Origin of the sequence: Klebsiella sp. CN_Kp113 (assembly GCF_040064585.1) — a bacterium.
Lineage (GTDB): Bacteria > Pseudomonadota > Gammaproteobacteria > Enterobacterales > Enterobacteriaceae > Klebsiella > Klebsiella michiganensis.
On sequence record NZ_JBEAID010000074.1, the window covers coordinates 1 to 57,671 of the forward strand.

49 protein-coding genes, 1 tRNA gene and 1 other RNA gene (1 of these 51 running past the window's edge) are annotated in these 57,671 nt (G+C 57.0%); 28 read left to right on the forward strand and 23 right to left on the reverse strand.

Annotated features, from left to right (window positions below; genetic code table 11):
- Positions 1-145: 145 nt before the first annotated feature.
- From ABLV30_RS28825 to ABLV30_RS28845, 5 genes are all read right to left on the reverse strand, one after another.
- A non-coding RNA gene (locus ABLV30_RS28825) (RtT sRNA) lies at positions 146-277 on the reverse strand.
- Between the two features lie 34 nt (positions 278-311).
- A tRNA-Pro gene (locus ABLV30_RS28830) sits at positions 312-388 on the reverse strand.
- 89 nt (positions 389-477) lie between these two features.
- On the reverse strand, positions 478-2,166 hold the full coding sequence (gene eptB / locus ABLV30_RS28835) for a kdo(2)-lipid A phosphoethanolamine 7''-transferase (protein ID WP_004855325.1): 1,689 nt from the start codon (positions 2,164-2,166) through the stop codon (positions 478-480).
- A 241-nt stretch (positions 2,167-2,407) separates the two neighbouring features.
- A complete protein-coding gene (locus tag ABLV30_RS28840; RefSeq protein ID WP_014227191.1) occupies positions 2,408-3,610 on the reverse strand; it encodes an MFS transporter in 1,203 nt (400 codons plus the stop codon).
- A gap of 342 nt (positions 3,611-3,952) precedes the next feature.
- Positions 3,953-4,597, reverse strand: coding sequence for a hypothetical protein (locus tag ABLV30_RS28845; RefSeq protein ID WP_064357660.1), 645 nt, complete (start codon positions 4,595-4,597; stop codon positions 3,953-3,955).
- Positions 4,598-4,757: 160 nt separating this feature from the next.
- On the opposite strand from ABLV30_RS28845, the gene tag reads away from it, so the two are divergent.
- A complete protein-coding gene (gene tag / locus ABLV30_RS28850) occupies positions 4,758-5,327 on the forward strand; it encodes a DNA-3-methyladenine glycosylase I (RefSeq protein WP_265801681.1) in 570 nt (189 codons plus the stop codon).
- Positions 5,317-5,763, forward strand: coding sequence for an N-acetyltransferase (locus ABLV30_RS28855; RefSeq protein ID WP_004137819.1), 447 nt, complete (start codon positions 5,317-5,319; stop codon positions 5,761-5,763). Before tag ends, ABLV30_RS28855 begins: the two co-directional genes overlap by 11 nt.
- Here ABLV30_RS28855 and ABLV30_RS28860 read toward each other — a convergent pair.
- Entirely contained in the window at positions 5,726-8,056 is a 2,331-nt protein-coding gene (locus tag ABLV30_RS28860) for a molybdopterin guanine dinucleotide-containing S/N-oxide reductase (protein ID WP_265801679.1), read from the reverse strand. The two genes, ABLV30_RS28855 and ABLV30_RS28860, sit on opposite strands and share 38 nt — an antisense overlap.
- Positions 8,057-8,223: 167 nt before the next feature.
- Between ABLV30_RS28860 and ABLV30_RS28865 the strand changes: the two genes are divergently transcribed.
- The 6 genes from ABLV30_RS28865 (at position 8,224) to ghrB (ending at position 14,174) form a co-directional block, all read left to right on the forward strand.
- Positions 8,224-8,886, forward strand: a complete 663-nt coding sequence (locus ABLV30_RS28865) for an OmpA family lipoprotein (RefSeq protein ID WP_265801678.1) — start codon at positions 8,224-8,226, stop codon at positions 8,884-8,886.
- Between the two features lie 93 nt (positions 8,887-8,979).
- On the forward strand, positions 8,980-9,996 hold the full coding sequence (locus ABLV30_RS28870) for a LacI family DNA-binding transcriptional regulator (RefSeq protein WP_004855337.1): 1,017 nt from the start codon (positions 8,980-8,982) through the stop codon (positions 9,994-9,996).
- Between the two features lie 108 nt (positions 9,997-10,104).
- A complete protein-coding gene (locus tag ABLV30_RS28875) occupies positions 10,105-10,854 on the forward strand; it encodes a sugar phosphate isomerase/epimerase (RefSeq protein ID WP_038423829.1) in 750 nt (249 codons plus the stop codon).
- A gap of 3 nt (positions 10,855-10,857) precedes the next feature.
- The gene (locus ABLV30_RS28880; RefSeq protein WP_048262701.1) at positions 10,858-11,796 is read left to right on the forward strand and encodes a sugar kinase; all 939 of its coding nucleotides are present in this window, start codon (positions 10,858-10,860) and stop codon (positions 11,794-11,796) included.
- 101 nt (positions 11,797-11,897) lie between these two features.
- Positions 11,898-13,178, forward strand: coding sequence for an MFS transporter (locus tag ABLV30_RS28885; protein WP_004855346.1), 1,281 nt, complete (start codon positions 11,898-11,900; stop codon positions 13,176-13,178).
- Positions 13,179-13,202: 24 nt separating this feature from the next.
- Positions 13,203-14,174 (forward strand): glyoxylate/hydroxypyruvate reductase GhrB, encoded by a 972-nt coding sequence (ghrB, locus tag ABLV30_RS28890; protein WP_009652700.1) that lies wholly within the window; start codon positions 13,203-13,205, stop codon positions 14,172-14,174.
- Positions 14,175-14,231: 57 nt separating this feature from the next.
- Here the strand turns inward: ghrB and ABLV30_RS28895 are convergent, their stop codons facing one another.
- A complete protein-coding gene (locus tag ABLV30_RS28895) occupies positions 14,232-14,942 on the reverse strand; it encodes a DUF3053 domain-containing protein (protein WP_004126443.1) in 711 nt (236 codons plus the stop codon).
- Between the two features lie 441 nt (positions 14,943-15,383).
- On the opposite strand from ABLV30_RS28895, the gene ABLV30_RS28900 reads away from it, so the two are divergent.
- The 3 genes from ABLV30_RS28900 to cspA all read left to right on the forward strand — a co-directional run bounded on the left by ABLV30_RS28900 (position 15,384) and on the right by cspA (position 17,745).
- Positions 15,384-16,742, forward strand: coding sequence for an MFS transporter (locus ABLV30_RS28900; protein WP_004855352.1), 1,359 nt, complete (start codon positions 15,384-15,386; stop codon positions 16,740-16,742).
- A 236-nt stretch (positions 16,743-16,978) separates the two neighbouring features.
- Entirely contained in the window at positions 16,979-17,272 is a 294-nt protein-coding gene (locus tag ABLV30_RS28905) for an HTH-type transcriptional regulator (protein ID WP_004106774.1), read from the forward strand.
- Between the two features lie 260 nt (positions 17,273-17,532).
- Complete coding sequence (cspA, locus tag ABLV30_RS28910; RefSeq protein WP_004126446.1) at positions 17,533-17,745, forward strand: RNA chaperone/antiterminator CspA; 213 nt, start codon at positions 17,533-17,535, stop codon at positions 17,743-17,745.
- 99 nt (positions 17,746-17,844) lie between these two features.
- Here cspA and ABLV30_RS28915 read toward each other — a convergent pair whose 3' ends face one another.
- From ABLV30_RS28915 to ABLV30_RS28935, 5 genes are all read right to left on the reverse strand, one after another.
- Positions 17,845-19,464, reverse strand: coding sequence for an ATP-binding cassette domain-containing protein (locus ABLV30_RS28915; RefSeq protein ID WP_064374929.1), 1,620 nt, complete (start codon positions 19,462-19,464; stop codon positions 17,845-17,847).
- Positions 19,465-19,766: 302 nt separating this feature from the next.
- Positions 19,767-19,919: a type I toxin-antitoxin system toxin HokA gene (hokA, locus tag ABLV30_RS28920; protein ID WP_004106778.1), complete on the reverse strand. Its 153-nt coding sequence runs from the start codon at positions 19,917-19,919 to the stop codon at positions 19,767-19,769.
- 327 nt (positions 19,920-20,246) lie between these two features.
- A complete protein-coding gene (glyS, locus tag ABLV30_RS28925; RefSeq protein ID WP_025106788.1) occupies positions 20,247-22,316 on the reverse strand; it encodes a glycine--tRNA ligase subunit beta in 2,070 nt (689 codons plus the stop codon).
- A 9-nt stretch (positions 22,317-22,325) separates the two neighbouring features.
- Entirely contained in the window at positions 22,326-23,237 is a 912-nt protein-coding gene (glyQ, locus tag ABLV30_RS28930) for a glycine--tRNA ligase subunit alpha (protein WP_004126458.1), read from the reverse strand.
- Positions 23,238-23,364: 127 nt separating this feature from the next.
- The gene (locus tag ABLV30_RS28935) at positions 23,365-23,670 is read right to left on the reverse strand and encodes a YsaB family lipoprotein (RefSeq protein WP_014227200.1); all 306 of its coding nucleotides are present in this window, start codon (positions 23,668-23,670) and stop codon (positions 23,365-23,367) included.
- A 180-nt stretch (positions 23,671-23,850) separates the two neighbouring features.
- On the opposite strand from ABLV30_RS28935, the gene ABLV30_RS28940 reads away from it, so the two are divergent.
- Entirely contained in the window at positions 23,851-24,846 is a 996-nt protein-coding gene (locus tag ABLV30_RS28940) for an acyltransferase (protein ID WP_025106787.1), read from the forward strand.
- Positions 24,847-24,939: 93 nt separating this feature from the next.
- On the opposite strand, the gene yiaB is transcribed toward ABLV30_RS28940, so the two are convergent.
- The 3 genes from yiaB to xylA all read right to left on the reverse strand — a co-directional run bounded on the left by yiaB (position 24,940) and on the right by xylA (position 28,356).
- The gene (yiaB, locus tag ABLV30_RS28945) at positions 24,940-25,314 is read right to left on the reverse strand and encodes an inner membrane protein YiaB (protein WP_064374928.1); all 375 of its coding nucleotides are present in this window, start codon (positions 25,312-25,314) and stop codon (positions 24,940-24,942) included.
- 168 nt (positions 25,315-25,482) lie between these two features.
- Positions 25,483-26,937: a xylulokinase gene (xylB, locus tag ABLV30_RS28950; RefSeq protein ID WP_014227203.1), complete on the reverse strand. Its 1,455-nt coding sequence runs from the start codon at positions 26,935-26,937 to the stop codon at positions 25,483-25,485.
- A 96-nt stretch (positions 26,938-27,033) separates the two neighbouring features.
- Complete coding sequence (gene xylA / locus ABLV30_RS28955; RefSeq protein ID WP_025106783.1) at positions 27,034-28,356, reverse strand: xylose isomerase; 1,323 nt, start codon at positions 28,354-28,356, stop codon at positions 27,034-27,036.
- A gap of 374 nt (positions 28,357-28,730) precedes the next feature.
- Between xylA and xylF the strand changes: the two genes are divergently transcribed.
- From xylF to xylR, 4 genes are all read left to right on the forward strand, one after another.
- Entirely contained in the window at positions 28,731-29,723 is a 993-nt protein-coding gene (xylF, locus tag ABLV30_RS28960) for a D-xylose ABC transporter substrate-binding protein (RefSeq protein ID WP_014227205.1), read from the forward strand.
- Positions 29,724-29,787: 64 nt separating this feature from the next.
- A complete protein-coding gene (locus tag ABLV30_RS28965) occupies positions 29,788-31,329 on the forward strand; it encodes a xylose ABC transporter ATP-binding protein (RefSeq protein ID WP_046876786.1) in 1,542 nt (513 codons plus the stop codon).
- A complete protein-coding gene (gene xylH / locus ABLV30_RS28970; RefSeq protein ID WP_032751665.1) occupies positions 31,307-32,488 on the forward strand; it encodes a xylose ABC transporter permease XylH in 1,182 nt (393 codons plus the stop codon). The genes ABLV30_RS28965 and xylH overlap by 23 nt, the downstream gene beginning before the upstream one ends.
- 122 nt (positions 32,489-32,610) lie before the next feature.
- Complete coding sequence (gene xylR, locus ABLV30_RS28975) at positions 32,611-33,789, forward strand: D-xylose utilization transcriptional activator XylR (RefSeq protein ID WP_004126484.1); 1,179 nt, start codon at positions 32,611-32,613, stop codon at positions 33,787-33,789.
- Positions 33,790-33,849: 60 nt separating this feature from the next.
- Here xylR and ABLV30_RS28980 read toward each other — a convergent pair whose 3' ends face one another.
- Positions 33,850-34,677, reverse strand: a complete 828-nt coding sequence (locus ABLV30_RS28980; protein WP_071530269.1) for a protein bax — start codon at positions 34,675-34,677, stop codon at positions 33,850-33,852.
- A gap of 315 nt (positions 34,678-34,992) precedes the next feature.
- Between ABLV30_RS28980 and ABLV30_RS28985 the strand changes: the two genes are divergently transcribed.
- A complete protein-coding gene (locus tag ABLV30_RS28985) occupies positions 34,993-37,023 on the forward strand; it encodes an alpha-amylase (RefSeq protein WP_348865716.1) in 2,031 nt (676 codons plus the stop codon).
- 174 nt (positions 37,024-37,197) lie between these two features.
- On the forward strand, positions 37,198-38,454 hold the full coding sequence (gene avtA, locus ABLV30_RS28990) for a valine--pyruvate transaminase (protein WP_265801674.1): 1,257 nt from the start codon (positions 37,198-37,200) through the stop codon (positions 38,452-38,454).
- A 131-nt stretch (positions 38,455-38,585) separates the two neighbouring features.
- Here the strand turns inward: avtA and ABLV30_RS28995 are convergent, their stop codons facing one another.
- Both ABLV30_RS28995 and yiaJ read right to left on the reverse strand, forming a co-directional pair.
- On the reverse strand, positions 38,586-39,074 hold the full coding sequence (locus ABLV30_RS28995; RefSeq protein WP_014227212.1) for a 4Fe-4S dicluster domain-containing protein: 489 nt from the start codon (positions 39,072-39,074) through the stop codon (positions 38,586-38,588).
- 118 nt (positions 39,075-39,192) lie between these two features.
- Complete coding sequence (gene yiaJ / locus ABLV30_RS29000; RefSeq protein ID WP_265801671.1) at positions 39,193-40,011, reverse strand: IclR family transcriptional regulator YiaJ; 819 nt, start codon at positions 40,009-40,011, stop codon at positions 39,193-39,195.
- A gap of 218 nt (positions 40,012-40,229) precedes the next feature.
- Here yiaJ and yiaK point away from each other — a divergent pair, with 218 nt between their 5' ends.
- The 8 genes from yiaK to araD all read left to right on the forward strand — a co-directional run bounded on the left by yiaK (position 40,230) and on the right by araD (position 47,806).
- Positions 40,230-41,228, forward strand: a complete 999-nt coding sequence (gene yiaK, locus ABLV30_RS29005; RefSeq protein WP_014839766.1) for a 3-dehydro-L-gulonate 2-dehydrogenase — start codon at positions 40,230-40,232, stop codon at positions 41,226-41,228.
- An 11-nt stretch (positions 41,229-41,239) separates the two neighbouring features.
- Positions 41,240-41,704 carry a YhcH/YjgK/YiaL family protein gene (locus tag ABLV30_RS29010; protein WP_049069631.1) on the forward strand — a complete coding sequence of 155 codons (465 nt, stop codon included), beginning with the start codon at positions 41,240-41,242 and terminating at the stop codon, positions 41,702-41,704.
- 13 nt (positions 41,705-41,717) lie between these two features.
- Positions 41,718-42,647: a DUF4862 family protein gene (locus ABLV30_RS29015; protein ID WP_064357650.1), complete on the forward strand. Its 930-nt coding sequence runs from the start codon at positions 41,718-41,720 to the stop codon at positions 42,645-42,647.
- Positions 42,648-42,699: 52 nt separating this feature from the next.
- Positions 42,700-44,019 carry an MFS transporter gene (locus tag ABLV30_RS29020; RefSeq protein WP_265801668.1) on the forward strand — a complete coding sequence of 440 codons (1,320 nt, stop codon included), beginning with the start codon at positions 42,700-42,702 and terminating at the stop codon, positions 44,017-44,019.
- A 77-nt stretch (positions 44,020-44,096) separates the two neighbouring features.
- Entirely contained in the window at positions 44,097-45,602 is a 1,506-nt protein-coding gene (locus ABLV30_RS29025) for an FGGY-family carbohydrate kinase (protein ID WP_265801666.1), read from the forward strand.
- Positions 45,599-46,261 carry a 3-keto-L-gulonate-6-phosphate decarboxylase UlaD gene (ulaD, locus tag ABLV30_RS29030; RefSeq protein WP_049082792.1) on the forward strand — a complete coding sequence of 221 codons (663 nt, stop codon included), beginning with the start codon at positions 45,599-45,601 and terminating at the stop codon, positions 46,259-46,261. The genes ABLV30_RS29025 and ulaD overlap by 4 nt, the downstream gene beginning before the upstream one ends.
- Positions 46,254-47,114, forward strand: a complete 861-nt coding sequence (locus ABLV30_RS29035; RefSeq protein ID WP_009653713.1) for an L-ribulose-5-phosphate 3-epimerase — start codon at positions 46,254-46,256, stop codon at positions 47,112-47,114. Before ulaD ends, ABLV30_RS29035 begins: the two co-directional genes overlap by 8 nt.
- Positions 47,108-47,806, forward strand: a complete 699-nt coding sequence (gene araD / locus ABLV30_RS29040; RefSeq protein ID WP_014839773.1) for an L-ribulose-5-phosphate 4-epimerase — start codon at positions 47,108-47,110, stop codon at positions 47,804-47,806. The genes ABLV30_RS29035 and araD overlap by 7 nt, the downstream gene beginning before the upstream one ends.
- Positions 47,807-47,993: 187 nt before the next feature.
- On the opposite strand, the gene ABLV30_RS29045 is transcribed toward araD, so the two are convergent.
- Complete coding sequence (locus ABLV30_RS29045) at positions 47,994-48,809, reverse strand: helix-turn-helix domain-containing protein (protein ID WP_014227222.1); 816 nt, start codon at positions 48,807-48,809, stop codon at positions 47,994-47,996.
- Between the two features lie 252 nt (positions 48,810-49,061).
- On the opposite strand from ABLV30_RS29045, the gene ABLV30_RS29050 reads away from it, so the two are divergent.
- Both ABLV30_RS29050 and ABLV30_RS29055 read left to right on the forward strand, forming a co-directional pair.
- On the forward strand, positions 49,062-50,462 hold the full coding sequence (locus ABLV30_RS29050; protein ID WP_049102988.1) for an MFS transporter: 1,401 nt from the start codon (positions 49,062-49,064) through the stop codon (positions 50,460-50,462).
- 10 nt (positions 50,463-50,472) lie between these two features.
- Positions 50,473-52,434, forward strand: a complete 1,962-nt coding sequence (locus tag ABLV30_RS29055; protein ID WP_049102987.1) for a glycoside hydrolase family 127 protein — start codon at positions 50,473-50,475, stop codon at positions 52,432-52,434.
- A gap of 107 nt (positions 52,435-52,541) precedes the next feature.
- Here ABLV30_RS29055 and selB read toward each other — a convergent pair whose 3' ends face one another.
- The 4 genes from selB to ABLV30_RS29075 all read right to left on the reverse strand — a co-directional run.
- Positions 52,542-54,383 carry a selenocysteine-specific translation elongation factor gene (selB, locus tag ABLV30_RS29060; protein WP_049102986.1) on the reverse strand — a complete coding sequence of 614 codons (1,842 nt, stop codon included), beginning with the start codon at positions 54,381-54,383 and terminating at the stop codon, positions 52,542-52,544.
- On the reverse strand, positions 54,380-55,768 hold the full coding sequence (gene selA, locus ABLV30_RS29065; RefSeq protein WP_047722821.1) for an L-seryl-tRNA(Sec) selenium transferase: 1,389 nt from the start codon (positions 55,766-55,768) through the stop codon (positions 54,380-54,382). Before selA ends, selB begins: the two co-directional genes overlap by 4 nt.
- A gap of 95 nt (positions 55,769-55,863) precedes the next feature.
- Positions 55,864-56,472: a glutathione S-transferase gene (locus ABLV30_RS29070; protein WP_049102983.1), complete on the reverse strand. Its 609-nt coding sequence runs from the start codon at positions 56,470-56,472 to the stop codon at positions 55,864-55,866.
- 91 nt (positions 56,473-56,563) lie between these two features.
- Positions 56,564-57,671, reverse strand: the 3' portion of a protein-coding gene (locus ABLV30_RS29075) for an HlyD family secretion protein (protein WP_348865720.1). 29 nt of this gene lie beyond the right edge of the window; 1,108 of the gene's 1,137 nt are visible here — the last part of the coding sequence; the start codon falls outside the window, past its right edge; it ends in the stop codon at positions 56,564-56,566.

A 57,671-nucleotide genomic window follows, 5' to 3' on the forward strand; every position in this document is an offset into this window, starting at 1 on the left:
CGCTGAACCCGTAGCCCGGGCAAGGCGCTTTGCGCCGCCCCCGGGAGCGGTGTGCGGTGCGGCTGGATTTCCCGGAAACGATGCTGCCCATCTGTAAGGACGACAGATGCAAAAAAGCCTGCTCGTTGAGCAGGCTTTTCAAATTTGGTCGGTGATAGAGGATAACTCGCCACTACGTGACTCGCCCTGCGGGCCGTTGCTGTCGCAACGTTCTCTCGCTCCGCTCGAGTCGAACCTCTACCCCCGGAGGTTCTCATCCTCACAAACCTCAGATGCAAAAAAGCCTGCTCGTTGAGCAGGCTTTTCGAATTTGGTCGGTGATAGAGGATTCGAACCTCCGACCCCTTCGTCCCGAACGAAGTGCGCTACCAGGCTGCGCCAATCACCGAATGCGGGCGCATCTTACTGCTGCGATACACACCCGTCAATGCCTTATTATGAAAAAGTCGCTCAAGCGGCGAGAAACTCGCCACTCTGCTACTCCTTCTTCGCCGCAGCGTCAGGAACGTGGCACCAGTTGTTATATTGGTTAATCCCGCCGTCCGGCGAAGTATAGCCAAGACAGCCCATAATGGTGTCATACAGTTCTACGTGGCGGCGCGGCACCTTCATGGCCGCCTGCTGCTTCAGGCGCGCAAAAGAAGCTGCGTGGTCGGGCGACGCCAGATACTTATCCGACATCCACACCAGCATCGGCACGCGGAACTGCTCCGGCGGCGCCATCTTGCGCGGCGTACCGTGCAGGTGTTCGCGCTCGTTGATGGACTCGCCGTGATCGGCCGCATAGAAAACAATCGCCTTCTTGTCCCGCAGCTGATCCAGCACGCTGACGATAAAGTGATCGACGTAGGTCACGCTGTTATCGTACGAGTTAATCAGCTCAGCCTTCGAGCATTTATTATCGACGCCGACGCACTCCGGCTTCCACTGCGCAAAGCTGCGCGGATAGCGCTGGGTATAGTTAAAGTGCGATCCTTTGGTATGCAGAATAATCAGGTGCTTACCATTGGGATTCTTCGCCAGACCGCGCTTCATCTCATCCACCAGCAGCATATCGTCAACGCTCTTGCCGCGGTTACTCGGCTCAGCGCCAATCTGCTCGCGATAGGCGATATTGTTCGCCATCGTGTTGCTGTAGAACCACATCTCGCTCTGCATGGCGTACAGGTTGCCGGTAAAGCCGAGCTGGTGCAGGACGGCAAAGACGTTCTGTTCTTTCAGCGTCCGCTGCGGGTTATCATCCGCCCCGCCCTGACGAACGAACATACAGCGCAGCGACAGCTTCGTGGCGGTATCGCAGGAGTATCCGCGGAAAGCGACCAGGTTTTTCTCCTGCGCCAGCTTAGGCGTGGTATTGCGGCTATAGCCCAGGATGCCCATATGGTCCCAGCGGGTGGTTTCGCCGATGATAAACACCACGTAAGTATCATCCAGCCCTTGCGGCTCAACGTAGGTGAATTTTTTCGCCGGATTGATCAGGGATTTATTATCGGAAGACTCGTCCACCTGCGCCCACGCGTAAAGCCCCAGCGCTGATAGCCAGTTAGACGGCAGATAGGAGTTAGCCACCACCCCGCCATAGCTTGGCAGATCGACTTCGGAACTGCGCTCAAAGTTCTTCTGACGAACCTCCAGCAAGCGAATAGGGCCCCAGACCATCAGGCCAGCCAGCAGCACGATAGTAATATTCTTCATCCGCTGGCCGGGCGTACGAATTTGACGCAGCAGGGTGAAGCGACAGCGGTTGCTCCAGATAAGCACCAGCGGCAGCGCGCTCATCAGCACCAGCCAGAGAATCAGGTGCCAGCCGATAACCTCTCTGGACAAGTCGATGTCAGTGGTCATCACCGAGGCAATAATCCCGTAGCCGATCACCACATTCAGGAAGGTCATGTAATAGCTGGCGGCGGCGGAGAAGAGTACGACGATGGTCGCGAGAATACGCCAGACCCGGCGGCCAAACAGCGACAAAATACGCAGCAGAAAGAAGGTGACCAGAAAGGTCCCTATCAGCTCAACTGCACCTGAGAGTCCTTTCCAGATGGTAAACTCCTGAGCGTACCCCTCGAAGCGGCGGAAGAATACGGCGGCGTTCATAAACCAGCCGATGTACAGCGCCAGCCAGATACTGAGCTTCAGCTGCGTCATCGTTTTAATGTATTTCATGCAAAAAACCTGGAAAACGAAGAGATAAAACCGCCCGACTTAAGCGATATAAGTAAGCAGGTTAATAAAGTGCGTTTAGCTTGGTTATAAGAAACCTCTACAAAGCGCGATAAGTAGACCACAGCGGAAGGAAAAAGTATCAGGAGGGAATGTGATCCAACCAAACATTTACAAAACATTTGGTTGGATTGGCACTATTAGCTTAGGGAATTAATCATCGGGGCCGGGATAACACCCGGTTTCAGGCGTGAGCCTGGTGGTAAATTTCACTTTTCGGCTGACGAATCGTTGTCGAAAGCGCCAGAGAGAGAATCAGCAGCGCAAAGATGACGCAGAAGGTCACGTAGAAACCGCCGAACAGGGAAGCAATCAGCGAACCGCAGATGCTGCCGATACCAAAGCCGAGATAAATCACGCCGTAGTTTTTCGCCAGGTTATTGAGACCAAAGAACTCGCTGACCAGCGACGGGAAGACGGTAATCGTACCGCCGAAGTTAAAGGCCACGCAGGCGATAGCGGCGAAGAACGTCATGGCGTTCAGCGGAGCGAACAGCAGCGCCGCCATACCGATAAGCGAGACAACCTGTCCGATGGTAATCACCCGGATGCGGGACATTTTATCGGACAGAATGCCCAGAACCAGGCGCCCGCTCAGGTTAGCGATAGAGATCACCGTCACCGCGTTGGCAGCCGTCGCAACATCGAGGTGCACCATCCCCTGGGCGATATCTTTCGCCACGCCAATCACGTACAGGCCGCTCATGCAGGCGGTCAGGAACATCACCGCCAGCATCCAGTACTGAGGTTTACGCATCGATTCGGCGAGGGTGAAGTCGTTTTCGACGACGCCGTTGTTGGCGGTAGCGGTGTGGTTCGGCGCGTCTGTCATCAGCGTCGCGCCAAAAACGATCATCACCAGCACGATAGCGCCCCAGATAATAAAGGTTTTTTCCAGGCCGACCGTCGCCAGCAGATGGGAGTCAATAAATTTAAAACCCAGGCTGCCAAGCCCGTAAGCACCGATGGAAAAAGCCGAAATCAGTCCCTTACGTTCCGGGAACCATTTGACGCAGTTCGACAGCGTCAGCAAATAGCCAGCACCGTCGGCCAGCCCCACCAGCAGACCCGCGCTCAGCCACAGCATCATCAGGCTGTTTGAATGCGCGGTAAGGAAGAATCCGAGGCCCAGCAGGACGCCGGAAGCCATGGTGACGCGTTTAACGCCGAAACGTTCCTGTAATTTACCTGCCACGGATGAAGAGAGCGCCAGGCCGAGGCTTAACAGGCCGAATGAAAACGCCACCTGGCTTACCGGTTCGTCCAGCTTGGCGGAAAGCGAACTATTGAACAAACTCCATGTATAAACCGATCCCAGCGCAAATTGCGTAATGATAGTGCCGAGCAGCGTAAGCCAGCGGGTGTATTGACGGTTTGCAGCGTTCATAGCAGTTGTCCTGAATAATTAACTGCCGCCACCATAACGAAGTCCCCTGTAAGTCTGGGGAAAAAAGGCATGAGCTGCCGCTACCGCGGAATGAAATGCATTAAAGGCGGAATGAATGACATTGCAAAACATTCACGCCTTAACGATTTATCGAAAAGTTAGTGCCCGCTACCGCTGGAAGATGCGTCATTACTGTAATGATAAAGTAAATTAAACGTATCAACTATGCTACATATTTAGCCTGAATAACTCGAGTGGCAAATGGCGGCATGCCGCAGCCCCATCCGGGTGAGGCTCAGGGATGAGCCGAATCACAAGCGCCGCCAGCGTATCCGCAATAAATTAAAAATTGGCGCTCACGCCCATTAAATAGAGATAGTTTGCCCCGGTGGGTAAATTGTCCGCCTGGGATAGCGCCGCCCAGGCGGCAAGATGAGAGTTGAGCGACATATCTGCGCCCAGCGTCACGTCCCGCCAGGCACCGTCCTGAGCGCGGTTCGCCCCGCCGAAATCCGTCGTCAACTCCTGGTTATAGCTCACCTGAGCCCACGGATGTACGCCCCATAGCTTCTGATAATCGACCCGCCAGCCCAGCGTATTCACGTAACCGGTTCCGGCCGCATTGCGGGTAAGCGGCGGCGACGTCAGATCGGAATGTAAACTGGCGACCGGGCCGGACGTCATCCCCTCGGTCAGAGAGAAATTCCAGCCGACGCTCATACCGCGTGCGCTATCCACCGGGGAGACCGCCTGATTAAACGCCAGTCCGGAAGGATCGTCGGACGCATTTATCCGCTCCGCGAGAATATCTTCATAGCGCGGTTGGTGATCGCTGTCCCATGTATAGCGTTCCGCAGTATTACTTTTTGTATCGATAGCGATATATTCCTGTTGCCAGGCATTCGCACCGGCAACACACGACGCCCAGAGGGATACGCACGCCGGGACCAGGAATACCCGGAGGCCATTGCATTTCTTTATTATCATTAATGCGACTCCAAAAAGAGCCGAAACGGCAAGGTTGCTGTGTTTTTTTTATGGGTGTCCTATCCCTGCTTGGGGAATAATAACCCTGTATTAACTATTATCTTTATCTTTCAGCCGTCAAGTTGAACGACTGAGTTTTTATCACAAAAGGGAGAGACAGATGCAACGTTGCGGATGGGTCAGTCAGGATCCTTTATACATTGAGTACCACGATAAGGAGTGGGGCGTTGCTGAAAAGAATCCCCGCAAGCTGTTTGAGATGATATGTCTCGAAGGCCAGCAGGCCGGACTGTCGTGGATCACCGTGCTGAAAAAGCGTGAAAACTACCGCCGCGCTTTTCACCAGTTTGATCCGGTTCGCGTCGCGGCAATGGACGAAGAAGATATTGAACGTCTGGTTCTCGACGCCGGTATTATTCGCCATCGCGGTAAAATTCAGGCCATCATCGGCAACGCCCGCGCCTTCCTGGCGATGGAAAAAAATGGCGAACCTTTCGCAGATTTCGTCTGGTCATTCGTCGATAATCACCCCCAGGTGACGGCCGCCGCCACGCTGGCGGAGATCCCGACAACCACCCCGGCTTCTGACGCATTGTCGAAAGCGCTGAAAAAACGGGGCTTTAAGTTTGTCGGCTCCACTATCTGCTACTCCTTTATGCAGGCCTGCGGTCTGGTCAACGACCACGTCACCGACTGTTTCTGTCGCTCAGGAGGCCAGGATGATTCGTAACTGGGACGCTAACGAAACCGGCCCGCTGCTCGAACTGTGGCTTGAGAGTACGATCCACGCGCATCCGTTTATCGCCGAAAGCTACTGGCATGACAGCCTGGCGATAGTGCGCGACGTTTACCTGCCCTCCGCGCAAACCTGGGTATGGGAGCAGGACGGCGTGCTGAAGGGTTTTATCAGCGTGATGGAGTCACGCTTCATCGGCGCGCTGTTCGTCGCGCCGGATGCCGCCAGGCAGGGTATCGGCAGCGCGCTGATCGGCGAAGTCAAAAAACACTACGGTTGGCTAACCCTTGAGGTATACCAGAAAAACGTTCAGGCGGTGAATTTCTACCATGCGCAGGGCTTCCGCATTGAAGACTGCGCATGGCAGGATGAAACCCAGCATCCGACCTGGATTATGCATTGGTCGGCGGATCAAATGCCGTCAGCGTAAGCTCGGGCCCGGTATACTTTTCCAGCCAGGCCAGCGCCGTATTTCCGGCGCAGCCGTTACCCAGCCGCGATGTCGGAATATCTTTGGTCAGCACGTTCACCGCACCGTTTTTGCAGATCCCCGCCTGAGGGTCGAGATCGGGCCATGCTCCTTCGTGCAAGCAGATAACCCCGGGACGAATGCCGTCGGTCACTACCGCGCCGGCCAGCACCTGGCCGCGTGAATTCCATACCCGCACCAGATCGCCATCGGCGATATTGCGCGCCTGCGCATCGCGCGGATGAAGGGTTAACGGTTCACGACCCGCCACCGCGTACTGTTCGCGCAGCGACGTATGGTTGAGCTGGCTGTGGAGGCGGTGCGCCGGATGCGCTGACAGCACCTGGAGCTGGCCTTCCTGCGCATTGCCGTGCCATTCGTCCGGCTCCAGCCACATAGGGTGCGGCGGGCAATCCGGATAAGCAAACCCGGCGATGGTCGGCGAGTGAATTTCAATTTTACCGCTGGCGGTTTTCAGCGGATTCGCCTGCGGATCGGCCCTGAAGGCGGCAAAGCGGGCGAAGCGCGCGTTTTCAGGGTTCTCCGGCATTTCAATCAGCTGATTATCCTGCCAGAACTGGGCGAACGGCGGCAGCGTAACCTGCTGCGCCGCCCCGCGCTGGGCGGCAATCTGGTAAAACGTCTCCAGCCACTGCAGATCGTTTTTACCCTCGGTGAAGCGCTCCCGCCCGCCCGCTTCCCAGCGCTCGCTGAGGTCGGCGAAGACCTCGAAATCATCGCGCGCTTCATCGCGCGGCGCGACCACCCGCTTCATCGGCACCAGATGCTGGTTGCTGTAGTCGCCGGTCATGGTCATATCGTTGCGTTCAAATGAGGTCGTCGCGGGCAGCACGATATCGGCATGGCGCGCCGCGGCGGTCCAGAAGCATTCGGAAATGACGATAAGCTCCGGTTTTTGCCAGGCGCGGATCAGCCGGTTGGTATCCTGATGGTGGGTAAAGTTGGCGCCGCCCGCCCACCAGATAAAGCGGATATCCGGGAAGCGGCGTTCCATACCGTTATGTTGATAAGACGCTCCGGGATTTTCCAGCGCTTCAACGATACGCGCGACCGGGATTTTTTCCAATGCATCGGTCCCGCCCGCCACGCTGCCCTGCATTGAGGCCAGCACCGCCGCGCGGCGCGTAGGGTTGCCGCCGTTGGCAAAGTGATAGGAAAGGCCAAAGCCCCCGCCCTGGGTGCCTATCTGGCCGAGCATGGCGGCAAGGGTCACCAGCATCCAGTGTTTTTGTTCGCCAAACTGCTGGCGCTGCATTCCCCAGCCGGACATCAACATGGTGGTGTTTTCGTGGAAAAGTTGTGCCAGTTCGCGAATTTTCTCCGCGCTAATGCCGCAGATCGCCGCCGCCCATTCCGCCGTTTTTGCCGTTCCGTCGCTCTCCCCGGTCAGATAGCGGGCGAAAACGTCATAGCCGCTGGTGCAGCGGGCCAAAAACGCGTCATCCTGCCAGCCGTTTTCCACCAGCGTATGGGCGATACCGAGCATCAGCGCCACGTCGGTGCCCATATGCGGGGCGATCCACTCCGCCGCGTCGCCAAAGAATTCCGCCGTTTCCGATCGCATGGGATCGATGCAGATCACCCGCTTCCCACTCTGACGCAGACGATCGAACCACGGGATGCCCTGCTCATCGGAAGCGTTCCAGGCAATTTTTAGCGTATTTAATGGGTTAGCACTCCACAGCACCACGACATCGCTATGTTCCAACACCATTGGCCAGCTGGTCTGCTGCTGATAAACCTCATTACCGCCAACCACGTACGGCATGATCGCCTGGGCCGCGCCGGTAGAATAATCGCCCAGATGCCCGGTATAGCCGCCCGCCAGGCTCATATAGCGCTGGAGCAGCGTCGCCGCTTTGTGCAACACGCCATTTGAGCGCCAGCCGTAGGAGCCCGCAAAAATCGACGCCGGGCCGTAGCTTTCGCGAATGCGCCGGTGCTGGGCGTGAATCAGATCCAGCGCCTGCTCCCAGCTCACCCGCACAAACTCATCCTGCCCGCGCACGCCTTGTGGGCTTTCTGGCGAGGCGAGAAATCCCTTACGCACCATCGGATAACGTACGCGGGTTTTGCTATGCACCTGATCGCGCACTGCGGTTTGCAGCGAGTTGGGGAAAGGGGTATCAAGCGCCCCGCGCGAAGAGATGACGTTCTCGCCATCGGTTTCGACCAGCATTGGCCCCCAATGGGCTGCGGTCAGGATAGTTTTGGTAGCAGATGAGGTTGGCAATGCGGGCTCCTGGTCAGCGATAGCAGGTGTGGTGACGGCACGTTATTCAGCCGTTCAATGTTATTTACAAATTGAGATGCTCTCTGCGGAATTTTCTCCGGTTTCGGGCGTCATAATCAACCGTCACGGTCGCTGTGGCAAAGAATAAAAAGGATTAAGGAAATAAGATGAAAAAACGCGTACTCATGATTGCGGCTGTCGTTAACGGCGCACTGGCCATTTCTGGCTGTACCACCAATCCCTATACCGGGGAGCGCGAAGCGGGTAAATCCGGGATCGGCGCGGGCATTGGTTCGTTAGTCGGCGCAGGCGTTGGGGCGCTCTCCTCTTCCAAACATGACCGCGGCAAAGGCGCGCTGATCGGCGCGGCGGCCGGCGCGGCGCTGGGCGGCGGCATCGGTTACTATATGGACGTGCAGGAAGCGAAGCTGCGCGAGAAAATGCAGGGAACCGGCGTAAGCGTGACGCGAAACGGCGACAATATCGTGCTGAACATGCCGAACAATGTGACCTTCGACAGCAGCAGCGCCAACCTGAAACCCGCGGGCGCCAATACCCTCACCGGCGTGGCGATGGTGCTGAAAGAGTATGAGAAAACCGCCGTTAACGTAGTGGGTTATACCGACAGCACCGGCAGCCAGGATCTGAACATGCGCCTCTCTCAGCAGCGCGCGGAGAGCGTCGCCAGCGCGCTTATTACCCAGGGCGTGGCGGCTAATCGCATCCGCACAACCGGTATGGGCCCGGCGAACCCGATCGCCAGCAACAGCACGGCGGAAGGCAAAGCGCAGAACCGCCGCGTTGAAATTACCCTCAGCCCGCTGCAGTAATGCCCTCTTTGCCCGGCGACTCGCCGGGCAAAATGCTTGATATAGCGAATTTTCGCGCTAAGGTGTGTGCAGATTTCAGCAAAGGAAGCCACCATGGCGAAAGCGGCGCGAGCAACCATTAGCGATGTGGCGAAAGCCGCAAAGACCGGCAAAACCAGCATTTCACGCTATCTGAACGGCGAGAAGCATCTGCTTTCCGACGATCTGCTGGGGCGCATTGAAAAAGCCATTGCCGAGCTCGACTATCGTCCCAGCCTGATGGCCCGCGGCCTGAAGCATGGCCGCACCCGGCTGATCGGCCTGATCATCGCCGATATCACCAACCCCTACTCCGTCAACGTGCTCAGCGGCATTGAAGCCGCCTGTCGCGAAAAAGGATTTACCCTGCTGGTATGTAATACCAACAATGAGCTGGACCAGGAGCTGCACTATCTCGACCTGCTGCGCAGCTATCAGGTGGAGGGGATCGTGGTCAACGCGGTCGGGATGCGCGAGGACGGCCTCAACCGCCTGCAGCAGTCGGCGCTGCCGATGGTGCTTATCGACCGCAAAATTCCGGAATTCGCCTGCGATGTCGTCGGCCTCGATAATACCCAGGCCGCCACCACCGCCACCGAACACCTGGTAGAAAAAGGCTTCGAAGCCCTGCTGTTCCTTAGCGAACCCCTCGGCTCGGTCAATACCCGCCGCGAGCGCCTGAGCGCGTTTCGCCAGACCCTCCTGCGCCATACCGGTATTGTCGCGGAAAACGCCGAAGTACCGTTGAACGATGGCGCGATGCTGGATAACGTCCTGCGTCACTTCCACTCCCACCATCGCGGCATGCGCAAGGCGGTGATTTCCGCCAACGGCGCGCTGACCCTGCAAGTGGCACGCTCCCTTAAACGCGTTGGCCTGATTTGGGGCAGCGATATCGGCCTGCTGGGCTTCGATGAACTGGAGTGGGCCGAGCTGGCGGGCGTGGGGATCACCACGCTCAAACAGCCGACCTGGCAGATTGGCTTCGCCGCCGTCGAGCAGGTGGTGCGTCGGATTGAAGGCAGCAACGACCCGGTCTGCGAACGGGTGTTTTCCGGCGAGCTGATCGTCAGAGGCTCCACCTCCCGCTAACGATCCTTCGTGATGGCGATCATAAATTAGACATCCTGGCCTTTGCTTTGGAACCGATACCATCTAGCGTAATAAACAACGCATCAGATTATCGTCGGGAGTATTGGGATGGCCAGAAAGATTATTGTCGTTACCGCCGCGTACGGGAATGACCATGTTAAAGCGCTGGGCGGGCAGTCCGCCGTCCTGCCATTTATCGCCGGCTCCGGCGCCGACGGCGTAGAGATCCGCCGGGAACTGTTCAGCGCGGATGAGCTGAACCACCTGCCGGAACTGGCCGCCGATATTGAGCGCCGCGGCCTGCTGGTTTGCTATTCCGCACCGGAAGCCCTGTTTACCGCTGACGGCTCGCTCAACCCGCGCCTCGCCGACTTTTTGCAGGAAGCGCAAACCCTTAACGCGCTGTGGCTGAAGCTCTCGCTGGGCCGCTTTACCCACCAAAACGATCTGGACACCCTGCGCGATATCCTGCGCGAGAGCGGCATGGCGCTGGTGGTGGAAAACGATCAAACCGACTGCGGCCAGCTGGCGCCGATGCAGCGCTTCAAGGCCGCCTGTCGGGTTAACCAGCTGCCGATCACCCTCACCTTTGATATGGGCAACTGGCTGTGGGTTGGCGACTCGCCGGAAGAGGCCGCGCGCCACCTGGCGCCTGCCGTCAGCTATATTCATGTAAAGGCGGCTGAGCCGCACCATTCGCAGTTTCGCGCCGTACCGCCGGATGAAGCGTCCGGGCGCTGGCTGGCGCTGCTCGACAATCTGCCCGCAGACGCCCCGCGCGGGATCGAATTTCCGCTGACTGGCCATGACCTGACGGCCGTGACCCGCCGCTACGTCAACCTGTTACGCGAGGATTAAGTTATGCAAAAAGCGTTAGATGTCATCACGATAGGCGAAGCCATGGCGATGTTTGTCGCCACCGAAACCGGCGAACTGGCTGAAGTAGAACATTTTATGAAGCGCGTGGCGGGCGCGGAACTGAACGTCGCGACCGGGCTGGCCCGCCTCGGCTTAAGCGTCGGCTGGGTAAGCCGCGTCGGCGCGGACAGCTTTGGCCGCTTCGTCCTCACCGCGCTGGCGAAAGAGGGGATCGACGCCCGCGGCGTGAGCACCGATGGCCGCTACGCTACCGGCTTTCAGCTGAAATCTAAAGTCGAAAATGGAACCGATCCCATCGTGGAATATTTTCGCAAAGGCTCTGCCGCCAGCCATCTGTCGCCGGATGATTTTAACGAATCATACTTCGCCAGCGCCCGTCACCTGCACTTAAGCGGCGTGGCCGCCGCGCTGTCGGAAAGCTCATACGCCCTGCTGGACCGCGCGGCGCGCACCATGAAAGCGCAGGGAAAAACGATTTCGTTCGACCCCAACCTGCGGCCCACGCTGTGGAAAAGCGAAGCCGAGATGATCGAGAAGCTTAATCGCCTTGCGTTTCAGGCCGACTGGGTTCTGCCGGGGTTGAAAGAAGGCATGATTCTGACCGGCCAGCAAACGCCGGAAGCCATTGCGGACTTTTATCTCAGCCACGGCGTTCGCGCGGTCATCATAAAAACCGGCTCCGACGGCGCCTGGTATAAAACCGCAGACGGCGAACAGGGGGCCGTTGCGGCGATAAAAGTGGATAACGTCGTCGATACCGTTGGCGCCGGCGATGGCTTTGCCGTCGGGGTGATTAGCGCCCTGCTGGAAGGAAAACCGCTGCCGCAGGCGGTGAAACGCGGAAACAAAATCGGCTCACTGGCCATTCAGGTCCAGGGCGATAGCGAAGGCTTACCCACGCGTGAGGCGCTGGGCGAGTAAGCAGATTCAGCACAACGTCAGGCCGTTCTGTACCCTACATGCAGCGCGGCGTAACGGATCTTTTCTATGATGAGCGTCACCTCACTCACAGAGGCAAACCTATGAATAGTTCGACGAATGCAACAAAACGCTGGTGGTACATCATGCCTATCGTGTTTATCACGTATAGCCTGGCATATCTCGACCGCGCTAACTTCAGCTTCGCTTCGGCGGCCGGTATTACTGAAGATCTGGGGATCACCAAAGGTATCTCCTCCCTGCTGGGGGCGCTGTTTTTCCTCGGCTACTTCTTCTTTCAGATCCCCGGCGCGATTTACGCCGAACGCCGCAGCGTACGCAAACTCATTTTTATCTGCCTGATCCTGTGGGGCGCCTGCGCCTCGCTGACCGGGATGGTGCACAATATTCCCGCGCTGGCGGCGATTCGCTTTATTCTCGGCGTCGTCGAGGCCGCGGTCATGCCGGCGATGCTGATTTACATCAGCAACTGGTTTACTAAATCTGAACGCTCTCGCGCCAATACCTTCCTGATCCTCGGCAACCCGGTGACGGTGCTGTGGATGTCGGTGGTGTCCGGTTACCTGATTCAGGCCTTCGGCTGGCGGGAAATGTTTATTATCGAAGGCGTTCCGGCGGTGATTTGGGCCTTCTGCTGGTGGGTGCTGGTAAAAGACAAACCTTCGCAGGTCAACTGGCTGGCGGAAAGCGAAAAAGCCGCGTTGCAGGAGCAGCTGGAGCGTGAACAGCAGGGAATCAAACCGGTGCGCAACTACGGCGAAGCCTTCCGCTCGCGCAACGTTGTCCTGCTGTGCATGCAGTATTTCGCGTGGAGCATCGGGGTTTACGGTTTCGTTCTGTGGCTGCCGTCAATTATCCGCAGCGGCGGCGAGAATATGGGCATGGTCGAGGTCGGCTGGCTCTCATCCGTCCCCTATCTGGCGGCGACCATCGCGATGATCGTGGTCTCCTGGGCCTCCGATAAAATGCAGAACCGCAAGCTGTTTGTCTGGCCGCTGCTGCTGATTGCCGCCTTCGCCTTTATTGGTTCCTGGGCCGTTGGCGCCAACCATTTCTGGGTCTCTTATACCCTGCTGGTGATTGCCGGCGCGGCGATGTACGCCCCCTACGGACCGTTCTTCGCCATCATTCCTGAGATGCTGCCGCGCAACGTCGCCGGAGGCGCCATGGCCCTGATTAACAGCATGGGCGCGCTGGGTTCGTTCTTCGGCTCATGGTTTGTCGGTTACCTGAACGGCACCACCGGCAGCCCCGCAGCCTCGTACATTTTCATGGGAGTGGCGCTTTTCGTCTCGGTATGGCTTACTTTGATTGTTAAGCCTGCTAATAATCAAAAACTTCCGCTCGGCGCACGTCACGCCTGAAACCTTAACGCAACGGAGAACCGCATGAAGCCGTCAGTCATTCTCTACAAAACGCTTCCCGACGACCTGCAACAGCGTCTGGAACAACACTTTACCGTCACCCAGGTGAAAAACCTGCGTCCGGAGACCGTTTCACAGCACGCCGACGCGTTCGCTGAAGCGGTAGGTCTGCTGGGTTCCAGCGAAAAAGTCGATACCGCGTTACTGGAGAAAATGCCCAAGCTTCGTGCGACCTCGACCATCTCCGTCGGCTATGACAACTTCGACGTCGATGCGCTGAATGCGCGTAAAGTGCTGCTGATGCACACCCCGACGGTACTGACCGAGACCGTCGCCGATACCGTGATGGCGCTGGTATTGAGCACCGCGCGTCGGGTGGTTGAGGTGGCTAACCGCGTGAAGGCCGGCGAGTGGACCAAAAGCATCGGTCCGGACTGGTTTGGCAACGATGTGCACCATAAAACCCTCGGTATCGTCGGTATGGGGCGTATCGGGATGGCGCTTGCCCAGCGCGCCCACGCGGGCTTTGGTATGCCGATCCTCTACAACGCCCGCCGCCAGCACCCTCAGGCAGAAGAGCGCTTCAACGCCCGCTACTGCGATCTCGATACCCTGCTGGAGGAAGCGGATTTTGTCTGTCTGATCCTGCCGCTGACCGACGAGACTCATCATCTGTTCGGCAAAGCGCAGTTTGCCAAAATGAAGCCCTCGGCCATCTTTATTAACGCCGGGCGCGGCCCGGTGGTGGATGAGAAAGCGCTGATTGCCGCACTGCAGGAAGGTGAAATTCATGCCGCCGGCCTCGACGTTTTCGAACAAGAGCCGCTGGCGAAAGACTCCCCGCTGCTGAATATGCCAAACGTGGTCGCCGTGCCGCATATTGGCTCGGCCACGCATGAAACCCGCTATAACATGGCGGCCTGCGCGGTGGATAATCTGATTGATGCCCTGAACGGCAACGTTGAGAAGAACTGCGTGAATCCGCAGGTGAAGTGAGAAGTGAAAAAAGAAAACCCGGGCTAAGGTGAAGCCTTGCCCGGGCTGTCAGAGCCGTTAACGCGTCGCGTTAACTGCCGCGGTCCACGCCTGATTAAAGGCCTGGTGCTGAGCGGCCAGCGGCCCAATCAGCGTATTGTACTGACTGGCCTGCTGCGAAGTCGGGAACTGAATACCGTTCGCCACAAAGCTGACCTGGGTTTCTTGCTGAGCGATAAAATCACCCACCTGCACCAGCTGTTGGGTAAATACCTGCGCTGCCGGAATTAACGGCTGTAGCGCATTCGCCGGCGCCGTCACGACTTTGTTATAGACCTGGTCGAAGACCGGCTTGAGATCGTCGCCCTGTTTCAGCGCGCCGTGGGCGGCATCCGCCTGTATTTTTGCGTTCTCCAGCTGCTGGCTCAGTACGCCCAAAGCGCCGTTTGCCTGACGCAGCGGTTCGCGCTGGGTAACATAATCCTGCGGTACGCGGATCGCGTTCACGCTATCAACCACCGGACGCAAACCCGCATCCATCGCCTGGCTTACCTGCTGTGAATAGCCGTAAATCACCGCGTAATCGGAAACGAAAGGCCCGAACTGTTTTTTCTGATCGGCGGTCAGCGTCGGCAGACGTTCGCCGCTACGCATTGCCGTATTTTGCAGGAAGTCGATAAACGCTTTGCGCTGATCGCCTTCTTTATCAAAACACCCACTCAGGCTAACCACCATTAACAGGGCCGCAATAGCCGCAAACCAGCGAGAGCAGGACTTTCCTGTCGCCATTTTTTTACTCCTTTCAGCCAAAAAAAGCGCAAACAGACACACACGTGCCAGACGCTGACAAGGATAGTCCAGGTCGGCCTTGCAGGATACCTTTTCCTGACAATCTTCCTCCCTGAAAGCCGGTTTTTTAGCGTTTTAGCGGCCAGTCGCGTCGGCTGTTAAGTTCATCACAATTACCGCTATCATCCAGTATTCGGCTGAAACGCTTAACAAATTGATTTTGTTATTATTAATCTATTCTCTCTTCTGCACGGGTCGCAAAGTGGACGATAATCGCACGCTTCCCTTTTCGCCTGCATTGCCTGAACCGCCGTTCGATGATTTTATTAAATGAGCGATTAACGGCTTTTTGTTCGATAATCGCACAAACAACATCAACGACCGCGAGGGAGATAACAATAATCTATCTCTGTCCCCCGCTCTGCCTGCCAGGAATGCCGCATGAAGAAAACAACCATCGATATTCAGGCTTTTATCAATGAACATCCCTTCACGAAATACCAGTGGATGATTCTGGCCTTATGTTTTATCACCGTCGCGATGGACGGATTCGATACCGCGATAATCGGCTTTATCGCCTCTGACCTGGTGCAGGAATGGGGCGTCGAAAAATCGGCGTTAGGCCCGGTCATGAGCGCCGCCTTAGTCGGGCTCGCGGTCGGTGCGCTGACCGCCGGACCGCTCGCCGACCGCGTTGGGCGGAAAAAAGTTCTGATTATGTCCATCGTGGTTTTCGGTGGCTTCAGCCTGCTGACCGCCTTTGCTACCAGCCTTAACCAGCTGACGTTGCTGCGTTTTCTTACCGGCCTTGGCCTGGGCGCCGCCATGCCGAACGCCGCGACGCTGATGAGCGAATACGCCCCAGAGCGGCGTAGGGCTCTGATGGTTAACCTGATGTTCGTCGGCTTTCCGATGGGCTCCTCGCTGGGCGGCTTCCTCTCCGCCTGGATGATCCCCCATTACGGCTGGCAAAGCGTGCTGGTGCTTGGCGGCGTGATGCCGCTGCTGCTGGCGGTAGTGCTGATCTTTCTTCTGCCGGAATCCGCGCGCTATATGGTGGTCAAACGCCAGCCTGCCCAGCGTATCGCCGCGATCCTGCGCCGCATCGCGCCTGTTCCCGAGCAGGCGGAATTTGAACTACGCGAAGCGGGCCAGGTAAAGGAGAAATCGTCCATCGGCGTGATTTTCTCACCGCGCTACGCCGTCGGCACCGTCATGCTGTGCCTGACCTACTTTATGGGCCTGCTGATCTTCTATTTGCTGACCAGCTGGCTGCCGCTGCTCATCCGCGAAACCGGCGCGACGATGAGCCAGGCCTCTATTATCACCGCGCTGTTCCCGCTGGGTGGCGGGATTGGCGTGCTTATCCTCGGCGCGCTGATGGATAAGCTCAACCCAAACAAAGTGGTGGCCGTGGGCTGGCTGCTGACCGGCGTGTTCGTTTGTCTGGTTGGTTTCTCGACCCATAACCTGCTGCTGATGGGGATAATGGTATTTATCGCCGGCAGCATTATGAACGGCGCGCAATCATCAATGCCTGCGCTGGCCGCCGGTTTCTATCCCACCCAGGGACGCGCGACCGGCGTGGCCTGGATGTTAGGGATTGGTCGATTTGGCGGCATTCTCGGCGCCTTTAGCGGTGCGTTCCTGATGCAGGCCCAGCTCTCTTTCGAAACAATTTTCTCCTTGCTGGCAATCCCGGCCTTCCTGTCGGCCACCGCGCTGCTGGTCAAATATAAGCTTGGCCAACGGCAACCTCCGGCGGCCCAGGGTGAAGTGGAGAAGCTCCAAAAGGCGTAACTCACCGGCCAGCGGGCGCGCGCTGGCCTTTTCCGCTTTTCTTCTTATCTGTTTACAATAATTTGCTTATCGGCTCTCTCTATTACTTTTCAGCATGTTATATCGCCCGACGCGGCGCGAAAGAACCTCGGGTGATAAATAATTACCAGGGTAAGCATTCCTGGCCTTTTTTTCCGACTATTCTTAAGAGGCTCTACATAATTCACCCTCCGCCGTATGAAAGAGAGGAGTTCTCAATGGAATATAAAGATCCTGCATTTGAACTGCTGAGCAACCTTGAACAAATTATTTTTAAAGATCAGGCTCAGGCGGCCTCGCTGACGCGTAAGCCCGCCGCATGCATTGAATTTGACCAGCTACGCAAAGGTACCGGGCTGAAAATAGATGATTTTGCCAACGCCATGGGCGTCAGCGTAGCAATGGTACAAGAGTGGGAATCGAGACGCGTAAGGCCTTCTCCCACAGAGCTTAAGCTGATGCGCCTGATCCAGGCGAATCCGCAGCTTTCAAGACAGCTTATTGATTCATAATTTTAGCGTTTATGGGTTTCGGCTAGCGGTCCTGCCAAAGGACCGTTTTCATGCCAACGAAAAAAAAGTTTGCTATCACAACGTGAACATGCGTTAATGCTCGCAGGTTTGAAGTAAAGACCACAGAGCATTCGAATAGAGCAGTCCTTCAAAGGTTATCCGTTGATACCCCGGTAGTGAACTTTCCCTTTATCGCTTTAAATCTGTAGTCCAGACCGTAACGCCGCAAGGCTCATTTATTTTTTTAAAGGTAATTCACTATGTCCGGTAAAATGACTGGTATCGTAAAATGGTTCAACGCTGACAAAGGCTTTGGCTTCATCACTCCTGACGATGGTTCTAAAGACGTGTTCGTACACTTCTCTGCTATCCAGAACGAAGGCTACAAATCTCTGGACGAAGGTCAGAAAGTTTCCTTCACCATCGAAAGCGGCGCTAAAGGCCCGGCAGCTGGCAACGTAACCAGCCTGTAAGCTTAAAAAGCTCAAAATTATTAAGTCCCTGCCAAACGGCGGGGATTTTTTTATTTGCGCCTTAAGTCACCGCCATCCATCGATGGCGGTTTTTTGCATTTATAGCCTCTCAACGCTCCAGCCCTCTTCCCGCCATGCCAGGCAATGGGTCAGCTTCAGCGCCCGTAAAAAAGCTTCATCATGCGACACCACCAGCATCGCGCCGGGAAACTGTGCCAGCGCTTTTTCAATCGCCAGAGTGGACGCCAGGTCCAGATGGTTAGTGGGCTCATCCAACAGCAGCAGCTGCGTAGCCTCCCGTCGCCAGAGCACGCAGGCCAGCGCCGCTTTTAATCTTTCGCCTCCGCTCAGAACCGATAGCGGTAGATGGACTTTGTCCGCCCCCAGCTGTAGCTGCGCCAGCTGGCTGCGCAGCACACCTTCTTCTAAGGGCGTATCACCGAGATTCAGGTGCGCCATGACGGACAATGACAGGTCCAGCTGGCTCAGATGCTGATCCAGATACGCCGCGTTGACCGATAAGCGGCAGCTTCCTGAGAGCGGCGGCTGCAGGCCCAGCAGCGTTTTAAGCAACGTTGTTTTACCGCAGCCGTTAGGGCCGCGCAGCGCCACGCGCATCGGCCCATCTATACGCCAGTCCAGCGCTGCCATCGGTGAATGGGTCAGCCGCAACGCGTCCAGCTCCAGCACCTGCTTTCCCGCAGCGACCTGGCTACCGGGCAGAGTAAACATCACCGGGTTGTCTTCCTCTACCCGCTCACGCGCCTGCTCTATCGCATCGTTGAGGATGCTGCTTTGTTCACGATGCTGGCGCTTAAGGGTGCCGGGACGCTCTTTTGCCGCCCCTTTCCAGGCAACACGCTCAAATGAAGCGATATTGAGCGTGTCGATAGTGCGCAACGTCTGCGCCGAGCGGCGCCGGCAGGCATCGTGCTCTTTTTGCATCCGCGCCCGGGTTCGTCGCCTTTCAGTAACCGCATGCTCCAGCGCGGCGCGAGCCGCCTGCTGCTCCAGCTCACGCTGCTGCTGATAATCCACATAATTGCCGCCGTAGCTGCGCAAAGCCGCGGATGCCAGCTCGAGGATGCGCGGCATTTGGGTCAGTAGCTCCCGATCGTGGCTGGCGATCAACGCCCCTCCTCGCCATTGCTCAAGCTGCTGATATAGCCACGCGCGGCCTTGTCGGTCGAGATGGTTGGTGGGTTCGTCAAGCAGGAGGAAATCCGCGTCGGACAGGAACGCTCCGCACAGCTGCGCCTTCACTCTTTCCCCGCCGCTCATCGAAGAGGCGAGCCGTCCGGGGGAAAATTCTCCTAAGCCAGCGGCCTGGAATCCTGCATTCAGGCGCTCCGGGAGATCCCAAAAGCCATCAAGACGTTCAAGATCGTCGGCTCGCCCTTCGCCCCGTTCAAGACGAGCCAGAGCAGAAAAAACGAATTCGACGCCAAGCCATTCCGCCAGCGTCGTATCAGGAAACATGACATGCTGCTGAGCAACGTAGCTCACCGAAGCCACACGTTCGATATGGCCGCTCGACGGCGAGTCCAGGCCCGCCAGCAAACGCAATAATCGGGTTTTACCGACGCCATTGCGCCCGACAAGCCCGCAGAGGGTGCCTTCCAGCGATAAATTCAGCGGACCAAAAAGCGTATCTCCCGTCGCTAACTGACAGGTGACCTGATGCAAAAGAAAAGAGGGGGACCGGGCACAATGAGCCATAAGCACTCCTGAATGAAATCAATACCTCCCCTGCTCGCAAATAGCGCGAAGCAAGGCGTGAAATTCATCAGTCGTGTTTGTTCATTTGGCGCGTGCTCTCCGGTGAGACGAGGGATTCGTCGGGCCATAGGATAGCCATACCCCGGTATACATTTCAAGCCTGTTTTTTCGACTGGCCGTGAATCCGGAAAAAAAGCCTCCTGGTTTCAGGAGGCGAAATAATGATTTCATGAAAAAAACAGGGTGCTATAAGAATGCTTAACGCCGTAAGAATGGCGGAGATCGCTCTCCGCCACCGTCTCTTACGTTTTAATCCCACAGGCTAAGAACGCCACCAGCTCAATATTCCCCTGCCTGAGCTGTAATTCACACAGCGAATCACGCACCATCCAGGTAAATAATAAAATAGTGAAGCAAATCACTATTAAGCTAAACAACAGATACTTTTGCGGCATTCCTCGCCTCCCGTGTTGATTTTCAACAGGTAAGAGGCTACTCTTATGGTGTTCATGCATAGGGGAGCCTCACTTTGATTTATCATCAGGTGGGGCTTTTCTCTGTTTGTCTCCCGCTGAACGCCTGAGACAAACAGTCTCAAGCACCCGTCAGCATTCTACCGTAAATATCTGACCAGACTACGTTGGCATATTCCTAAAATAATTCCCGGCAATCAATGAAAATAGCGAAAATATCAATCAGCGAATTATTAATGGTTCACTTACTTATATTTTTAGTATAAAAAAACCTGCCCGCAGGCAGGTTTTTTATTATTACCCATTCACTTACTGCAGCAGGGAAATATCCGCTACCTGCAGGAACAGATCGCGCAGCTTGGACAGCAGCGTCAGTCGGTTTACGCGCACATCCTGGTCTTCTGCGTTCACCATCACGTTCTCGAAGAACTCATCCACCGGCTCGCGCAGGGACGCCAGCTCAATCAGCGCATCCTGGTAACGCCCTTCGGCGAAGTACGGCTGCAGCTTATCGCGCAGCACGACTAAATTGCCTGCCAGCTTGATTTCAGCCGCTTCTTTCAGTACGGAGGCGTGAACGATATCGTTCAGCGTCACGTCTGATTTCGCCAGAATGTTGGATACACGCTTGTTCGCCGCCGCCAGGGCGGAGGACTCTTCGAGGGTACGGAAGTGGGAAACCGCCTTCATACGCGCATCGAAGTCTGCCGGACGGGTTGGACGACGCGCCAGTACCGCCTGAATCGTGTCGACGGTATAGCCTTCATCCTGATACCAGGCGCGGAAGCGTCCCAGCATGAAGTCGATAACATCGTCAACCACGTTGCCATTCGTCAGCTTGTCGCCGTACAGACGCACCGCTTCTTCAGTCAGCGTTTGCAGATCCAGATTCAGGTTCTTCTCAACGATGATACGCAGCACGCCCAGCGCGGCACGACGCAGCGCAAACGGGTCTTTATCGCCTTTCGGGTGCTGGCCGATACCGAAGATACCCGCCAGGGTGTCCATCTTATCGGCAATCGCCACGGCGCAGGCCACCGGGTTAGACGGCAGGTCATCGCCGGCAAAGCGCGGCTGATACTGCTCGTTCAGGGCAACGGCAACGTCTTCCGCTTCGCCATCATGGCGCGCGTAGTGCATCCCCATCACGCCCTGCGTGTCGGTGAACTCGAAGACCATGTTGGTCATCAGATCGCACTTGGAGAGCAGGCCCGCGCGGGTAGCATGATTGACGTCCGCGCCAATCTGCTCAGCGATCCAGCCGGCCAGCGCCTGAATACGATCGGTCTTATCGCGCAGCGTACCCAGCTGCTGCTGGAACAGCACGGTTTGCAGACGCGGAAGGTTATCTTCCAGACGTTTTTTACGGTCGGTATTGAAGAAGAACTCAGCGTCCGCCAGACGCGGACGCACCACTTTTTCGTTACCAGAAATAATCTGGGTCGGATCTTTCGATTCGATGTTGGCGACGAAGATAAAATTCGGCAGCAGCTTGCCCGCGTTGTCGTAAACCGGGAAGTACTTCTGGTCCCCTTTCATGGTGTAAACCAGCGCTTCGGCAGGCACCGCAAGGAATTTTTCTTCGAACTTCGCGGTGAGGACCACCGGCCATTCAACCAGTGAAGTCACCTCTTCCAGCAGGCTTTCGCTCAGATCGGCGTTGCCGCCAATTTTACGCGCCGCTTCTTCCGCATCGGCTTTAATTTTGGCTTTACGCTGTTCGTAATCGGCGATGACTTTACCGCGCTCCAGCAGGATCTGCGGATACTGATCGGCATTGTCGATAGTGAACTCCGCCTCACCCATAAAGCGGTGGCCGCGAATAACGCGATCGGACTGCACGCCCAGAATGGTGGCCGGGATCACTTTGTCGCCCAGCAGCAGGGTCACGGTATGAACCGGACGCACGAAGTGGACGTCGGACGCGCCCCAACGCATCAGTTTCGGGATCGGCAGCTTCGCCAGCGAGGTCGCGATCATGTTCGGCAGCAGCGCTTCGGTGCTCTCGCCTTTCACGTGGGCACGATACAGCAGCCATTCGCCTTTATCGGTCGTCAGACGTTCAGCCTGATCGACGGTGATACCGCAGCCGCGCGCCCAGCCTTCGGCCGCTTTGCTCGGGTGGCCGCTGGCGTCAAACGCCTGGGCAATCGCCGGGCCGCGTTTTTCAACTTCACGGTCTGCCTGCGCAGCCGCCAGATTCGCCACTTTCAGCGCCAGACGGCGCGGTGCGGCAAACCATTCAACTTTACCGTGCGCGAGGCCAGCGTTATCCAGCTCTGCGGTCACGTTCGCAGCAAAGGATTCAGCCAGGCTGCGCAGTGCTTTTGGTGGCAGCTCTTCAGTGCCGATTTCCACCAGGAAAGTTTTCTCAGACATGGCCGCCTCTTATTTATTCTTGTTGCACATCGGGAAGCCCAGGGCTTCACGGGAAGCATAGTAAGCTTCAGCCACTGCTTTGGTCAGGGTGCGAATGCGCAGGATATAGCGCTGACGCTCGGTGACGGAGATGGCTTTACGCGCGTCCAGCAGGTTAAAGCTATGGGCGGCTTTCAGAATGCGCTCGTAGGCAGGCAGCGGCAGCGGGTTTTCCAGCGCCAGCAGCTGCTGGGCTTCTTTCTCATACTGCTCGAAGCAGGAGAACAGGAAGTCCACGTCGGCATATTCGAAGTTATAGGTGGATTGCTCCACTTCGTTCTGATGGAACACGTCGCCGTAGGTCGTTTTACCCAGCGGGCCATCGCTCCAGACCAGATCGTAAACGCTGTCGACACCCTGGATATACATCGCCAGACGTTCCAGACCGTAGGTGATCTCGCCGGTGACCGGCTTACACTCCAGACCGCCAACCTGCTGGAAGTAGGTGAACTGCGTGACTTCCATACCGTTCAGCCACACTTCCCAACCCAGACCCCAGGCGCCCAGCGTCGGGTTTTCCCAGTTGTCTTCGACGAAGCGAATGTCGTGGATGGTCGGATCCATACCCAGCTCTTTCAGAGACCCAAGGTACAGCTCCTGGATATTATCCGGAGAGGGTTTTATCACCACCTGGAACTGATAGTAGTGCTGTAAACGGTTCGGGTTTTCACCGTAGCGACCATCGGTCGGACGGCGGGAAGGCTGCACGTAGGCGGTCGCCATCGGCTCGGGACCCAATGCGCGTAAGCAGGTCATCGGGTGAGAGGTGCCTGCGCCGACTTCCATGTCCAGTGGTTGAACAATGGTGCAGCCCTGGCGAGCCCAGTAATCCTGTAAGGTCAGGATCAGGCCCTGGAAGGTCCTGGTATCAAACTTTTGCATATGATTTCGTGCTGGATACGTGTGGATTTAAAGGAAGGAGCCAGTATACCCGCTGGCTGCGAGATATACAGTATGAAACGGGATTGTTTAGGGAAAATTGCGGAAATAAGCGCCACCGTGGGCGCGTTTAGCGCATGGAAAGATGCAAAAACTGTCCGTCCGGGTCAAAAGAACAGATAAAACGTTCATTCCGCGCAGTCTTGCCCGAAAGCTCGTAGCTCCCCTGAAACTGCTCGAAATGGCTGATGTCAACCTGGCGCACGCCTGTACTATAACGAACGGCGGCATTATCCTTGCAAAGCTGCGCCATATTGAGGGTAGCCTGCGGCGTTATCCGTGCTTTCTGCGCCTTCTGCACTGGCGGAGACGGCGTCGCGCTACAGCCCGCCAGCAGGCACAGCAGTAGTCCAGAAAACACATATTTCATCACCATTTTTTCTCGACCGCCTTGTTAGTAAATTGTTATCGTGCAGGTTACGTTAAATAATCGGCACATTGTGCGAATTGGGCCACACCTCGACAAGTCTATGCCGAAAAACTCGGATTATTCCACTGCGATACCAGCGTATAAGGGCGGTCAGACCCTTTCTGAGAAGGAGAAACAGAGGTACTGATGCAGGAAAAAATTCACTGGATTACCCATTTGCGCGGCATTGCCTGCATGATGGTGGTCATGATTCATAGTACCACCTGGTATATCACGCATCCGCACACCATCAGCCTGCTGGAGTGGGATCTCGCCAATATCCTCAACTCGGCATCTCGCGTCAGCGTCCCCCTGTTTTTCATGATTTCAGGCTATCTGTTTTTCGGCGAGCGCAGCGCCCAGCCCCGCCATTTTCGGCGTATCGCACTATGCATTCTCTTTTATAGTGCGCTGTCGCTGCTCTATATCACCTTGTTTACCCACATCAACGTTGAACTGTCGCTGAGAAATTTGCTGCAGAAACCGGTGTTCTACCATCTGTGGTTCTTCTTCGCTATCGTGGTCATTTACCTGCTTTCTCCGCTGGTGCAGGTTAAGCAGGTGAGCGGCAGGATGCTGCTGGCGCTGATGCTGGTGCTGGGTATTCTGGCAAACCCCAATATGGTCCCGGTGAAAGCCGCAGGCGTTGAATGGCTGCCGCTCAATCTCTATATCAACGGCGATACGTTCTACTACGTGATGTACGGCGTATTAGGGCGGGCAATCGGCACGCTGGATACCGATAAAAAATGGCTGACTGCGCTCTGCGCTGGGCTATTCATCACGGGAGTATGGGTAATATCACGCGGCACGCTGCACGAACTGCGCTGGCGCGGCGATTTTGGTGATACCTGGTATTTATACTGCGGCCCTGCGGTTTTTGTCTGCGCGCTCGCCCTGCTGACGCTGGTAAAAAATACGCTCAATACGCGTCAGCTGCCGTTTATTGCGCTTATTGCGCGCCATTCGTTAGGCATTTACGGGTTTCATGCGCTGATTATTCACGCGCTGCGCGCCAGCGGACTTGAGCTGACCCGCTGGCCAATGTTGGATATTGCCTGGATATTCAGCGCTGCGCTGCTGGGTAGCCTGGCGCTATCAATGTTGGTACAGCGAATTGACAGCCGCCGACTGGTGAGCTGAAAAACGGCGCCTGCGGTTCAACGCCGGCGCCGTCGTTTACTCAGCGGGCTCTTCCGTGACTGCGCCGACCTCTCTTCGCTGTCCGCTGACAGCTTATTCCACTGAGTTATTGCGAGCTTTATCCGTGACTTTAGCGGGATAAGGCGTTGCCGACGCACCGTACATACAGACAAACCACGCCATCACGTAAATACTTTTTTCACGCCACGGAGCCGGGACAAAGCAGGCGCCGACCAGCAGCAATCCCGCCGACAACAGCACCACCAGCCGGCACAGCGAGATAAAATCGCCGTCTCGCTGTGCTTCCTGCGCCGTTCGCTGATGCGTGAGCACAGCAAACATCCCCATGACCAGAACGCCCAGAAAATAGCCTTTACCGCTAAATAATGGGCAGGTTCGCCAGATTCCCACCAGATAAACCAGTGCGCCAATAGACATCAACAGCCTTGCAATAAGATTGTTTTTCATGGTGCCTCCCTGGCATAAGACAGGCCCCATTGTGGACTGGCAGGATGCGTTTATCCGTACTTTTCGTCCCTGAAACGACAAATTCGGAATATATAAATACACTCGATAACTACATGAATTTAAAAACATTCAAGAGATGAATTCGCCCCATCGACAGGGGCGAAAGAATCAGGACATCAGCGGTAAAAGCTGCTGATAAATCTGGCGGAAGGTTTCCCGGCGAGGGGCGTAACGAGCAAAGCGCTCGGCATCAGGACGATGAGCCTGTTCCAGCGGGAGCTGAGGAAGTAGATCGGAAAACGCGATATTTTGATGCAACGCCAGCTGGGCCAGCCGCGCCGCGCCAAGCGCCGGGCCGACGTCACCGCCGGTGCGGAAATCCAGCTGCTGGCCGCTAATATCCGCCAGCATTTGCCGCCAGTAGGCGCTGCGCGCGCCGCCGCCGATAAGCGTGACGCTCTCGGGCTTCACGCCGCAGGCGTGAACCACATCCATACCGTCCGCCAGCGCATAACCGACGCCCTCCAGCACCGCCCGCGCCAGTTCCGCCGGACCATGTTGATGAGTCAGGCCGAAAAAGACGCCTTTGGCCTGCGGATTATTGTGCGGCGTACGTTCACCGGAGAGGTAGGGCAGGAACCAGACCGGATCGGCATCGTCATTCGCCGCTTCCGCCGCCGCAATCAGCGCCGGAACCGTGCCGAGGCCGGTTAATGTCGCCGCCCAATCGAGGCAGGAAGCCGCGCTCAGCATGACCGACATCAGATGCCAGCGCCCGGGCAGCGCGTGGCAAAAACTGTGTACGGCGCTTTCCGGCTTGCTCAGAAAGCCGTCGCTGACGGCAAAGTAGACGCCGGAGGTCCCCAGCGACAGCATCGCCTGGCCCGCATCCGCCATGCCAACACCCACCGCCCCCGCCGCGTTGTCGCCGCCGCCGGCTACCACCAGCGCTTCCGGCATATTCCACGACTGCGCGACGGCCGGGCGCAGCGAACCCGTCACTTCACATCCTTCGAACAGCGCCGGCATGTTATCGCGGCTCAGACCGCAGGCGGCGAGCATCTCATCGCTCCAGTCGCGGCGCGCCACGTCCATCCACATCGTTCCGGCGGCATCGGACATATCGCTGGCAAACTCACCGGTCATGCGCAAACGTAAATAATCTTTTGGCAGCAGGACTTTATCGACCTGTTTGAAGATCTCAGGCTCGTGACGTTGTACCCACAGCAGCTTCGGCGCGGTAAATCCCGGCATCATCAGGTTGCCGGTTATCTGCCGCGAACGGCTGACGTTCTCTTCCAGCAGCGCGCACTCTTCACCGCAGCGGCCATCATTCCATAAAATTGCCGGGCGCAGGACGCGCTGTTGCTTATCCAGCAGCGTCGCGCCGTGCATCTGGCCCGCAATACCTAACGCTTTGACTTCGCGCAGCGAGTGCTGCGCGCCCAGCGCTTTCATCGCGCGGTCCGTCGCCAGCCACCAGTGCTCAGGATCTTGTTCAGACCATAAAGGGTGCGGACGCGACACGTTGAGCTTTTCGGTATGCGAAGCCACGACCTCGCCCTGCTCGTTGAGCAGAATAGCCTTGACGCCCGAGGTGCCCAGATCAATCCCGATATACATACAGCCTCTCCTTACTGACGCGCCACGGCTAAGCGTGGCGCGAATAAAGCATCGGTTATCGCCAATGCCCGGGCTCGCCGGGCATCATCGCCCTCATTAGCGATCAAAGAGGTAACGGTTAACCACGTTTTCCAGCAGTTCCTGATGGCCGCTCTGGTGCTCCGGCGCCAGGTTATGCTGAGTGGCATACTGGGCAATGTCCGCCAGGTTCATCTGGCCTTTCAGGATCTGCTGACCCAGCTCGCCGTTCCAGCCGGCATAGCGCCTGGCGACGCGTTTATCCAGCTCGCCGTCTTCAATCATACGAGCAGCGACTTTTAACGCCAGCGCCATGGTGTCCATCGCGCCAATGTGGCCGTAGAACAGGTCGTATTTGTCGGTGCTCTGACGACGCACTTTAGCATCAAAGTTCAGGCCGCCGGTGGTGAAGCCGCCCGCTTTCAGGATTTCGTACATCACCAGCGCATTCTCTTCAACGCTGTTCGGGAACTGGTCGGTATCCCAGCCCAGCTGCGGGTCGCCGCGGTTAGCATCAACGGAGCCAAACAGACCCAGAGCAATGGCGGTCGCAATTTCGTGGTGGAAAGTGTGGCCGGCCAGCGTCGCGTGGTTCGCTTCGATGTTCAGTTTGATCTCTTTTTCCAGGCCGAACTGTTTCAGGAAGCCATAGACGGTAGACGCGTCGTAATCGTACTGATGCTTGGTTGGCTCCTGCGGTTTAGGTTCAATCAGCAGCGTGCCCTGGAAGCCGATTTTATGTTTATGCTCCACGACCAGCTGCATAAAGCGGCCAATCTGCTCGCGCTCCTGGCGCAGGTCGGTATTGAGCAGAGTTTCATAGCCTTCGCGGCCGCCCCACAGGACGTAGTTTTCCCCGCCCAGTTTGTGGGTCGCATCCATCGCGGTCACCACCTGAGTGGCCGCCCAGCTGAACACTTCCGGATCCGGGTTGGTTGCCGCACCGGCACCGTAACGCGGGTTCGTAAAGCAGTTTGCCGTACCCCACAGCAGCTTGACGCCGCTCTGCTGCTGTTTTTCCGCCAGCACATCCACCATCTGCGCGAAGTTATTGGCATACTCTTTCAACGACGCCCCTTCCGGAGAAACGTCAACGTCGTGGAAGCAGTAGTACGGTACGTTCAGTTTGTGGAAAAACTCAAACGCGACATCGGCTTTGCGTTTCGCCATTTCCAGCGCTTCGCCCGGCTGCTGCCACGGGCGGTTAAAGGAGCCCACGCCGAACATATCAGCGCCGTTCCAGCAGAAGGTGTGCCAGTAGCAGGCCGCAAAGCGCAGGTGCTCTTCCATCCGTTTGCCCAGGACCAGCTCATCCGGATTGTAATGACGGAAAGCCAGTGGGTTAGCGGATTTCGGGCCTTCATAACGAACGCGATCGAGCTGATCAAAATAGGTCTGCATAATGAACTCCATATTCAGGGATGCGGCGAGTAATAAGTCATAAGCCAATATAGAATTCTCTTTTTAGTTTCCTCAATTACGTTATTTCACACTGTGATTGAGAGAATCCACAAACGTGCGCCAGGTCGCAAAAACAATAGAACAACGCCCTCACTTCGCTGCTTACGCCACGAGAGATCAATGAAATACGATGAGAACTAATTATTAAAGTACGATCGCGGTCATAATTTAACAAATAAACAAAATTTCATAACGGCAAAATAAGCATAGATAATTGCCAGCGCTCCTTTCCGCGTTAAAAATCTGCTACGTATCAGGCCGTTTATTTTTATCGTTCGTCTTATCCTGCACTTTACAAAAAAGGTGTTATTATTATGAAGATAAAGAACCTTTGCCTAACGCTCTGTGCTTCACTCCTCCTCACCAGCCTGTCGGGCATTGCGAAAGAAGTCAAAATTGGCATGGCGATTGACGACCTGCGCCTTGAGCGCTGGCAAAAAGATCGCGATATTTTTGTCAATAAAGCTGAATCATTAGGTGCAAAAGTATTCGTCCAGTCAGCCAATGGCAACGAAGAAACGCAAATGTCGCAAATCGAAAATATGATTAATCGCGGCGTCGACGTTCTGGTTATTATTCCCTATAACGGTCAGGTGCTGAGTAATGTGATAAAAGAGGCTAAACAGGAGGGAATTAAAGTTCTCGCCTACGATCGTCTCATCAATAACGCCGACATTGATTTCTATATTTCGTTTAATAATGAGAAAGTTGGCGAAATGCAGGCGCAAAGCCTGGTCAATAAAGTGCCTCAGGGCAACTATTTCTTAATGGGCGGCTCGCCGGTAGACAATAACGCCAAGCTTTTCCGCGCCGGCCAAATGAAAGTTCTTAAGCCCTATATTGATGAAGGAAAAATTAAGGTCGTCGGCGATCAGTGGGTCGACGGATGGCTGCCAGAAAATGCGTTGAAGATTATGGAAAACGCCCTGACCGCCAATAATAACAAAATTGATGCGGTCGTCGCCTCTAACGATGCCACCGCCGGCGGCGCCATTCAGGCGTTAAGCGCCCAGGGGCTCGCAGGCAAAGTGGCGATTTCCGGCCAGGATGCCGACCTCGCCGGCGTGAAGCGCATTATCGCTGGCACTCAGACGATGACCGTTTACAAACCGATCGCTGACCTTGCCACCACTGCAGCAGAGATCGCCGTCGAACTGGGCAACGATAAGCAGCCGAAGGCCGACGCCACGCTCAACAACGGCCTCAAAGATGTGCCGTCCCGGCTGCTGACGCCCATTGAGGTCAATAAAGACAACATTGACCAGACGGTGATCAAAGACGGTTTCCACAAAAAAAGCGAGCTGTAATCTCTGACGCCCTCTCCCGGGGGCGTTGCCCCATCCAGCCGGATATCGCTTATGTGGAGTCTCTATGTCCTGGTTACTCGAAATGAAAAACATTACTAAAACCTTCGGTACGGTGAAGGCGATTGATAATGTCAGTCTGCGGCTTAACGCCGGAGAAGTGGTCTCGCTGTGCGGCGAAAACGGCTCCGGTAAATCCACGCTCATGAAGGTCCTTTGCGGAATATATCCGCACGGTAGCTATGAGGGAGAGATTATTTTTTCCGGGGAAACGTTGCGGCCGGGCCATATACGCGATACCGAGCGCAAAGGGATTGCCATCATTCATCAGGAGCTGGCGCTGGTAAAACATCTGACCGTTCTGGAGAATATTTTTCTCGGCGCGGAGATCTCCCGCCACGGTCTGCTGGATTACGAAACCATGACCTTACGCTGCGAAAAGCTGCTGGCCCAGGTCAATTTAGCCATATCACCCGATACCCGCGTCGGCGATTTGGGCCTTGGCCAGCAGCAGCTGGTCGAAATAGCAAAAGCGCTGAATAAACAGGTACGGTTGTTAATTCTCGACGAACCCACCGCCTCGCTAACGGAACAGGAGACGGCAGTTCTGCTGAATATTATTCGCGATCTGCAAAATCACGGTATTGCCTGTATTTACATTTCCCACAAGCTCAATGAAGTCAAAGCCATCTCCGACACCATCTGCGTGATCCGCGATGGGCAGCATATCGGTACCCGTAACGCTGACGGCATGAACGAAGATGACATTATCACCATGATGGTCGGCCGCGAGCTTACCGCCCTCTATCCGAGCGAAGCCCACAGCTGCGGCGAGGAAATCCTGCGGGTGGAAAACCTGACGGCCTGGCACCCGGTGAATCGCCATATTAAGCGGGTTAATGACGTCTCCTTTTCGCTGCGGCGCGGGGAAATACTGGGGATCGCCGGGCTGGTCGGCGCGGGCCGTACCGAAGCGGTCCAGTGCCTGTTCGGCGTCTGGCCGGGCCGCTGGCAGGGAAAAATCTTTATTGATGGCCAGCAGGTGACGATTCACAGCTGTCAGCAGGCTATTGCGCAGGGCATCGCCATGGTACCGGAAGACAGAAAGAAAGACGGTATTGTGCCGGTCATGGCAGTGGGTAAAAACATCACCCTCGCCGCGTTAAACCAGTTTACCGGTCCGCTGAGCAGCCTTGACGATGCCGGAGAGCAGCACTGTATTCAGCAATCCATCCAGCGTTTGAAGATCAAAACCTCATCGCCGGAGCTGGCGATCGGTCGCCTGAGCGGCGGCAATCAGCAAAAGGCGATCCTCGCCCGCTGCCTGCTGCTGAACCCGCGCATTCTGATACTCGATGAGCCCACCCGCGGCATCGACATCGGCGCCAAGTACGAAATCTACAAGCTGATTAATCAGCTGGTGCAGCAGGGGATCGCCGTCATTGTCATTTCATCCGAACTACCCGAAGTGCTGGGGCTAAGCGACCGGGTGCTGGTGATGCATGAAGGTAAATTGAAGGCTAATTTGATCAACCAGGGCCTGACCCAGGAACAGGTGATGGAAGCCGCACTGAGGAGCGAACGCCATGTCGAAGAACACGTCGTCTGAAATGAAACTCACCCCGCCTGCCGCTGGCGCGCTATCGGGGCTGAAGGGGATGAACCTCCAGGTATTCGTGATGATCGCCGCTATCGTGGCCATTATGCTGTTTTTCACCTGGACCACCGAAGGCGCTTATCTGAGCGCGCGTAATATCTCCAACCTGCTGCGCCAGACCGCCATTACCGGCATTCTCGCGGTCGGCATGGTGTTTGTGATTATTTCCGCCGAGATCGATCTCTCCGTCGGCTCAATGATGGGGCTGCTCGGCGGCGCAGCGGCAATATTTGATGTCTGGCTGGGCTGGCCGCTACCGCTGACCATTGTGGTCACCCTGGCGCTTGGCCTGCTGCTGGGGGCCTGGAACGGTTGGTGGGTTGCCTATCGTAAAGTCCCCTCGTTTATCGTGACGCTCGCCGGCATGCTGGCATTTCGCGGTATTTTGATAGGCATTACCAACGGGACCACCGTCTCTCCCACCAGCCCGGCGATGTCGCAAATCGGCCAGAGCTATCTGCCTGATGGCATTGGCTTTGGTATCGGCGTGGCGGGCATGGCGGCCTTTATCATCTGGCAGTGGCGCGGCCGTATGCGACGTCAGGCTCTCGGCCTCTCCACGCCCGCCTCCGCTTCAGCCGTTGGCCGCCAGACGATTACCGCCGTTATTGTACTGGGCGCCATCTGGCTGTTAAACGACTATCGCGGCGTCCCGACGCCGGTACTGATTCTCGCCGCGCTGCTGCTGGCGGGCATGTTTATGGCCACCCGTACCGCGTTTGGGCGCCGCATCTACGCCATCGGCGGCAACCTGGAGGCCGCGCGTCTATCCGGCATTAGCGTGGAACGCACCAAGCTGGCGGTGTTCGCCATTAATGGCCTGATGGTGGCGATTGCCGGGTTGATTCTCAGCTCGCGTCTTGGCGCCGGTTCCCCTTCCGCCGGCAACATCGCCGAACTGGACGCCATCGCCGCCTGCGTGATCGGCGGTACCAGCCTCGCCGGCGGCGTCGGCAGCGTCGCGGGCGCGGTCATGGGCGCTTTTATCATGTCCGCGCTGGACAACGGCATGAGCATGATGGACGTCGCCACCTTCTGGCAGTACATCGTTAAAGGGGTCATTTTATTGCTCGCTGTATGGATGGATTCCGCCACGAAACGCCGAAGCTGAGGGCTGTGAAAAAAAATGCCCGAATTATTTGCGCTACCGCCAAACTTAGGCACAAGTAGCTTGAAAAAATCCGGGCATTGGCCGGTATTGTATGGCCTGCAAGAGAGACCAGGAACAACACTATGTTTGAAAAGCGTCACCGTATTACGCTGTTATTCAATGCCAACAAAGCCTACGATCGCCAGGTCGTTGAGGGCGTCGGCGAATATTTACAAGCATCGCAACTGGAATGGGATATCTTCATTGAGGAAGATTTTCGGGCACGAATTGAAAACATCAAGGAGTGGTTAGGCGACGGCGTTATTGCCGATTACGACGATCCGGAAATTGAAAACCTGCTGATCGACGTGAATGTTCCGATTGTCGGCGTCGGCGGCTCCTTCCACCGCCCGGAGTGCTATCCGCCGGTTCACTATATCGCCACCGACAACGCCGCGCTGGTCGAGAGCGCCTTCCTGCATCTGAAGGAAAAGGGCATTAACCGCTTTGCCTTTTACGGCCTGCCCGCTTCCAGCTGTAAAGGCTGGGCCGCCGAGCGCGAGCACGCGTTTTGCCAGCTGGTCGCCAGAGAGAAATATCGCGGCGTGGTCTATCAGGGGCTCGAGACGGCGCCGGAAAACTGGCAGCATGCGCAAAACCGCCTCGCCGACTGGCTGCAAACCCTACCGCCGCAAACCGGCATCATCGCCGTTACCGACGCCCGCGCGCGCCACGTATTACAGGCCTGCGAGCGGCTGCATATCCCCGTCCCGGAAAAGCTGTGCGTTATCGGCATAGATAACGAAGAGCTTACCCGCTACCTGTCGCGCGTGGCGCTCTCCTCCGTTGCGCAGGGCACCCGTCAGATGGGCTACCAGGCGGCAAAGCTGCTGCATCGCCTGCTGGAGAATGAAGAGCTGCCGCTTCAGCGTCAGCTTATCCCGCCGATGCGCGTGGTAGAACGCCGCTCCACCGACTACCGTTCGCTCACTGATCCTTCGGTCATTCAGGCGATGCACTATATCCGTAACCACGCCTGTAAAGGGATTAAAGTTGAGCAGGTGCTGGACGCCGTGGGTATTTCCCGCTCGAATCTGGAAAAGCGCTTCAAAGAGGAAGTCGGCGAAACCATTCATACGGTGATCCACAGCGAGAAGCTGGAAAAAGCGCGCAGTCTGCTGGTATCAACCACCCTATCGATTAACGAAATCTCCCAGATGTGCGGCTATCCATCGCTGCAGTATTTCTATTCGGTGTTTAAGAAAGAGTACGACGTGACGCCGAAGGAGTACCGCGACCGGCACAGCGAAGTCATGATGTAGCGCGCAAAGAAAAATGCCCGGGCTTACGCACCGGGCATCAATGATGACATGTAAGAGCAATTACATGTGCGCGGCTATCAACCGCTGGTTATCCTGATACATCGCGAAGAGATAGTTGTTATAGCTCGACCCTTTGGTCGAATAGCCCTTCAGCTTATGAATCATCGTGCTGGCGGTCACTTCCTGATCGGCTTTACGCAGCTGCGCACGCGATTTACGGAACGACGAGTAGGCCGGATGCGTATTCAGATTTCGGACATAGGCCTGAACGGACTCTTCCACCGAATCAAACTGGGAGTAGCCCTTCACCGCACCGCGGCAGTTTCCACCGCCACACTTCATACCAAATAAATTGTTGTTCACCCGCGCCAGCTTTGACGTTCCCCAGCCGCTTTCCGCCGCTGCCATGGTAGCGACCATGCTATTCGGGATAATGTCGACGCGCTCAAGCAGCGAGTTCCATGGAATATGGCGAGTATTGCCGGACCACTTCACTTTATAGCGAGAGGCGATCTCTTTCAGCCGCGTACGCTCGCTCGGCGACCAGCGCGCATCGTACTGCTTGGAAACAAGCCAGTTACGATCGGCGGTAATCACCTGATTCTGTTTCGTAATGTAAGGCATTACCGTCCGGAGAAACGCTTTTTTCCTTGGTGTCCCGGAAGGGTATTTTCGCAAATCAGGAAGTGAACTGCTCTTTACACTATTGCGAGAATACTCTTGTTTACTGCTTACCTTGCTTACTTTAACGGTGCTTTTCTTCTTAACTATTGGGGCTTTATGACTCGTTGTTGCTGTGTGTGTTGTTGCCAGCACACTACCTGAAAATATGCAGGTAAGTAACATGAGTATCGCGGCCCCATATCGTCGAATGGGAGTCGATATCATTAGGTCTCCTGGTCGGATGCAATCATTCCAACGCCTTGTTTTTCACAAAAAATCGATAGTTGAATCGCGAATAGTATCAAAAATACCCAGATGACGCACCCACAGAAATAGTCCAATTCCGAAAAGCTGTCATCTGAAATCGGTTTCCGCCCCATGACAACAGTACAAAAATGCGACAACCATCGCATTTTTTGCTTGTTTTTTGAACGCGATCACTCACCCTTTTTCATCCTCCCTGGAAAAGCGCCGGTGGGATGAGTTCATTAGACAGCCAGACGCGCAAACTGAACAAAAAACCGCACACAGGACTCCGGAATGAAACTCGCTGCGCTTGCGTCGCTGCTGTTGCCTGGGATGGCCTTCGCCGCCTGGACTACCGCAGATTTCCCCGCCTTTACCGAAGAAGGCACCGGCAGATTTATCAGTCAAAACGAGGTAGCAAAGGGTACGCGCCCTCTGCGGATTAATTTTGACCAACAGTGCTGGCAGCCTGCCGGTGCGATCAAGCTCAACCAGATGCTGTCTATGGAACCTTGCCGCGATCCGGCGCCGCAGTGGCGCGTATTCCGCGATGGCCGCTATACCCTGGAAGTCGATACCCGTTCAGGTACGCCAACCATGATGGTCTCTCTGGAGGAGAAACAGACCGCCGCCGCCGCACCGCAGATGAAGCAGTGTCCGAAATGGGATGGCAAGCCGCTTACCATTGACGTCAGCAAATCCTTCGCCGAAGGCAGTAAAGTTCGCGATTTCTACAGCGGTAATATCGCGACCGTCAGCGGCGGTAAAGTTACCCTCCAGCCGGCGTTTAACAGCAATGGTCTGCTGCTGCTTGAACGCGCGGAAACGGAAGCCACCGCGCCGTTCAACTGGCATAACGCCACCGTCTATTTCGTGCTGACCGATCGCTTTGTCAACGGCAACCCGGCCAACGACAATAGCTATGGCCGCCACAAAGACGGCATGCAGGAAATTGGCACCTTCCACGGCGGCGACCTGCAGGGCCTGACCAGCAAACTGGATTACATCCAGCAGCTCGGCGTTAACGCGCTCTGGATCAGTTCGCCGCTGGAACAAATCCACGGCTGGGTCGGCGGCGGTACGAAAGGCGATTTCCCGCATTACGCCTATCACGGCTATTACACCCAGGACTGGACGAAGCTGGATGCCAATATGGGAACGGAAGACGATCTGCGCCGCCTCGTCGATGAGGCCCACAAGCGCGGGATCCGCATTCTGTTCGACGTGGTGATGAACCATACCGGCTACGCGACCCTGGCCGATATGCAGGAGTTTCAGTTTGGCTCGCTGTACATCCAGGGCGATGAGCTGAAAAAGACCCTCGGAGAGCGCTGGACCGACTGGAAGCCCCGCGCGGGACAAAGCTGGCACAGTTTTAACGACTACATTAACTTCAGCGACAAAGCCGGTTGGGAAAAATGGTGGGGTAAAAAGTGGATCCGCACCGATATTGGCGATTACGACAACCCCGGATTTGATGACCTGACGATGTCGCTGGCCTTCCTGCCGGATCTGAAAACCGAATCCACGGCGCCATCCGGCCTGCCAAACTTCTATCGCCATAAGCCGGATACCGCGGCCAAAGCGATCCCCGGCTATACGCCGCGCGATTATCTGACCCACTGGCTGAGCCAATGGGTGCGCGACTACGGCATCGACGGCTTCCGCGTCGATACCGCCAAGCACGTCGAGCAGGCCGCCTGGCTGCAGTTAAAAACCCAGGCCACTGAAGCGCTGGCGGAATGGAAAAAAGCCAATCCGGATAAAGCGCTGGATAACGCGCCGTTCTGGATGACCGGCGAGGCATGGGGCCACGGCGTGATGCAGAGCGACTACTATCGCCACGGTTTTGACGCAATGCTGAATTTTGATTATCAGGATCAGGCGGCGAAAGCGACAAGCTGCCTGGCGAATATCGACCTGACCTGGCAACATATGGCAGAGAAGCTTCAGGATTTCAATGTGTTAAGCTATCTTTCCTCGCACGATACCAGCCTGTTCCGCGAAGGCGGCAGCACGGCGGCGGAATTGCTGCTGCTCGCGCCTGGCGCAGTGCAGATCTTCTACGGCGATGAATCCTCGCGGCCGTTCGGCCCGACCGGCTCCGATCCGCTGCAGGGGACGCGCTCAGATATGAACTGGCAGGACGTCAACGGCAAAGCCGCGCGCAGCGTGACCCACTGGGAGAAACTGGGCCAGTTCCGCGCCCGTCATCCGGCGATTGGCATGGGTAAACAAACCACCCTATCGATGGCGAAAGGCTACGGCTTTATTCGCGAGAACGGCGATGACAAAGTGATGGTGGTATGGGCAGGTCAGCAGTAGTCTTCTGACCCAAGGCTCCCCTGACACTCGGGGGAGCTGCTTCAGAACAAAAATCCAAAATATCTTCCTTTAGCAGCATAAAAACAAAATATCTCACTGATACCTCGATTTGCACCCTGTCTGCGCTGGCGTTATGGTTACCCACTTTCCTGGAATACCGACAGACTAATCGCGATGACATTTTCACTTTTTGGCGACAAATTTACCCGTCATTCGGGCATCACCCGCTTGATGGAAGACCTCAATGACGGCCTGCGTACCCCGGGCGCCATCATGCTGGGCGGCGGCAATCCCGCGCAGATTCCGGAAATGAATGATTACTTCCATAGCCTGCTGGCCGACATGCTGAACAGCGGCAAAGCCCTTGATGCGCTTTGTAATTATGACGGTCCGCAGGGTAAAAGCGAGCTGCTGGCCCTGCTGGCGCAGATGCTGCGTGATGAACTGGGTTGGGAGATCGAACCACAGAATATTGCACTGACAAACGGCAGTCAGAGCGCGTTTTTCTACTTGTTTAACCTCTTCGCAGGCCGTCGCGCGGATGGAACCACCCGTAAAGTGCTGTTTCCGTTGACGCCCGAGTACATCGGCTACGCCGATGCCGGCCTCGAAGAAGATCTGTTTGTCGCCACCCGCCCGAACATTGAACTACTGCCGGAAGGCCAGTTTAAATACCACGTGGATTTCGAACATTTGCAGGTCACGGACGAGACGGGAATGATCTGCGTTTCCCGCCCCACCAACCCAACGGGCAACGTGATCACCGACGATGAGCTGATCAAGCTGGATGCGCTGGCCAACCAGCACGGCATCCCGTTGGTGATTGATAACGCCTACGGCGTTCCGTTCCCGGGGATTATTTTCAGCGACGCCAGGCCGCTGTGGAATCCGAATATCGTGCTGTGCATGAGCCTCTCCAAGCTGGGCCTGCCGGGTAGCCGCTGCGGGATTATCATCGCTAACGAAAAAATCATCACCGCCATCAGTAATATGAACGGCATTATCAGCCTCGCCCCCGGCGGAATGGGGCCGGCCATAATGTGCGAGATGATTAAACGCAACGATCTTCTGCGCCTGTCGGAAACGGTGATTAAGCCGTTCTACTACCAGCGCGTTCAGGAGACTATCGCCATTATTCGCCGCTATTTGCCGGAAGATCGCTGCCTGATTCATAAACCGGAAGGCGCGATTTTTCTCTGGCTATGGTTTAAGGATCTGCCGATTTCTACCGAGCTGCTGTACCAGCGCCTGAAAAAGCGCGGCGTCCTGATGGTGCCGGGCGACTATTTCTTCCCTGGCCTGGATAAGCCATGGCCGCACACGCACCAGTGCATGCGCATGAACTATGTACCGGACCCGGAGAAGATTGAAGCAGGCGTGAAGATTCTCGCCGAAGAAGTTGAACGCGCATGGGGTGAACAGGACGCGTAAACGAGCGCCAGAATCCTGAATAATCCAGATATATTCCCGGCTCGCGCTGCGCTCAGCCGGGCTACAGGCTTCCAGCGTTCTGCGGACAGGCAGCGCCGCCTCCGGGAACACGCCGTAAGAAGGCATCATCGCTACATCGCCAGCGCCATCCGCTGGCGACGTTCAGCGGCTATTCTCTCCAGCTCCATCGGTTCCATGCAGCGCAGCGCCTGCGTCGGGCATGCCGCCACGCAGGCCGGGCCTTCTTCCCGATGGCTGCACAAATCGCACTTCAGCGCCTGTACGCCCTCCTCCACCCGCATCACCGTCATCGCGCCATAGGGGCACGCCACCATGCAGCTTTTGCAGCCGATGCAGCGGCGCTGATCCACGCGCCAGACCGAATTTTCCCGGCGGATAGCGCCCTCGGGGCAGACGTTGGCGCAGGGCGCATCTTCACACTGGCGGCAAAGCGTCGCCGTCGAGAGTTCGTCATTTTTCACCACGCGGATCCGCGGCGCAAAGCGCATGGCGGAAACGCCAGAACAGTCCTGGTCCCGCTGATGGGATACCACGCAGGCGACTTCACAGGTACGACAGCCGATGCACTTTTGCGCATCCGCGATAATAAACCGGTTCATCCTTGCTCCACTGGGGATAAAAACGCAGAGTGCCAGAAAAAACCGCTTCCGCGCCTTGATCCTGAATGGAGTCAGCGGCGTTTTCTCTCAGATGCCCGGGACAATTTGGTCATCTGCCTTACCCTTCCCGCACGGAAAAGCCCAGTTCGCGGGAAATCGCCTCTGCCGTATCGCGCAGCGGCTTGAGTAAATTCTTCTCCCCTACCTGCTTGAGGCGCGATGTTGATAAGGAGATAGAAATGGCATAAGGCACGCGTCCATGAATATCGAAAACCGGGACCGCCAGGCAGGACACGCCCAACTCGTTCTCTTCCCTGTCCATCGCCATATTACGCTCGCGGATCTGCGCTAGCTCATCAAGCATCGCAGGTAAGCCGGTAATGGTATTCCGGGTCAGCGGCTGAATAATATCCTGGTGTGAATTCCAGTAGCTCTCAACGTAGTCAGGATGGCCAAACGCCATATAAATCTTGCCCATTGCCGAGCAGTACAGCGGCATATGCTGGCCAATATAGGCGCGCGTACGCAGCATGCCGGTGGTCGGCTCCAGCTTATAAATCAGGATAGCGTGGTCATCTTCACGGCTGGAGAAGTTCACCGTCTCGCCGGTGGCCAGGTTGAGCGCCTCAAGATGCGGCGCCGCGACGTGGATGATATTGAGCGACGACAAAGCCTTTTGGCCAACGGCGATAAACTTTGTCGTCAGACGATAGCTCCCCGCCGCCGGGGCTGGCGTCACGTAGCCGCAGGATTGCAGCCCCTGCAATAAGCGATGAACGGTGCTTTTGTTCAGGCCCGCCAGTTCCGACAGATGCGCCAGCGGGCATCCGTTTGGGTAATTACTCAGGATCTCAATCAGCATCAACCCACGAAAAAGGCTCTGGCTTCCGGCAGGCCTCTCTTTGTCTTGCGTTACATCGCTCTCTTTTGTGCCCATCGTTTCCGCTCCCCGTTTTTGTCGCGTTCAGATGGTAGCGCAAAGTGTGTTTCAGTTCACGATCTGAACCGAAAAAACACAACTTTATGATTTTTATGATTTTTAAAAATAACGCTGCCCGTTGATCTGATAAAAATTGATCGCTATATTTGAAATCAGATTTCGCATATTGAAATTTAGAGATAAAAAAGCGATCAACTCTGACCAGGGAAACAGGAATGAAAGTAACGTTTGAGCAGTTAAAAGAGGCATTCAATCGAGTACTGCTGGCGCGGGGTATCGCCGCAGAAACCGCCGATGCCTGCGCAGAAATGTTTGCCCGCACCACCGAATCCGGCGTCTATTCTCACGGCGTGAACCGCTTTCCTCGCTTCATCCAGCAGCTGGACAACGGCGACATCATCCCCGAGGCTAAACCGCAGCGGGTGACCAGCCTAGGCGCTATCGAACAGTGGGATGCCCAGCGCTCCATCGGCAACCTGACGGCGAAAAAGATGATGGACCGGGCCATCGAACTGGCTTCCGATCACGGTATCGGCCTGGTGGCGTTACGTAACGCCAACCACTGGATGCGCGGCGGCAGCTATGGCTGGCAGGCGGCGGAAAAAGGCTACATCGGCATCTGCTGGACCAACTCCATCGCCGTTATGCCGCCGTGGGGCGCTAAGGAGTGCCGTATCGGCACCAATCCGCTGATCGTCGCCATTCCGTCGACGCCGATCACCATGGTGGATATGTCGATGTCGATGTTCTCCTACGGCATGCTGGAAGTTAACCGCCTTGCCGGCCGCGAGCTGCCCGTGGACGGCGGATTCGACGATGAAGGTCATTTGACCAAAGAACCGGGGGTTATCGAGAAAAACCGCCGTATTTTGCCGATGGGCTACTGGAAAGGTTCCGGCCTGTCGATTGTGCTGGATATGATTGCCACCCTGCTTTCCAACGGCTCTTCCGTTGCCGAAGTGACTCAGGAAAACAGCGATGAATATGGCGTTTCGCAGATCTTCATCGCCATAGAAGTGGATAAGCTGATCGATGGCGCAACCCGCGACGCCAAACTGCAGCGAATTATGGATTTCATCACCACCGCCGAACGCGCCGATGAAAATGTGGCGGTCCGCCTGCCCGGCCATGAATTTACCCGACTGCTGGATGAAAACCGCCGCAACGGTATTACCGTCGATGACAGCGTATGGGCCAAAATTCAGGCGCTGTAAGGAGCTCACCCATGATTTTTGGCCATATTGCTCAACCGAATCCGTGTCGTCTGCCCGCGGCCATTGAACAGGCGCTTGATTTCCTGCGCACGACGGATTTTCACGCGCTGGAACCCGGCGTCGTGGAAATCGACGGCAAGAACATCTTCGCGCAGGTTATTGACTTAACCACCCGCGATGCCGCTGACAATCGTCCGGAGGTTCACCGTCGCTATCTGGATATCCAGTTTCTGGCGTGGGGTGAAGAAAAAATCGGTATCGCCATTGATACCGGCAATAATCAAATCAGCGAATCGTTGTTAGAACAGCGCGATATTATTTTCTATCACGACAGCCAACATGAATCGTTCTTTGAAATGACGCCAGGCAACTATGCGATATTTTTCCCGCAAGATGTACATCGTCCTGGATGTAATAAAACTGTAGCCACCCCGATCCGCAAAATAGTCGTTAAGGTCGCTATCTCAGTTTTATAATAAGGAGCACAAAATGAATTCGAATAATACCGGTTACATTATCGGTGCGTACCCCTGTGCACCCTCATTTCACCAAAAGAGTGAAGAGGAAGAGACGGAATTCTGGCGGCAGCTCTCCGACACCCCGGATATTCGCGGGCTGGAGCAACCCTGCCTTGAACATCTTCATCCGCTCGGCGACGAGTGGTTATTGCGCCATACCCCGGGACACTGGCAGATTGTCGTTACCGCCATCATGGAAACCATGCGCCGCCGCGGTGAAAACGGCGGCTTTGGGCTGGCATCCAGCGACGAAGAGCAGCGCAAAGCCTGCGTGGAGTACTATCGTCACCTGCAGCAGAAGATCGCTAAAATCAATGGTAAGACCGCCGGAAAGGTCATTGCCCTTGAGCTTCACGCCGCCCCGCTGGCGGGCAATGCCAACGTGGATCAGGCTACCGATGCCTTTGCCCGTTCATTAAAAGAGATTACCCGCTGGGACTGGTCCTGCGAGCTGGTGCTGGAGCACTGCGACGCGATGACCGGCACCGCGCCGCGCAAAGGATTTTTGCCGTTAGAAAACGTGCTGGAAGCCATTGCCGACTACGACATCAGCATCTGTATCAACTGGGCGCGCTCTGCCATTGAAGGGCGGAATACCGTTCTACCGCTCACCCATACGCAGCAGGCAAAACGGGCAGGGAAGCTCGGCGCGCTGATGTTTTCCGGCACGACGCAAACCGGCGAGTACGGCGAATGGCAGGATTTACACGCGCCGTTCGCGCCTTTCTGCCCGCAGAGCCTGATGACCACCGACCACGCTCGTGAATTATTTGCCTGCGCAGGAGACGATCCCCTGCAATTCTCAGGTATCAAATTACTGGAAATCACTGCCAGCGCAAACGTTGACCATCGCATCGCGATATTACGCGACGGCATCTCAGCGCTAAAACAAGCACAATAATAATAACCACCTTCATCGCCAGAATATTTTTTAATATTACGAGACTATAAAGATGAATATAACCTCTAACTCTACACCCAAAGATATACCGCGCCAGCGCTGGTTAAGAATTATTCCCCCAATACTGATCACCTGTATTATTTCTTATATGGACCGGGTCAATATTGCCTTTGCCATGCCCGGCGGCATGGATGCCGATTTAGGTATTTCCGCCACCATGGCGGGGCTGGCGGGCGGTATTTTCTTTATCGGTTATCTATTTTTACAGGTTCCCGGCGGGAAAATTGCCGTTCACGGCAGCGGTAAGAAATTTATCGGCTGGTCGCTGGTCGCCTGGGCGGTTATCTCCGTGCTGACGGGGTTAATTACCAATCAGTACCAGCTTCTGGCCCTGCGCTTCTTACTAGGCGTGGCGGAAGGCGGCATGCTGCCGGTCGTTCTCACCATGATCAGTAACTGGTTCCCTGATGCGGAACGCGGTCGCGCCAACGCGATTGTCATTATGTTCGTGCCGATTGCCGGGATTATCACCGCCCCGCTCTCAGGCTGGATTATCACGGTTCTCGACTGGCGCTGGCTGTTTATTATCGAAGGTTTGCTCTCGCTGGTTGTTTTGGTTCTGTGGACCTACACCATCTATGACCGGCCGCAGGAAGCGCGCTGGATCTCTAAAGCAGAGCAGAACTATCTGGTCGAGACGCTGGCCGCAGAGCAACGGGCCATTGCCGGCACCGAGGTGAAAAACGCCTCTCTGAGCGCCGTTCTCTCCGACAAAACCATGTGGCAGCTTATCGCCCTGAACTTCTTCTACCAGGCCGGCATTTACGGCTACACCCTGTGGCTGCCCACCATTCTGAAAGAATTAACCCACAGCAGCATGGGGCAGGTCGGGATGCTCGCCATTCTGCCGTACGTCGGCGCCATTGCCGGGATGTTCCTGTTCTCTTCTCTTTCAGACCGAACCGGTAAACGCAAGCTGTTCGTCTGCCTGCCGCTGATTGGCTTCGCTCTGTGCATGTTCCTGTCGGTGGCGCTGAAAAATCAAATATGGCTCTCCTATGCCGCGCTGGTCGGCTGCGGATTCTTCCTGCAATCGGCGGCTGGCGTGTTCTGGACCATCCCGGCACGTCTGTTCAGCGCTGAAATGGCGGGCGGCGCGCGCGGGGTTATCAACGCGCTTGGCAACCTCGGCGGATTTTGTGGCCCTTATGCGGTCGGGGTTCTGATCACGCTGTACAGCAAAGACGCCGGCGTTTATTGCCTGGCGATCTCCCTGGCGCTGGCCGCGCTGATGGCGCTACTGCTGCCGGCGAAATGCGATGCCGGTGCTGCGCCGGTAAAGACGATAAACCCACATAAACGCACTGCGTAAAATCGAGCCCGGCGGCGCTGCGCCTGCCGGGTCTGCGAAATATGCCGGGTCCTCCCGGCAAGAATGAGATGCGAAAGATGAGCAAGAAACAGGCCTTCTGGCTGGGTATTGATTGTGGCGGCACGTATCTGAAAGCCGGTTTATATGATGCCGAAGGTCATGAACATGGCATTGTGCGGCAAGCGCTACAGACGATGTCGCCCTTGCCGGGTTACGCCGAACGCGACATGCATCAGCTCTGGCAACACTGCGCGGCAACCATTGCCGGACTATTACAACGGGCAGGGGTATCCGGTGAACAGATTAAAGGCGTGGGCATCTCCGCTCAGGGTAAGGGGCTCTTTCTCCTCGATAAGCAGGATCGGCCGCTGGGTAACGCCATCCTCTCGTCCGATCGTCGGGCGCTGAATATCGTTCAGCGCTGGCAACGGGACCGTATTCCCGAACGGCTCTATCCCATTACCCGCCAGACGCTATGGACCGGGCATCCGGCTTCTCTGCTGCGCTGGGTCAAAGAGAATGACCCCCAGCGCTACGCGCAAATTGGCTGCGTGATGATGGGGCATGACTATCTGCGCTGGTGCTTAACTGGCGTGAAAGGCTGCGAGGAGAGCAACATCTCCGAGTCCAACCTCTACAACATGTCCACGGGCCAGTACGACCCGTGTCTGACCCAATGGCTGGGGATCGGCGAAGTGGATAGCGCGCTGCCCCCCGTTGTAGGGTCAGCCGAAATATGCGGGGAGATCACCGCTCAGGCAGCCGCTTTAACCGGTCTGGCGGCGGGTACTCCCGTCGTTGGCGGCCTGTTTGACGTGGTCTCCACCGCCCTTTGCGCCGGGATTGAGGATGAGTCGACCCTCAATGCGGTGATGGGGACCTGGGCCGTCACCAGCGGTATCGCTCACGGTCTGCGCGAACATGAGGCTCACCCTTACGTCTATGGCCGCTACGTCAATGACGGCCAGTATATCGTTCACGAAGCCAGCCCGACCTCATCCGGCAACCTCGAGTGGTTTACCGCCCAGTGGGGCGATCTCTCGTTTGATGAGATCAATCAGGCCGTAGCCAGTTTGCCGAAAGCCGGGAGCGAGCTGTTTTTTCTGCCGTTTCTCTACGGCAGCAACGCCGGGCTGGAGATGACCTGCGGCTTTTACGGCATGCAGGCGCTGCATACCCGCGCGCACCTGCTGCAGGCGGTTTATGAAGGCGTGGTATTCAGCCATATGACCCATCTCAACCGTATGCGCGAACGCTTTACAAGCGTTCAGGCCCTGCGCGTCACCGGCGGCCCGGCGCACTCCGACGTCTGGATGCAAATGCTGGCGGACGTCAGCGGCTTACGCGTTGAACTGCCGCAGGTGGAAGAGACCGGCTGCTTTGGCGCTGCCCTCGCGGCGCGCGTCGGCACCGGCGTATACCGCAGCTTTAGCGAAGCCCGGCGCGCCCGGCAGCACCCGGTACGCACGCTGCTGCCCGATATGACCGCCCACGCACGCTATCAGCGCAAATACCGCCACTACCAGGATTTGATTGAGGCACTACAGGGCTATCACGCCCGTATTAAGGAGCACGCATTATGAGCCGACCATTACTGCAGCTGGCGCTGGACCACACCAGCCTTCAGGCTGCGCAGCGCGATGTCGCCCTGCTACAGGATCACGTTGATATCGTGGAGGCGGGGACCATCCTCTGTTTGACCGAGGGGCTTAACGCAGTTACAGCCCTGCGCACCCAGTGTCCGCAGAAGATCATCGTCGCCGACTGGAAAGTCGCCGACGCCGGTGAAACCCTGGCGCAGCAGGCCTTTGGCGCTGGCGCCAACTGGATGACCATCATCTGCGCCGCGCCGCTCGCCACGGTCGAGAAAGGCCACGCCGTGGCCCAGGCCTGCGGCGGTGAAATTCAGATGGAGCTGTTCGGCAACTGGACGCTGGATGACGCCCGCGCCTGGTACCGTACCGGCGTCCATCAGGCGATTTACCATCGCGGACGCGATGCCCAGGCCAGCGGGCAGCAGTGGGGGGAGGCGGATCTGGCGCGCATGAAAGCGCTCTCCGACATTGGCCTTGAGCTATCGATCACCGGCGGGATTACCCCGGCCGATCTGCCGCTGTTCAAGGATATCAACGTCAAAGCGTTTATTGCCGGGCGCGCGCTGGCAGGCGCTGCCCATCCGGCACGGGTTGCCGCCGAATTCCACGCGCAAATCGACGCTATCTGGGGAGAACAGCATGCGTAACCACCCGTTAGGTATTTATGAAAAAGCGCTGGCGAAGGATCTCAGCTGGCCTGAACGGCTGGTGCTGGCCAAAAGCTGCGGTTTTGATTTTGTCGAAATGTCGGTGGACGAGACCGACGAACGCCTTTCGCGCCTGGAGTGGACATCGGCCCAGCGGGCATCGCTGGTGAGCGCGATGCTGGAAACCGGCGTCGCTATTCCCTCAATGTGCCTGTCCGCCCATCGCCGTTTCCCCTTTGGCAGCCGCGACGAGGCGGTACGCGAGCGGGCGCGGGAGATTATGACCAAAGCCATCCGCCTGGCGCGCGATCTGGGGATTCGTACTATTCAGCTGGCGGGTTACGACGTCTATTACGAAGAGCACGATGAAGGCACCCGGCAGCGTTTTGCCGAAGGACTGGCCTGGGCGGTAGAACAGGCCGCCGCCGCGCAGGTGATGCTGGCGGTGGAGATCATGGACACCGCCTTTATGAACTCCATCAGCAAATGGAAAAAGTGGGACGAGAGGCTTTCGTCACCGTGGTTTACCGTCTATCCGGACGTCGGCAACCTCAGCGCCTGGGGGAACGACGTCACCGCCGAGCTGAAACTGGGTATCGATCGTATCGCCGCCATCCACCTGAAAGACACGCTGCCCGTCACCGACGATAGCCCGGGCCAGTTCCGCGACGTGCCGTTCGGCGAAGGATGCGTTGATTTTGTCGGCATCTTTAAGACGCTGCATGAGCTGAACTACCGCGGTTCGTTTCTGATTGAGATGTGGACGGAGAAGGCCAGCGAACCGGTGCTGGAGATTATCCAGGCCCGGCGCTGGATTGAATCACGGATGCAGGAAGGAGGTTTCACATGTTAGAGCAACTGAAAGCCGAGGTGCTGGCGGCAAACCTGGCGCTCCCGGCGCACCGGCTGGTCACCTTTACCTGGGGCAACGTCAGCGCGGTGGATGAAACGCGCCGTCTGATGGTCATTAAGCCCTCCGGCGTCGAATATGAGGTGATGACCGCCGACGATATGGTGGTCGTAGAGATCGCCAGCGGTAAGATCGTTGAAGGCGCTAAAAAACCCTCTTCGGATACGCCAACGCATCTGGCCCTTTATCGTCGCTATCCGCAGATCGGCGGGATCGTGCATACCCACTCCCGCCATGCGACGATCTGGTCGCAGGCCGGTCTCGATCTCCCCGCCTGGGGCACCACCCACGCCGACTATTTTTATGGCGCCATCCCCTGCACCCGGCCGATGACCGTTGAGGAGATTAACGGGGAGTATGAGTATCAGACCGGCGAAGTGATTATCAAAACCTTTGAACAGCGCGGTCTGGATCCGGCGCAAATCCCGGCGGTATTAGTCCATTCGCACGGCCCGTTTGCCTGGGGTAAAGATGCGGCCGACGCCGTACATAACGCCGTGGTACTTGAAGAGTGCGCCTATATGGGCCTGTTCTCACGCCAGCTGGCGCCACAGCTGCCGGATATGCAGTCTGAACTGCTCGATAAACACTACCTGCGTAAACACGGCGCGAATGCCTATTACGGGCAAAACTAACACCGCGGGACTCCCGGATGGCGGCTAACGCCTTATCCGGGCTACCGGCGGTCTGCGGTCCCGTAGCCCGGGCAGGCGCTTTGCGCCGCCCCCGGGGGAAGCGTGCAGGATGTTGCAGAATTTTCCCGGAGGCGATGCTGCGCATCTGTCCGGGCTACGCATCCCCGGCGGGAAAAACCCATCAACCCTACGCCGAATTAATATGTTCCTTGCAGTAACGACGCTTCCACGCCGCGGGCGTCAGGCTGGTATGCTTACGGAAAATCTTGCGAAAATAGCCGACATCGTTAAATCCGCATTTCATCGCCACCTCGGTGAGCGACAGGGAATCGCTGATAAGCAGCTTTTCCGCCGCCCTCACCCGCTGACGGTGCAGCGCTTCGGTTAAGGTCAGCCGGAAAACATGGCGATAAATCCGCCCCAGATAATCGGCGTTGCAGTGCAGCTCCTGCGCCAGCGTGGATGCGGAAAGGGGCAAATGAAACCGGGTACGAATGATTTGCTGCGCTCTCCACGCCAGCGCATTGCCGGGGCTGTCGGCGGGCTGTTCGCCCGCTGCCGCCGAAACTTGCTGCAGAATCAGCAGCAGGATCAGCTCCAGCGCCACGCTACGATGAATATTTTCCTGCTCGCGTAAGAATTGGCGGAACAACGAAATAATATACTGCGGCTCGCTGACGCGCGTGTGCTGCGGAATCGACAGCAGCGCCTCAGGCAGCGAAACGTTTTCACCGGAGGTCACTTCAAAATGCAGCCAGTAGAATTTTAAATCTGCCGGAAATTGCCCGATTCCGACGTGTAAACGCCGCGGCCAGAGCAATAAACTTTCCCCGGCGTTGACGCTAAAAATCTCGTTGTTTTCGCGGATCGTTAATGTCCCTTTTTCCACAAAGATTATTTCCCAGGAGTGAAGCTGACGAGCCGGATGGCTGCCGATGCCTCGGGAAATAAACAACCCACCATTTTGCACCTTAATCGGAAGTGACATGGACAATTCAAGCATAGACATTCAATATTCCGCTTTTAATAGCATTAATAACCCCTGTTACCTTTGATTATTCACGATAAAATAGCCGCCCGCTGGATCGAAATCACATTTTTACCATCAGGTCGGAATCGTCCTCTTTTTATACTTTTTCCTTCCCTTGTTGCCCCCAACATTTAGTGCAGAATAAATAACGTAATTTGCAAATAACACAATTAAAGCCCGCACTTCAGCGGGATATTATTCGCACATCATCTCCGGGAGTTATTTATGACTTCGGCTCCGATTACCACAACTGATTTGGCACAGCGTGCCCAGGACGACAAATTATCCCTTCGGGAAAAAATAGGCTACGGATTGGGCGACGCGGGCGGGACGGTGATTACCTGCCTGATCATGAACTTTTTAACTTTTTTCTATACCGATGTCTTCGGCCTGACGCCCGCGCTGGTCGGGACCCTGTTTCTGGCCCTGCGCGTTTTCGACGCCGTTTCCGACCCGATTATGGGCGTGCTGGCCGACCGTACCCAGAGCCGCTGGGGACGCTTTCGTCCCTGGCAGCTGTGGATTGCCGTGCCGATCGGCGTTATCGGCGTCCTGACGTTTACCGTGCCCGACGCCAGCATGGGGGTAAAAATCGCCTGGGCGTTCGGCACCTATCTGCTGCTGTCGGTGAGCTACACCGCGATAAACGTCCCCTACTGCGCGCTGATCAACACGATGACCACGCGTCATAGCGAAGTTATCTCGTGCCAGGCATGGCGCTTTGTCCTGTGCGGCGTGGCGGGATTCTTAGTCTCCGTTGGGCTGCCGTGGATGGTAAAAGCGCTCGGCCAGGGCGATACCGCACAGGGGTATCAGTACGGCGTCGGCGTACTCTGCGCCATCGCGGTGGCGATGTTCCTGTGCTGCTTCTTCTGGGTTCGCGAACGCGTCTCGCTGGATGTCATGGGGAAATTTACCCTGCGCGAGCACATCGCCGGGCTGCGTAAAAACGACCAGCTGCTGCTGATGCTGGTGATGTCATTTCTGCTCATCAACGTCTTCAATATCCGCGGCGGCGGCTACATGTACTTCATCACCTACGTGCTGGGCGGCTCCACCGGCTACACCTCGCTATTCTTCACCATGGTAACCTTCGCCTCGATTGCGGGCTCCGTCATCATCAACCTGCTCTCGCGCCGCTTTGATACCGTCAAACTCTACTACTACACCAACCTGGTGCTGGCCGCGCTGGCCGTGGCGATGTGGTTTTTGCCAACCGGGCAGGCGTACCAGACCCTGTGGCTGGTCGTCATCCTCGGCAACGGCATTATTCTCGGCTTTACCCTGCCGCTGCACTTTTCGCTGATGGCCTTCTCCGACGACTACGGCGAATGGAAAACCGGCGTGCGTTCTTCCGGGATGAACTTCGCCTTTAACCTGTTCTTTATCAAGCTGGCGTGGGCCTCCAGCGCCGGCATTATCAGCCTCGTGTTTATCTACGTGGCCTATCAGCCGGGCGTGGAAAACCAAACGGCATCATCACTGGCGGGTATCGCCTCCATGGAGACCCTGCTGCCCGCCCTGTTCCATCTGCTGCTGGCCCTTTCCATTCGCGCCTGCAAGCTCAACAATCCGATGATGGCGCGCATCGCCAGCGATCTGCGTACGCGTCATGTTCAGCCTTAAGGAGTCCGCCATGTCTGTTATGGAAGTCGATCTGCACAAACTGAAAATCAACGACCCGTTCCTCGGCCAGTACCAGCAGCTGGTGCGCGATGTGGTGATCCCTTATCAGTGGGATGCGCTTAACGACCGTATCGAGGAGGCGGACCCGAGCCATGCGATAGAGAACTTCCGCATCGCCGCCGGGCGACAGGAGGGCGAATTCTACGGCATGGTCTTTCAGGACAGCGACGTGGCGAAATGGCTGGAGGCGGTGGCCTGGTCGCTGTGTCAGAAGCCGGACGCCGGGCTGGAAAAAACCGCCGATGAGGTGATTGAACTGGTCGCGGCCGCCCAGTGTGAAGATGGCTATCTGAATACATATTTCACGGTCAAAGCGCCAGAGGAGCGCTGGACCAACCTCGCCGAATGCCACGAACTGTACTGCGCCGGGCACATGATTGAAGCGGGTGTCGCCTTCTTCCAGGCCACCGGCAAACGTCGTCTGCTGGATGTCGTCTGCCGCCTCGCCGACCACATCGATAGCGTGTTTGGCCCCGGAGATAACCAGCTGCACGGCTACCCTGGCCATCCGGAAATCGAGCTGGCGTTAATGCGCCTGTATGACGTCACTCAGGAGCCGCGCTATATCGCCCTGGTTAAGTACTTCGTTGAGGCGCGCGGAACACAGCCGCATTTTTACGATATCGAATATGAGAAGCGCGGCAAAACCTCTTACTGGAACACCTACGGTCCGGCGTGGATGGTGATGGATAAACCCTACAGCCAGGCGCATCAGCCGATTTCCGAACAGCCGGTCGCCATCGGCCACGCGGTGCGTTTCGTCTATCTGATGACCGGCGTTGCCCACCTCGCCCGTTTAAGTCAGGACGAGGGCAAGCGCCGGGATTGCCTGCGCCTGTGGAAAAATATGGCCCGGCGTCAGCTGTATATCACCGGCGGAATCGGTTCGCAGAGCAGCGGGGAGGCCTTCAGCAGCGACTATGACCTGCCAAACGACACGGTCTATGCCGAAAGCTGTGCTTCCATTGGCCTGATGATGTTTGCCCGCCGGATGCTGGAGATGGAAGCCGACAGCCAATATGCCGACGTGATGGAGCGCGCGCTGTATAACACCGTGCTGGGTGGAATGGCGCTCGACGGCAAGCACTTCTTCTACGTCAATCCGCTGGAAGTGCATCCAAAATCCTTAAAATTCAACCATATTTACGATCACGTTAAGCCCGTCCGTCAGCGCTGGTTCGGCTGCGCCTGCTGCCCGCCGAATATCGCACGGGTGCTCACCTCGCTGGGTCACTATATCTACACGCCGCACGACGACGCCCTGTACATCAACCTGTATATCGGCAACAGCGTGGAGATCCCGGTGGGCAATGAGGCGCTACGCCTGCGCATCAGCGGCAACTATCCGTGGCAGGAACAGGTGAAGATAGTCATCGATTCATCTTCACCGGTTAATCATACCCTGGCGCTGCGTCTGCCGGACTGGTGCGATAAGCCGCAGGTCACGCTCAACGGCGCGCCGGTTACGCAGGACGTGCGCAAAGGGTATCTGCACATCAGCCATCTCTGGCAGGAGGGCGACACGCTACAGTTAACCCTGCCGATGCCGGTGCGCCGCATTTACGGTAACCCGCTGGTGCGCCACCAGGCAGGCCAGGTCGCCGTCCAGCGCGGTCCGCTGGTTTATTGCCTGGAGCAGGCGGATAACGGCGAGCAATTGCATAACCTGCAGCTGCCGCGCGATGCCCGGTTTAGCACTGTCGAAGGCAAAGGGATTTTTGCCCGCAAGATACTTCTCCAGGCGCCGGGCTATAAGCAAACGGCGGAAGATGCCGAAAACCAGGCCCTATGGCACTATGACCGCGCGCCGTCCTCCCGTCAGCCGCAAGTATTAACCTTTATTCCGTGGTTTAGCTGGGCCAACCGCGGCGAAGGCGAGATGCGCATCTGGGTGAACGAGACGGAAGCGTAAGTGTGAACATTCCCCGGTGGCGCTGCGCTTACCGGGGCTACAAGGTTTGTGCGTTATCGTAGCCCGGGTAAGGCGTTCACGCCGCGACCCGGGACAACCTGCTTATGCTAAAGGAACAAGGCCTTATCGCGCAGAATATGATCGTTGCCGCGACGGCGGGTAAAACCGATGCGGTCGAAATATTCGAGGATCTGAATCGCCAGCTTGCGCCCGACGTTCAGCGTATCGCGGAAATCCGCCGCGCAGGTTGAGCCCCTTTCCAGATCCAGATCGCGGATCATTTTGGCAAACGCCACAATCCGATCGTTGCGATAGTAGCGATCTTTCACGATCGCGGTAATCATCCCCTGCTGCGCCGCCTGGCGTAATACCGCCCGCATTAACGACTCTTCTACGTTGGCTTCACGCGCCAGATCGCGCACCCACCATGGCTCATCGGCAAACAGCCCGGCAACCCGCTGCCAGATGGCCTGCTGCTCGTCGGTAAAGCCCGCTTTATGCTCCGGCAGATGCAGCCAGCCGTGGTGGCTGTGAACAATGCCGCTTTCGCGCATCTGCTCAATCAACAGCAGCACCAGCGCTTCATCTTCCATCGGCAGCGCAATACGCCGCAGGCGTTCGCGGCCCGGTCCTGGCTCATCGCGATGCTGATCGTGATAGCGCGCCAGGGCATCGAGCAGCTTCCGCTGCCAGCGCGCGGCGAGCGGGGCGCTCAGCAGGCTATTTCCCGCCTGCAGATAGTCAGGGCGGTGAATCAGCGCGTTGAGGCCCTCGCGGCTGAGCTGACGCGCCCAGGCGAAATCATCGAGGCGCACCGCATCGCGCTGAAGGTGAATATCCAGCGCCTGGACGTCATCGCCCTGCGCGGCGACCAGCGCGTGCAGCCACTGTAAATACTCCGGCTTACGCTTGCCCCGGCGCGGCGGATTGAGGGTCACCACTCGCGCACCGGCCAGCGTCAGGCGCGCGGAAATATCGCGCAGTACCAGACGGTCGTTATCCGCCAGCCGCAGCGGCGTATCGAGAACCAGCTCCGCCAGCGCGCCTTCGAGCAGCGACACGCGGCCGGTAATATGGCTGGCGGCGTGGTGGATATGCAGCGGCTGCCACTGGCTAAGCGGCGTATGGCACTGCAGTTCAACGATGACCCGCTCAGAGGCTTCCGGCGGCGGTACCGCCAGCAGCCAGTCGCCGCGGTTGAGCTCCTCTTTTTGCGCATCGCCGGCAATATTCAGGGCAATGCGCTGGCCGGCCCAGGCCTGCTCAACCGGCTGATTCTGCGCGTGCAGACCGCGCACGCGCATCGGTTTATCCACGCCGGTCAGCCACAGCGTATCGCCAACGTTGACCTCGCCGGATAACGCGGTCCCGGTAACCACCAGCCCCGCGCCTTTGACGGTAAATGCCCGGTCGATGGCCAGGCGAAAGCGCTGATGCTGCGGGTGCGCGCGCGCGGAGAGCTGCAGGAGATGCTCGCGCAGCTCTGCGATGCCCCGTCCTTCCGTCGCCGCGACGGCAAACAGGGTCGCGCCGGTAAAGCCGAACTCCGCCAGCACCGCGTCGATTTCCGCCTCCACCTCCTCAATCCGCGCCGCTTCTACGCGGTCCGCTTTGGTCAGCGCCACGGTTAGCGTTGGCTGCCCGGTAAGCTGGAGGATCGCCAGATGTTCGCGGGTTTGCGCCATCACGCCATCATCGCAGGCCACCACCAGCAGCGCGTGATCGATACCGCCGACGCCGGCCAGCATATTGGACAAAAACTTTTCGTGGCCGGGAACGTCGATAAAACCCAGCACCCGCCCGTCGGGCTGCGGCCAGTAGGCGTAGCCGAGGTCGATAGTCATCCCGCGCGCTTTCTCTTCCGGCAGGCGATCGGCGTTGATACCGGTAATCGCCTGCAGCAGCGTGGTTTTGCCGTGGTCAACGTGTCCGGCGGTGGCAATAATCATCTCAATAACATCTCCATAAACCGGGATTCATCCTCAAGACAGCGCAGGTCCAGCCACAGGCGGCCATCGTAGATCCTGCCAATAACCGGCACGGGCAACTGACGCCAGCGTGCCGCCAGAGCTTCCAGCCGACTGCCGCGCCCATCGCGCGGAGTCAACGTCAACGCCGCGCTGGGCAAGCGGTCCACCGGCAGCGAGCCGCTGCCGATCTGCGACAGGCATGGCTCGACCCGCAGGTCAAAATCAGCATAATGTGCAGCCAGCGCGGCCCGCATGCGCTCGCCCTGCAGGCGGATCTCGTCCGCCTGGCGAGTCAGCAGACGCAGGGTCGGCAGTTCAGCGGCCAGCTTTTCCGGATGCAGATAGAGGCGCAGCGTGGCCTCCAGCGCCGCGAGGGTCATTTTATCCGCCCGCAGGGCGCGCTTAAGCGGATGGCTCTGCAAACGCGCGATCAGCGCTTTTTTACCGACGATAATTCCCGCCTGCGGGCCGCCCAGCAGTTTATCGCCGGAGAAGCTTACCAGGCTGACGCCGGCGGCAATCATCTCCTGCGGCATCGGCTCTTTCGGCAGGCCGTACTGGCTTAAATCCACCAGCGAGCCGCTGCCGAGATCGGCCACCACCGGGATATTGAGTTCGCGGCCAATCTCCGCCAGCGCCGCTTCATCGACCGCTTTAGTAAAGCCCTCAATACTGTAGTTGCTGGTGTGCACCTTCATCAGCAGGCCGGTATTGTCATTCACCGCCTGACGATAATCTTTCGCATGGGTGCGGTTGGTGGTCCCGACTTCATGCAGAACGCAGCCCGCCTGGCGCATCACGTCGGGAATACGAAACGCGCCGCCGATCTCCACCAGCTCGCCGCGCGACACCACCACCTCACTGCCGCCGGCGGTTGCCGCCAGCATCAGCAGCACCGCCGCCGCGTTATTGTTGACGATACAGGCGTCTTCCGCGCCGGTGATCTGGCAAAGCAGGTCGGCCAGCGCGCGATCGCGGTGGCCGCGTCCGGCATCGTCAAGATCGTATTCCAGCGTCACCGGCGCGCGCATCGCCTGGGTCACCGCCTCTACCGCCGCTTCCGCCTGAATCGCCCGCCCAAGGTTGGTGTGCAGCACGGTACCGGTCAGGTTGAACACCGGGCGCAGCGCGCTCTGCTGTCGCTGCGTCAAACGACGCGAGGTCTCCATTAGCCATGCTTCGCACCAGTCCGGCAGCGTCTGGTTCAGGCGGATGTATTCCCGCGCCTCGTCCAGCATCTGACGCAGCTGCGCTACCGTCTGGGCGTGACCGTATTGCATCAACAGCGGTGAAAATGCGGGGTCGCGGAGTAAACGGTCGATGGCCGGAAGCCGGGTATAAAGCGCACGAATTTCGCTAGTCATGAATGAACCTATTTTCCCCCCTCCCGACGGGAGAGGGAGTCAACAAATGAGCAGCAATTGTAATGCCTCCGCGCAAAAACTGTTACCTGCCTGGGTCAACTCACCGGCGGTTCAGTGCGCGCAAAGCTGGCGCGTTGAAAGAGAGAATCCACCAGGCGCACCAGCTTCGGTCGGGTGGCGCACCAGCCCGGCGCGACGCGGCGGAAATTGAGATAAGCAATGGCGCAGGCTGCGGAAATGGTTGCCAGATTAACCTCATCAGGACGTAATGTCCCGTCACTGGCATACCCTTCCAGCGCATCAAGCCCGCGCGCAATTTTTTCACGCTGGCGCAGCAGTTCGCTTTCCGACTGCTGGGCCGCCGGGCGCGTTTTCTCCCGTACCAGCGTTTGCGCAGCCTCCATCACGCCATCAGCCAGCGCTTCAATTTGACGCAATTTCAGCGCAGCCTTCGGCGCCGCAGGCAGCATATCCGGCGCGATGCCGAGCAGCTCCAGATATTGCGCAATAATGGGCGAGTCGTACCAGCATTCACCGTCGTCGGTGAGCAGCGCGGGGACTTTTCCCAGCGGATTGTAGTGCGCCACGCCGTTGGTCTCGTGGTACGGGAATTCGTTGACGAACTCGAAGGGAATCGCTTTTTCCAGCAGTATGACGGAAATTTTGCGCACAAAGGGACTGGTGTAGCTGCCGATCAGTTTCATTGCCTGCTCCTTTCGCCAACAAAGTAGTAAGTATGGCGCAGGCGCAGGCAAATAGCAGAGAGAGAAATCATCTCATGCCGGACCGACCCCGCTAATGGTCCAGATAGAGATAGTGCATCCAGCTGGTCATCCGCAGAAGCACCTTGCGCATCACCGAAACGTGGGTGAAATGATCGGAGTAGACCGCCACCTGGGCGTAAATGCCGTCAGGCAGGGCGTCTACGGCGGCATCGGGCTCCAGCTCAATGGTCGCCAGCACGCCGTCGGTGCCCGGCGTCACCGTCAGCGCCTGCAGCGTGCCCTGCGCCTGGTATGTTCCCCCCGGTACGACTGGCAGGATGCTCACCAGCTTGCCGCGAAAGACCTGTCCCGGCAGCGCGTTGAACACCGCTTCAGCATCGTCGCCCTTCTCCAGCCTGAGCAGCGAATTTTGGCGGAACTGCGCCACAATCAGCCGTTTTTGCTGGGGGATAAAGACCATCACCGGACGCAGCGGCAGCGAGGCGGCATAGGTCCCAGGACGAATTAACACCTGGGTGATATAGCCATCGCTGGGCGCGCGCACGGTCGTCTGATCGAGGTTATATTTCGCCTCCGCCAGCTGCGCGCGCAGGCTTACCACCTGCGACTGTTCGCCGTTTATCATGCTGTCCAACTGGCTCTGAATTTGCGCCTGCTCCGCCACCGATCCTTTCACCATCGCATCCTGGGCGAGGTAGTTTTGCCGGGCATTATCGATATCGCTTTCCGAAAACGGATTGACCCGCGCCTGGCTTCCTTTCAGGTAGCGCTGATAATCCTTATACAGACGGTCGCACTCCGCCGAAACGCGCGTGGTGTTGGCCTGAGCCTCAGAAAGCTGGGCTTTAAGGGTATTGATACTGTGCAGCGCGGTAACAAGGTCGGCCTGTAGCCGGTCCACCCGCGCCTGATAACGCACCGGATCGATGGTAAACAGCACCTCGCCCTTTTTAACCCGTTGATTTGCTTTATCCGTGACGCTGCTGACCACCCCGGTAACCTGCGGCGTAATAGGAATAGAAATAACCGCTTTTTGCGCGGTAAAGGTATACGGATGGTTGTAGTTCATTAATAAGATAAGCGCGCTAACAATAAATACGCCGCCCAGCGCCGCGGTGGGAACCGTCCATTTATTTACCGGGATCTTAAATATTTTAAATATCGACCAGGCAATCGCC

Bases quoted from the DNA above. Each gene is read 5' to 3' on its own strand.
- ABLV30_RS29070 (WP_049102983.1), bottom strand. From the start codon at position 56,472: ATGAAACTGATCGGCAGCTACACCAGTCCCTTTGTGCGCAAAATTTCC.
- ghrB (WP_009652700.1), top strand. From the start codon at position 13,203: ATGAAGCCGTCAGTCATTCTCTACAAAACGCTTCCCGACGACCTGCAA.
- ABLV30_RS28900 (WP_004855352.1), top strand. From the start codon at position 15,384: ATGAAGAAAACAACCATCGATATTCAGGCTTTTATCAATGAACATCCC.
- avtA (WP_265801674.1), top strand. From the start codon at position 37,198: ATGACATTTTCACTTTTTGGCGACAAATTTACCCGTCATTCGGGCATC.
- ABLV30_RS28940 (WP_025106787.1), top strand. From the start codon at position 23,851: ATGCAGGAAAAAATTCACTGGATTACCCATTTGCGCGGCATTGCCTGC.
- glyS (WP_025106788.1), bottom strand. From the start codon at position 22,316: ATGTCTGAGAAAACTTTCCTGGTGGAAATCGGCACTGAAGAGCTGCCA.
- ABLV30_RS28855 (WP_004137819.1), top strand. From the start codon at position 5,317: ATGATTCGTAACTGGGACGCTAACGAAACCGGCCCGCTGCTCGAACTG.
- cspA (WP_004126446.1), top strand. From the start codon at position 17,533: ATGTCCGGTAAAATGACTGGTATCGTAAAATGGTTCAACGCTGACAAA.
- ABLV30_RS28980 (WP_071530269.1), bottom strand. From the start codon at position 34,677: ATGATATCGACTCCCATTCGACGATATGGGGCCGCGATACTCATGTTA.
- eptB (WP_004855325.1), bottom strand. From the start codon at position 2,166: ATGAAATACATTAAAACGATGACGCAGCTGAAGCTCAGTATCTGGCTG.
- ABLV30_RS29035 (WP_009653713.1), top strand. From the start codon at position 46,254: ATGCGTAACCACCCGTTAGGTATTTATGAAAAAGCGCTGGCGAAGGAT.
- ABLV30_RS28870 (WP_004855337.1), top strand. From the start codon at position 8,980: ATGGCGAAAGCGGCGCGAGCAACCATTAGCGATGTGGCGAAAGCCGCA.
- ABLV30_RS29050 (WP_049102988.1), top strand. From the start codon at position 49,062: ATGACTTCGGCTCCGATTACCACAACTGATTTGGCACAGCGTGCCCAG.
- ABLV30_RS29055 (WP_049102987.1), top strand. From the start codon at position 50,473: ATGTCTGTTATGGAAGTCGATCTGCACAAACTGAAAATCAACGACCCG.
- ABLV30_RS28885 (WP_004855346.1), top strand. From the start codon at position 11,898: ATGAATAGTTCGACGAATGCAACAAAACGCTGGTGGTACATCATGCCT.
- ABLV30_RS29015 (WP_064357650.1), top strand. From the start codon at position 41,718: ATGAATTCGAATAATACCGGTTACATTATCGGTGCGTACCCCTGTGCA.
- tag (WP_265801681.1), top strand. From the start codon at position 4,758: ATGCAACGTTGCGGATGGGTCAGTCAGGATCCTTTATACATTGAGTAC.
- selA (WP_047722821.1), bottom strand. From the start codon at position 55,768: ATGACTAGCGAAATTCGTGCGCTTTATACCCGGCTTCCGGCCATCGAC.
- ABLV30_RS28875 (WP_038423829.1), top strand. From the start codon at position 10,105: ATGGCCAGAAAGATTATTGTCGTTACCGCCGCGTACGGGAATGACCAT.
- yiaK (WP_014839766.1), top strand. From the start codon at position 40,230: ATGAAAGTAACGTTTGAGCAGTTAAAAGAGGCATTCAATCGAGTACTG.
- xylF (WP_014227205.1), top strand. From the start codon at position 28,731: ATGAAGATAAAGAACCTTTGCCTAACGCTCTGTGCTTCACTCCTCCTC.
- selB (WP_049102986.1), bottom strand. From the start codon at position 54,383: ATGATTATTGCCACCGCCGGACACGTTGACCACGGCAAAACCACGCTG.
- xylR (WP_004126484.1), top strand. From the start codon at position 32,611: ATGTTTGAAAAGCGTCACCGTATTACGCTGTTATTCAATGCCAACAAA.
- ABLV30_RS28895 (WP_004126443.1), bottom strand. From the start codon at position 14,942: ATGGCGACAGGAAAGTCCTGCTCTCGCTGGTTTGCGGCTATTGCGGCC.
- araD (WP_014839773.1), top strand. From the start codon at position 47,108: ATGTTAGAGCAACTGAAAGCCGAGGTGCTGGCGGCAAACCTGGCGCTC.
- yiaB (WP_064374928.1), bottom strand. From the start codon at position 25,314: ATGAAAAACAATCTTATTGCAAGGCTGTTGATGTCTATTGGCGCACTG.
- ABLV30_RS29020 (WP_265801668.1), top strand. From the start codon at position 42,700: ATGAATATAACCTCTAACTCTACACCCAAAGATATACCGCGCCAGCGC.
- xylB (WP_014227203.1), bottom strand. From the start codon at position 26,937: ATGTATATCGGGATTGATCTGGGCACCTCGGGCGTCAAGGCTATTCTG.
- ABLV30_RS28985 (WP_348865716.1), top strand. From the start codon at position 34,993: ATGAAACTCGCTGCGCTTGCGTCGCTGCTGTTGCCTGGGATGGCCTTC.
- ABLV30_RS28915 (WP_064374929.1), bottom strand. From the start codon at position 19,464: ATGGCTCATTGTGCCCGGTCCCCCTCTTTTCTTTTGCATCAGGTCACC.
- yiaJ (WP_265801671.1), bottom strand. From the start codon at position 40,011: ATGGGCACAAAAGAGAGCGATGTAACGCAAGACAAAGAGAGGCCTGCC.
- ABLV30_RS28880 (WP_048262701.1), top strand. From the start codon at position 10,858: ATGCAAAAAGCGTTAGATGTCATCACGATAGGCGAAGCCATGGCGATG.
- ABLV30_RS28965 (WP_046876786.1), top strand. From the start codon at position 29,788: ATGTCCTGGTTACTCGAAATGAAAAACATTACTAAAACCTTCGGTACG.
- glyQ (WP_004126458.1), bottom strand. From the start codon at position 23,237: ATGCAAAAGTTTGATACCAGGACCTTCCAGGGCCTGATCCTGACCTTA.
- ulaD (WP_049082792.1), top strand. From the start codon at position 45,599: ATGAGCCGACCATTACTGCAGCTGGCGCTGGACCACACCAGCCTTCAG.
- ABLV30_RS28865 (WP_265801678.1), top strand. From the start codon at position 8,224: ATGAAAAAACGCGTACTCATGATTGCGGCTGTCGTTAACGGCGCACTG.
- ABLV30_RS28840 (WP_014227191.1), bottom strand. From the start codon at position 3,610: ATGAACGCTGCAAACCGTCAATACACCCGCTGGCTTACGCTGCTCGGC.
- ABLV30_RS28905 (WP_004106774.1), top strand. From the start codon at position 16,979: ATGGAATATAAAGATCCTGCATTTGAACTGCTGAGCAACCTTGAACAA.
- ABLV30_RS29010 (WP_049069631.1), top strand. From the start codon at position 41,240: ATGATTTTTGGCCATATTGCTCAACCGAATCCGTGTCGTCTGCCCGCG.
- hokA (WP_004106778.1), bottom strand. From the start codon at position 19,919: ATGCCGCAAAAGTATCTGTTGTTTAGCTTAATAGTGATTTGCTTCACT.
- xylH (WP_032751665.1), top strand. From the start codon at position 31,307: ATGTCGAAGAACACGTCGTCTGAAATGAAACTCACCCCGCCTGCCGCT.
- ABLV30_RS28845 (WP_064357660.1), bottom strand. From the start codon at position 4,597: ATGATAATAAAGAAATGCAATGGCCTCCGGGTATTCCTGGTCCCGGCG.
- ABLV30_RS28935 (WP_014227200.1), bottom strand. From the start codon at position 23,670: ATGGTGATGAAATATGTGTTTTCTGGACTACTGCTGTGCCTGCTGGCG.
- ABLV30_RS29025 (WP_265801666.1), top strand. From the start codon at position 44,097: ATGAGCAAGAAACAGGCCTTCTGGCTGGGTATTGATTGTGGCGGCACG.
- xylA (WP_025106783.1), bottom strand. From the start codon at position 28,356: ATGCAGACCTATTTTGATCAGCTCGATCGCGTTCGTTATGAAGGCCCG.
- ABLV30_RS28995 (WP_014227212.1), bottom strand. From the start codon at position 39,074: ATGAACCGGTTTATTATCGCGGATGCGCAAAAGTGCATCGGCTGTCGT.
- ABLV30_RS29045 (WP_014227222.1), bottom strand. From the start codon at position 48,809: ATGCTTGAATTGTCCATGTCACTTCCGATTAAGGTGCAAAATGGTGGG.